Origin of the sequence: Bacillus sp. T17B1 (assembly GCF_026796395.1) — a bacterium.
In the GTDB taxonomy this organism is placed as follows: Bacteria; Bacillota; Bacilli; order Bacillales; family Bacillaceae; genus Bacillus; species Bacillus spizizenii_A.
On the sequence record NZ_JALAYA010000014.1, the window covers coordinates 57,672 to 108,762 of the forward strand.

The following is a 51,091-nucleotide window of genomic DNA, read 5'->3' on the forward strand; positions in this document are numbered from 1 at the left end:
GAAAGAGTTAACGGACGCACTGTTCCCCATTGTGAAGAAGTGGTGAGTCCAAACTAGGAAACTCAATACGGAGATGGCGATAATAGAACCAACCATCGCTGTGTAACCAAACAATTGTTTTCTTGCAAAGCTTGAGATAATCTCAGAGAAAATACCGAATGCCGGAAGAATAACGATATATACTTCAGGATGTCCCCAAATCCAGAACAAGTTTGCCCAAAGCATTGGCATACCGCCTGCTTCCAATGTGAAAAAGTGAGCACCGAACAAACGATCAAATGATAAAAGTGCTAAAGCTACTGTAAGTACAGGGAACGCAAACACGATAATAACCATTGTAATCAGTGTTGTCCATGTAAACATCGGCATACGCATCAGTGTCATGCCTTTTGTTCTCATTTTTAAGATTGTGACCATAAAGTTGATCCCTGTCATCAGCGTACCGATACCGGCAATCTGAAGTCCGAGGAGATAGTAGTTCTCACCCGGTCCAGGGCTCATTTCGTTACTTGCAAGCGGCATGTAACTTGTCCAGCCTGCGTTCGGAGAACCTCCGATTACGAAAGAAATATTGAAAAGCATGGCCCCTACGAAGAACGTCCAGAAGCTCAGGTTGTTCAAGTAAGGAAATGCAACGTCTCGAGCACCGATTTGAAGAGGTACAACAACGTTAATAAGACCGATTAAAAACGGCATCGCCATGAAGATAATCATGATCGTACCGTGAGTCGTAAAAATTTCATTATAGTGGTTTGAGTCTAAAAAACTGTTATTCGGAAGCGCTAGCTGGGCACGCATCATCAGACCGTCGACACCGCCGCGGAATAGCATAATTACAGCAGAAATAATATACATGATTCCGAGTTTTTTATGGTCAACAGTTGTTATCCATTCAGACCAGAGCCATTTCCACTTCTTGAAGTAGGTCAGTACAAATATGATGGCAATGGTAGATAGAGCGATGGAAACTTGTGCGCCCAGAATTAATGGGTCACCTGTTACGAAAAATTCATCCCATTTGAATTTCATGCGGGCTTCCTCCTTTCCTGATCAATATCATTCTTCTGTATCATCAGACTTCTTAAATTCATTTTCTTTTACGTTTTCAAACGGATCTGTTTTAGAGTGCGGTGAAACGGCTTGATAGCCAAGGCGTTTACGGGCCTCCATCGCGTATTCTGCGTCTTGTCCGTGATCAACGTATTTTAAGTGCGTAGAAGAGAATGTTAATTCATCCACATTTTCAGGAAGCATCAATTGATCATACTTCTCTTTTGTCAGCTTAGGAGCCTCACTTTGAGTCTTTTTCACCCAGCTGTTAAAGTCTTTTTCTGTTACTGCATTTACATCAAACACTTGGTCGGCAAAATGTTCACCTGTGAAGTTCGCGTTGCGACCTTTATAAGTACCTACTTCATCAGCCTGTAGGTATTGATCCATCAGCATTCCTGCCATCGCGTATTTTTGTCCTCCAAGCTGAGGAATCCAAAGCGAAGCCATTGAATCTGCAGATGAAATTTTGAACAAGATCGGGCGGTCGACAGGAATGTTTAAGTAGTTGACCGTTTCAATATCCTGTTCAGGGTAGCTGAATACCCATTTCCAGTCTACCGAAGTAGCATAAACAACAAGAGGCTCTTTGTCCTTTGTTGCTTCAGGAGCTTTTTCTAACGAATATATCGTCTGTACGGTTGGCACAGAAAGTGCAATGACGATTAAAATTGGGATCACTGTCCAGACTACTTCTAAAAACGTGTTACCGTGAATTTTTGGGTTATAAGATCCATTATCTTTGCCTTTACGGTCGCGGTATTTTACTAAAATAATGGTAAATAGAACAAAGACGACCCCAACGATAAACAGCATAAATCCGATAGATAACAGGATTAAATCAGTTTGCTGTTGAGCTACAGGTCCTTTCGGATCTAGTACTGCAGCATTGCTGCATCCCCCAAGGACGAAAACCACAGTTAACAGCGCTAATACAAGTAACGGTTTTAATGCTCTGAACAAGAAGATCACCATCCTTCCTATTGATGTAATAAATCTGAAGTGCATACTTCCTCAAAATCTTTTCTCTACTTTGTTATGCTATCAAAAAGTTCACTTATTAGCTTTATTTTTTTATAAACTTCATCCCATTTTCGCTTAAATGTCATAAAATCGACAAAAACCGCTCCAACTTTATTCACATCTATCGCTTAAGATGAAAAATTTCTAGTTATTTCCGCATATAAGTAAAGAAAGATGATGAAGAACTAATTCTGACAAATAAAGGTTTACCATAATAAAAAACTTAGGTCAATCAAAAGTTTCATTTTGTTAAACTTTCTAGAAAGGAATTATTTTTTCCTTGTCTAGCAGCTTTTCACACGGCTACCATTTTAACGCAACCAATTTTGAAAGAAAAGGCTTAATAGAGCGGCGATATGCTCTGAACTGTTCCCTTTTTTTATGAGAGCATCCAATTGTTTATCCTCTACAAAAAAGAGGAATGATAAAAGCAAATAAATATAAAATAGGATGTGTTGTATATGAGTTTTATTATTTCCCTTATCGTCGCTATTATTATCGGATGGCTTGGAAGCCTGTTTGTGAAAGGAGATATGCCTGGCGGAATTATCGGGTCTATGATCGCGGGTCTTATCGGTGCGTGGATCGGACACGGGCTGCTGGGTACATGGGGCCCGAACCTAGCCGGATTTGCCATTATTCCAGCGGTGATCGGCGCAGCCATTGTTGTATTTCTAGTTAGCCTGTTATCCAGAAAAAGAGGATAATAATAACAGTGCCCAAAGCATCAGCGCTTTGGGCATTTGTTTAGCGGAAAAATCAGAAAAGCCTCAACCCTAGCGGTTGAGGCTTTTGACTGGTTTGACGCCTAAAAGGTCGATAAATCTTCTGAAGGCCTGTTTTCCTTCCGTTGTCTGTTTAAATACACCGGCGTGTTCAAGAATGCGCGCAAATACATGTCCAAGCTCTTCCTTTATGACTAGATCCACATTCTCGTTTGTTATCGTTCTTTTTTCCATCATCCGAAGAGCCCACTCCTTATGCTTTGCTGTGAGCGGATTTTGTTCTAAAGCCGATTTCGGATCAGCAGAGCATAGCGCCGCTGCTGTTTCTTTCATTTCTTTCTGTAAACGTCCCGGCAATATCGCCAATCCCATGACCTCAATCAGGCCGATATTTTCTTTTTTAATATGGTGAACTTCCTGATGAGGATGAAATATTCCAAATGGATGCTCCTCATCCGTCCGATTGTTTCTCAGCACGATATCGAGTTCATACAAGTCTCCCCTGCGCCGCGCAATCGGAGTGACCGTATTATGGGGCGTATCGCCTGTATAGGCGGCTATGCCGGATTTTTTATCGGAATAGGTTTGCCACGTGCGGAATATATGATCAGCAGCTTCTGCGACATGATCCGGCTTGTCTCCTTGGAGCCTGAGCACGGACATCGGCCACTTCACTAAGCCCAGCGACACGCCGGGATAATCATTTAATTCATAAACGTCTTCTGCTTTTGCTTGCGCCATCGGAAAATCGTGTGCCCCGCCTTGGAAATGGTCATGGCTTAGGATGCTGCCGCCGACAATCGGCAGATCTGCGTTTGAACCAATAAAGTAGTGCGGATATTGCCCGAGAAATGACAGCAGCCTTTCAAATGTTTTTCTGCTGATCTCCATCGGTTCATGCTCACCCTTTAAGACAATACAATGTTCCGGATAATAGACATATGGCGAAAACTGCAAATACCATTTTTCGTCTTTAAGGATGACTGGAATGATTCTGTGATTTTGGCGGGCTGGATGCTTCACGCTTCCCTCAAACCCGACATTTTCTTTACACAGCAAACACATCGGGTAATTTGTCTGCGCCTGCTCTTTTGCAGCTGCAATCGCTTTCGGATCCTTTTCGGGCTTTGATAGATTAATAGTCATTTCCAACTCGCCATATTCGGTTGGCACCGTCCAATGAACATTTTTGGCGATCCTGTCAGACCGGATATAATAGACATCCTCCGAATATTGATAGAATTCCTTTGTAGCCTGTTTTGGGCCGTATAATGCTTTTGTTTCTTCAAACTTGCGTATGACCTCGGACGGAGCAGGTACAAAACATCCCATCAGCTTTGCGCTGAGCAAGTCACGGTATGTGTCTGTATCCGCTTCCATCCGGCCGGTTTCCGCAGCCCATTTGTAAATAGGAGCAAGCAAGTCCGGCAGGCTTTGTGCCTGCTTGATGCTAGTGTGAGAGACCGGCTCGGGATGTTTAATGCCCAACGCTTCATAAAGGCGGTTTCTCGTATACTCCCGATCCCAAATCGAAATGAGTTTTCGTTCCAGTCCATACTCCAGCAGCTGTTCCAGATGTTCACTAATACTCATGTGTCATTCCCCCTTTAGCTCTCTCGCTCCCTCTCCAATATCAGCGACATAAAATTCCGCTTTGAGCCCTGTTTTTTCTTGATATCTGTCTCCAACCTTTTGGATAAAATCATCAACAAACGCATCTTTTACAATGCTGATGGTGCAGCCGCCGAAGCCCGCTCCCGTCATTCTTGAGCCAATCACACCTTCGTGGTCCCACGCCGCAAACACAAGCTCATCAAGTTCAGGACATGTCACTTCATAATCATCCTTCAGTGAAAGGTGCGACTCCTTCATTAATCGCCCGATTTCATCTACATTATTTTCCTTGAACATATGAGCCGTCTTGATAGCACGGTGATTTTCGTATACAGCGTGCTTTGCCCGGCGTCTGTTCGTTTCAGTTTGAATTAAGCTGGAATGCTCGTCGAAATCAGAGGGCTTGATGTCGCCCAGGGAGGCAATATCAAGTGCTTTTTGCAGGTCAAGCAAGGCGTCATGGCACTCTTGGCGTCTCGTATTATAGCTTGAGTCTGCCAATGTCCTTTTTTTGTTCGTGTTCGCGATAACCAGCGCCAGGCCTGAGACATCGAGTTTGCTATATTCATAGTCCAGCGTGTCACAGTTCAGCAGCATCGCATGGTGTTTTTTCCCCATTCCGATTGCAAATTGGTCCATAATCCCGCAATTGACACCGATAAATGTGTTTTCCGCATGCTGAGCCATTTTTACAAGCTCAAGCGCATCCACTTCAGGATGAAAATAGCTTTGGAGTACGACTCCCATCAGCAATTCAATAGAAGCGGATGACGACAGTCCCGCTCCGTTTGGAATATTCCCTGAAAACACAATGTCAAAGCCATGGGGAACTGAATAGCCCCTTTGCTGAAATTCATACATGACGCCTTTCGGATAGTTCGCCCAATCATCTTCTTTTTGATAGCGGATATCGTCTAGGCTGCATTCCTTGATCCCTGCGTCTTTAAAGTTGTCTGAATACATCCGGACAACCCCGTCGTTTCTTTCTGCAACAGCAGCATATGTACCCATTGTCAGCGCGCACGGAAACACATGCCCGCCGTTATAATCTGTATGTTCTCCAATCAGATTCACTCTTCCAGGTGCGAAAAAAAACCGCAACTCCTCTTTTTCTCCGAATACACTTGCAAATATTCCCTTTAGCTCTTCCCGCATGTGCGCTCACCTTTCATTGTTTTATTTTTTTATTTCCCCTTATTTCTTCATTGAAAACTGTAGATCATACGCTGCTGTCCCCTGTTATACCCCTTCTTCTTTTGTTTTTTTAAAGACGAGCCATTTGCTTGCGACATAATTAACGACAACAATAACCGCGTTGTCTAGTATTTTGGCCAAGGTTTCATTTGTATTGAACTGGCCGACAAGAATGATCATCATGCCTAGATCTATGCCGAGAGACAGGACCCGTACGCTGAAAAAGGCAGTGATCTCTTTTATCAGACTCTGCAGGTCATGTGTTTTTTGCTGAAATACATATAATTTATTTGTTATGTAAGCAAACAGCACGGACAATATCCAAGCGGCGACAGTAGCGGCTTTGTAATCCATATTCATGATCTCTACCAATATATAAAAGCTGGCGATGTTTACAATTGTTGTGAAAACCCCCATTATGATATACATAATCATTTCTCTATACTTCACTGATGTTCCTCGCTTTCTGAAAAACTTTTCAAAATTCTTGGGCTCACGTGCTCACTGTCCAGAGTAAAAAAAACAGAGAATGCGTCTAAAAAGCTGCGGAATGTGGCGGGCTGACCCAATACATACGATTGTTTGATGATTCCGTCGAGCACTGCACATATTATTTTAGCCGTATATTCCGGATCAATACAGGCGTCAATCAGGTTTCTCTCCCTCAGCCACTTAATATATAACGCATTTTCTTCCACCCACAATTCGTATAGCCCGACATAGGCCTTACATTTCTGAAGGACTTTGTATGTTGGCATATTCATGGCAAATGAGGTAATCTCCCACGACGGCTTATTTATATAATAGGAATAAAGCAGCTCAGCTGCATGTTTTGCAGCCTCGTCCAATGTCAGCGGTTTCACTGAGACCTGTTCCATTTGATCAAGATACCCGATGATGATCTCTTTTTTCATCTGCCGTCTTTCGAAAAGTTGCTGCAGAAAATCATCCTTACTGACAAAATGAACATAAAACGCTCCTTTGCTGTACCCGGCTGCCCTGCTGATATCCTCTATAGAAACCGGATCATACGCTCGGTCAATCAACAAATTTAAGCCAGCGTCTATAAAACTTTCAAATGTTGCTTCTCTTTTTATTTGAAATTTGTTTTTTTTCATATTTTTCTCCAGGAAAATGATTACCCTTATCTTACAATGGATCAATCTTTAGCGGTATTTATTTCTTTGAAAGCTAGTACTATTCGGTTCCCCTGAGGTCATTTTTAATAGGCTGAATGATTTATTTTCATTTACATACTATCCAGTCAGTATTTAATTGTTTATTATTATAAATAAGATTCATTGGCTATATTAGTCTTTTTTTTTAGGAAATAGGTAGGTGGTTTTTCCTTCAGTTTGTGAACACCGAGCAACTATGTGTGAAATTTGTTGTACTCGCCTCATCATCGCGTCGGCTCGTCTTTATTGCCCGCATGTTGCAGGAAAACATTTTATACAATTGGAGGTTACTATGAAAACTCAAGTTAAAAAAGATTTGGACAAAGATTGGCATATGTTAATACAAGAAGCTAGATCCATTGGGTTAGGCATTCGTGATGTGAGGCAGTTTTTAGAATCTGAGTCAGCATTGAGAAAAAATAATCACAAAAAAACCGTCCGCCAAGACTAATCCGAACAGGCGGATCTATTACCTCTGGCTTTTCTATCATCTGATCTGAGTTTTCACCATATCCTCTATTCGAAAGCGATTGCTATGCCGAGCTTGAGGACAAACGGTGTGTCAGCTAACATAAGACAGACAGCCGGTGATGCGATCACCTCTTGGCACATGCATCGTCATAAAGAGGTGATGCGGACATCTATTAACCGGGCTCTGGTAAACTGCAGCTTTGCTGAGAACAAACTGCTTTTCGGTGAGGTTTTGAAAGCAAACGCGTTTATACACGGCCGAGCTGGAAAACCTTCGCCTGTCTTTATGCCGCTATGTTCACCTCTTTAAGTCGTCCTTCTCTTTTCATTCTCCAGAGGTCATTCAGCATAAATCAGACTTTCAGTACATACTTATTGGTGTACCTTTTTGCTTACGTTTAGCGAATAAAAGGAGGAAGGCCATGTACAAAGCTGATTACAAACAGATTGCTGCAACGCCGTCTTTTCAAGCTTTCTTAAAGCAGAAACGCGCTTTTATTGTTCCTTCTGCGATTTTCTTTCTTGTCTTTTATTTTTCACTTCCTGTTTTGACGTCTTATTTCACCTTTTTGAATGCACCGGCCATTGGAGCTATTTCATGGGCTTGGCTGTTTGCCATCGCCCAATTCGCCATGACCTGGATCCTGAGTACGGTGTATTCCCGGAGGGCGGCTCATTTCGATCGTTATGTAAGCGCTTTAAATGAAGATCTGAAGGGTGAACAGACATGAATATGACTGCTTTTCTATTATTTTTAGCAATTGTCAGCCTGACGCTTGTCATCACATATTTTGCCGCGAGGAAGACGAAAACGACGAGTGAGTTTTATACGGCGGGCGGCGGGCTCACCGGTGTTCAGAATGGACTGGCAATTGCCGGCGACTACATGTCTGCAGCCTCGTTTCTGGGTATTGCCGGAATGATTGCGTTATATGGATTTGACGGATTCTTTTACAGCATCGGTTTTCTGGTGGCTTATCTCGTTGTCTTGTACATCGTGGCGGAACCGCTTCGGAATCTTGGGAAGTACACGATGGCAGACATGATTGCGGCTCGATTTAAAGAAAAGAAAATCCGCGGCGTCGCGGCACTCAATACCATCGCCATCTCTACTTTTTATATGATCGCCCAGCTCGTGGGGGCAGGTGCGCTGATCAAACTGCTGCTTGGGCTGGATTATACCGTGGCGGTTCTCATCGTCGGGGTGCTGATGACCATTTATGTCGTGTTTGGCGGCATGATCGCGACAAGCTGGGTTCAAATCATTAAAGCTGTTCTACTGATGGCCGGCACACTCGTGATTTCTATCATCGTGTTTTCGAAATTCGGCTTTAACCTTAATACCATGTTTGAGCAGATGAAAACGGCCACTCCGCTTGGCGCTGATTTCTTAAACCCCGGAAATAAATACAAGGTGCCGCTTGAGACCTTGTCGTTAAACTTGGCACTCGTGCTGGGAACTGCCGGGCTTCCGCATATTCTGATCCGATTCTATACCGTTAAGGATGCCAAGACAGCCCGGACATCTGTTGTGTCAGCGACATGGATTATCGGTGTGTTTTATATTATGACGGTGTTTCTCGGCTTTGGCGCCGCTGCGTTTGTCGGTTCTGACGCGATTACGGCGGCTGATCAAGCGGGAAATATGGCGGCTCCGCTCCTAGCGAAAGCGCTCGGGGGAGATTTCCTGTTCGCGTTTGTATCAGCCATCGCCTTTGCCACGATTTTGGCAGTGGTGACAGGCTTGGTGCTATCTGCCGCTTCAGCATTTGCCCATGATATCTACAGCCAGATTATTAGAAAAGGAGAAGCAACTGAAAAAGAACAGATGAAAGCGGCCAGATGGGCTTCTGTCGCCGTGTCAGTCCTCTCAATTCTCCTAGCGATTTTTGCACAATCCTTAAATGTCGCATTTCTTGTCGCACTTGCATTTGCGGTGGCGGCCAGTGCAAACCTCCCGTTGATTGTGTTTACGGTCTTCTGGAAGAAATTCAATGCTACAGGCGCTTTGTGGGGCAGCCTGACAGGCCTGTTCAGCGCGCTTGTGCTTGTATCGATGAGCCCGAGTGTGTGGGACCCGTCCGGAGGTGCTATATTTATCGGCGATCCGCTCATTCCACTTTCTAATCCGGGCATTATTTCCATCCCGCTCGGCTTCCTCGGTGCATGGCTCGGAACGGTGCTGTCCTCAAATAAAACAGTTGATGAAGAGACGTTTGCGGAAATACAGGTGAAGGCACATACTGGCATTCATATGGAACAGGAGTAGAAGTAAAAAAGCTCTCTTGTATAGAGAGCTTCAGCGTGTCAATGAAGCCACTTTTTGTGACTTAGTCGACACGCTGAGGTCGGATCATAAAGATCCGACCTATTTTTGTCAACAGTCTGAGCTGTCCTTTATAGGACAGCCTTCAGATGGGATCACACTTATTTGCCCTTTTTATACGTTTGAATATCTTCATAAAACTTGCGTGCGGCATCCTCTGGATCCTCCGCCTGACTAATGGCGCTGATCATACTGACACCGTCGGCCCCCGCTTGGATAACCGGTGCGGCATTTTCGATTGCGATGCCACCGATGCCCACAATTGGAATGTCGATGCCTTGGCGGCGGATCGCTTCGATGAGAGATACACCTTGTACAGCCCTCGTATCCTTTTTCGTTTCTGTCGGGTAGATTGGCCCGAGTCCGACATAATCCGCGCCATCTTCTTCGGCTTGCTTCACCTCAGACATTGTATGGGTGGAAACGCCAAGGATCATATCACCTATAGCGTCTCTTACTTCTTTTGCGTTGGCGTCTTCCTGGCCGATATGGATACCGTCAGCCTTCAGTCTCAGAGCCAACTCTACATCATCATTGACAATGAAAGGAATACCGGCTTCACGGCAGGCTTCCTGCACGTTTTTAGCAAATTCAATCCGCGCCTCTCCTGTCAGCGAATCCCCGCCCTTTTCACGAAACTGGTACAGAGTGGCGCCGCCTTTTAACGCTTTTTGTACGACCGTGACAGGATCGGCTTTCGTATTGTTTGACCCCATTATGAAGTAAACAGATAATAACTCTTTCATCATTTCCCGAGAAATACGTGTCATGAGACAGTCACCCTTTCTATTGTCGCCAGTTCTTGGACGTCTTGTTCAGTAACAGTTGAAAGCTTGTTCAGCAATTCAATTTGAAAGCTTCCCGGACCTTTTTCAGCTGTCTGCTGTGCGGCAAGCTGAGCCGCGACTCCATACGAAGAAATGGCAGCGATAGCCGCAAACATAGGATTTTCTTCCACAGCGCAAAACGCACCGACAATAGAAGTCAGCAGGCATCCGGCGCCTGTCACTTTCGTCAGCAGCTTGTGGCCGTTATGAAGGGTATATACGTTTGACGTGTCGGCAATCACATCCACTTCGCCGGTAATGGCAATGACTGTGTTTAGCTCTTGTGCTGCCTGCTGGGCCAGCCGGATGATGTCTCCTCCGTCTTCTCCCGCATCAACACCTTTGATCAGCCAATCGGTCACACCGACGGTATGGGCAATTTCCGCAGCATTTCCTCTGATCGCGGAGAGGCGCACCTCACGAATGATGTCACGCGCAGATTGAGTACGGAACGGTGTTGCTCCGGCTCCTACAGGATCAAAAATGACAGGAACACCATGTTCATTGGCTGACTTCCCCGCTATGATCATCGCTTCAACTGTTTCCTTGCTCAGCGTTCCGATATTTAAAACAAGTGCACCTGCAATCTTCGCCATGTCGGCGACCTCTTCTTTCGCGTACGCCATAACAGGTGATGCGCCGAGGGCGAGCAGGCCGTTTGCTGTAAAATTCGTTACGACGTTATTGGTTATGCTGTGCACCAGAGGGCTATGCTGGCGGACAGCAGTAAGACGTTTTGCTGCTGATTGTGCATCCATGTTTGCATCATCCTTTACTCTCTTTTTTCGGGTTCCATAAATACGATTTCGTATGTTCGAGCCAGGCTCTGGCTGCAAAGGACAAGTAGCGATCCTTTCTCCAAATAATGGCGAGGTGCCAAGGGATGACCGGATCGACAAGCGGAATGACTTTCACTTTTTCCGGGTCAAGTCCGCGGCAGATTCGTTCCGGCAATAGCCCGATTCCAAGGTTGGCTGACACCATCTCACTGATAAAATCCCATTGTGAGGTTTCATAAATGATATGAGGCCGGAATCCAGCTTTGATACATTCCGTCATAATTCGATTGTGCAGGACAAAGTCCTCCCTGAAGAAAATAAAAGGCTCGTCCTTCAATTCACGCAGCATGCACTCTTTTTCGTCTGCCAGCCGGTGGGAAGGGTGAACGACAAGCATTAAGGTTTCTTTTACGATTGTAAACGAATGAAAGATGTCTTCGTTTGCAGGAAGAACGACGACGCCGATATCAAGTGAACCGTCCCCGACACCTTCTTGGACTTTTATAGAACCGTCTTCGACTAGCTGAAAGGTGATATTCGGATAGTTTTCACGGAAATCGCCGAGCACTCTAGGGAAAAATCCCGATCCGATCATCGGCGGCAGTCCAATCCGTACGTGCCCTTTCTTGACCTCCATAATATCATTTAATTCTGACGTCAGGTTTTGAAATGATTTAATAATTTCTTGCGCCTGCACATACATGCTCTGGCCGGCATCAGTCAGATCCACCTGCCTGCCGTTTCGGTAAAATAGTTCAATTCCGAGTTCTTCTTCTAAATTTCTGATCATTTTTGATATCGTCGGCTGAGAAACATAAAGGGATTGGGAAGCCTTCGTAAAGCTTTTTAAACGGGCGACTTCCAAGAAATATGTTAAATGGCGGATATCCATCTGCTTCACCTCTTTCTATAGACAAAAGGAATACTTATTATTCTTTATATATATTTTACCTATAGAGAAACCTTATGTACAATATGAATATAAGGGAGGCATCAATATGAAAAAACTGTTGCTAACCGTTATTCAAATCGCTCTGTTATTTATATTTGCTCGGCTGATTAATTGGGTGACAGCCCTTCTTCATATAAATATTCCCGGCAGTATAATTGGGATTGTGATACTCTTCACATTATTACACTTTAACATCATCAAGCTTGAATGGATAGAGCTTGGCGCTGCGTGGCTTCTCGGGGAGCTGCTTTTATTTTTTATCCCGTCTGCCGTCGGAGTGATTGAATACGGAGACATTATGTCGAAATTTGGTGTCAGCATTCTGCTTGTTGTCATCATCAGCACGTTTGTCGTGATGGTGTCTACAGGAACGCTTACACAAATCATTGCAAAAAGAAAGGAGAAAAAACATACGTGTTCATCGGAATTGTAAGTTTGTTTTTAACGGTTTTGGTGTATGTAGGAGCAAAAAAGGTATATCAACGCTTTCCGCGTGTCTATACGTCGCCGCTATTGGTGACGCCCGCTGTGTTAGTCGGTCTGCTGCTGCTGGTGAATGTCCCGTACGAGTCCTATAATCTCGGCGGCGGATTGCTGACCGATATGCTTCAGCCGGCCACCGTGGCATTCGCGATCCCGCTTTATAAATATTTCCCTGTTTTAAAGAAATACGCCTTGGAAATTATTTTGAACGTGGCCGTCGGTTCATGTATCGCGATTATTTCAACCGCTCTTATTGCGAAATGGTTTCACCTCGGCACCGGCTTAATCGACAGCCTCGTCCCGAGATCAGTGACAACACCGATCGCTATGAACGTATCAGAAATGATCGGCGGAATGCCTGCCGTCACAGCCGTGTTTGTGATTTTGACCGCTTTGTTAGGCACAATGATCGGGCCGATGGTGATCCGCTATTTCCGCATTGATAACGAAATTGCGCGGGGCGTGCTGCTCGGCACCAGCGCGCACGGAGCGGGAACGTCAAAAGCATTTGAGCTCAGCTCTGTGTCCGGCACGATTTCCAGCGTATCGATGATCTTAGCTGCGATTATGACGCTTTGCGCGGCGCCTTTTTTGCTTTCATTTATGTAAGAAAAACTGTCCTATCAAGGGCAGTTTTTTTTATGTGCTTCCCCTTATTGAAAAGCTGGCGGATTCCAATATAATGTAATTGTGGATACCGAAGGAGGCACCCCATGCACAACTTGCAGGTGAAACGGCATTACGCCGCGTTAAAAGGATTTTATTTATTTGCTTTTCTTGGCACGGGCAGCATTATTCCCTTACTTAGTATGTATTTAACGAAAGAACAGCATTTAAGCGGATCACAGGTCGGCTTGATCATGTCACTCGGCCCGATTGTGATGATTTTCTTTCAGCCGTTTTGGGGCATGCTGAGCGACTATACGCAAAAAACGAAAAGCCTGCTGGCGGTTTGCACATCAATCACAGGTATCATGGGATTAGGCTATATTGTATTTGATGGCTTTCCTCTGTTTATTCTGATTGCAGCATGTTTTGCAGCCTTTCAAAGCACGATTATTCCATTATCGGACAGCATTTCACTAAGGTACACACAAGAAACAAACGGCAACTACGGCGGAATCCGCCTATTTGGTTCTCTCGGCTTCGGCGTTGCGGTGTTTGTCATGGGACAGCTTACGAATCGGCTGTACCCCATTCACGTCATTTTTTTCTTTGGCTGTGCCTTTCTGTGCATGGCCGCCATATTGGCCTCACAAATGCCCGGTCAGCAGAAAACAAAAACAAAGGTCAATATCCGCAAAGGATTCCGGGAGCTGATCAGCAACAAAACGTTCCTCATCTTTATGATCATCACTTTTACGACATTTGCTCCAAACTTAGCGAACAATACGTATTTCAGTCTTTTTCTGGACAAAAGCGGCGCGTCACTTTCCGCTATCGGCATTTTATTTTTCATCGGCGTCATTTCAGAGATTCCATTTATGCGATTCGCCCAAACATTTATAGATAAAATGGGGCTTTTAAACGTCATTATGCTGTCAGGCGGGGTCTCATTATTCAGATGGGCGCTCTATTTCACAGCGCCTTCATTATGGATCATTTATGCGACGGTCTTTCTTCAGGGAGTGGCCATCGGTTTATTTATCCCAGCGGCGCTTCAATACGTAAAAAAGATTACTCCTAGCCACGTTGAAGCAACGGCGCTGACCATGTACGCGGCCATCGGCAATGGATTCGGCAACTGGTTCTGTACATTTGCGGGCGGGTACATTTTTGACTACGTGTCCATCTTCGCAGTCTACTTGCTATTTGGCATGCTGAGCATAGCAGGCTTTGGGCTGACATTCTATTTAATGAAGGCAGAAAAAAACAAAAATATACTTCAGCAGCCGGCTGTTACTTTTAAACCATAATGACTATAATGAAAAAAAGAAAGGATGAGCGCTATGAACGGGCAAGAGCGAAGCAGCATTTCGAAAGGATTACAGGTGGATATTGTATTGAAAGCAGATCAAAAAACAGGAAAACTGACGAGAGGGACAGTGAAAGATATTTTGACGAAATCAAGCTTTCATCCGCACGGCATTAAAGTCCGGCTTGAAGATGGCCGCATCGGCCGCGTCCAGAAAATCATTTCTACATAGAAAAAGCTGCTCCTGAACACAGGGCAGCTTTTCGCTTTATTTTTTCTGCAGAAAGACCACTTTTAGGTAGTTGCCTTCAGGAAACGGTGAAATCGTTTTGAAATCCTCCGGCAGCGTAAATTCCTCAATGATCGTGTAACGTTCATTTGTTTCTTTAAAGGCGGCATCGATAAAGCCTTTGAATTTCTTCATGCCGAAGGCGCTGCTGTTTGTGGAAGCAACGATGATGCCCTTGTCAGCTGTAATGGCGATCGTTTCCTTCAGCAGGTTTTTATAATCCTTGGCCGCGCTGAAAGTACGTTTTTTTGTGCGTGCAAAGGAAGGCGGATCAAGAATAATGAGATCAAAACGCAGATCCTTTTTCGCCGCGTAAGAAAAATAGTTAAACACATCCATTACCTTAATGTCGTGTGCCTCGTAATCAAGCTTGTTCACACTGAATTGCTCGATCGTTTTGGCCATGCTCCGGTTTGCCACGTCCACGCTTGTTGTTTTCTCCGCTCCGCCAAGCGCCGCTGCCACGGAAAATGCTCCTGTATAAGAAAACGTATTTAACACTGTTTTTCCTTTTGCATAGCGGTCTCTGATCGCCTTGCGCACATGTCTCTGATCCAAAAAGATGCCCGTCATGGCGCCTTCATTCAGATCCACCGCGTATTGAATGCCATTTTCCTGAATGATGATCGGGAACTCGCCTCTTTTCCCTTTCACGAAGTCATCATCTTCAACGTATTGTCCAGCCGTATCGAAGCGTTTTTTCTCGTAAATCGCTTTATAATCAAGCTCCAGCTCATCCAAAGCGGAAATCAGCATGTCTTTAAAGGTGTAAATGCCTTTGCTGTACCATTGAATCAGCAGGTAGCCGCCATAATAGTCAATCGTGACGCCGCCGACGCCGTCTCCCTCACCATTGAACAGGCGGAATGCCGTTGTATCTTGGGAAGCGAATAGCTCGGTGCGCCCTTGGGCCGCTTTTGATAATTTGCTGAGAAAAAATGCTTGGTCAATCTGTTCTTGTTTATTGCGGGTAAGCGTCCAGCCGACCCCTTTGTTTTGTAGACCGTAATAACCTCGCGCAAGAAACTCGCCGCTCTCTGACACGATATCAATGAGGTCTCCTTCTTTCACGTGCCCCGCACTCCCTGCGAGAGCTTCCTTATCAATGAGCGGATAGCCTTTTTTGATTTTTGCAGCATGTGCTTTATTTATGGTAAGTAGCTTCATATTTGTTCGTCCTCTTTCCGTATGCTTTCTCTTATCGTACCACAAAACGCCAAGTTGTCTGCATTGACAGAAAGGAAAGGTTTTTCTACGATAGACAAATAAGAGTTACGAGGAGGAGCAGCATGGCAAAACGAATTGATCATACAGGCATTATGGTAAGGGATATCAACGCGTCCATCACATTTTATGAAGAGGTTCTCGGCATGAAATTGAAGGATCGCATCACACATACGAACGGTGTCATCGAGCTTGCTTTTCTTGGCTTTGTAGACGGACCGGAAACAGAGATCGAACTGATTCAAGGCTACAGCAGCGAGCTTCCCACCGAAGGAAAAGTGCACCACATTGCCCTGCTGACGGATGACAATCGCGGCTGAATATACAAAAGCGGAAAGAATGAACGCGAAATTTATCGACGAAGAGATCACAACACTTCCTAACGGGTACCGCTACTTTTATATCGAAGGCCCTGACGGCGAGTGGATTGAGTTCTTTCAGCGGTAAAAATAAAGAACGTACATTTTGTGATGTACGTTCTTTTTTATCTATATGTATTCTAGCATCCCGCATCCCCCTTTACATATTTAACATTCACTTTTGATTAAAAGAAGCTAATCATCCCTATAACAGACTGATTAGCTTTAACAAAACACTGATCTCAAGATTCAACCGCACTCTCTTCCCGCCATTTTTGATGGTCCCATATCCTGAAAAACGGATAGTAGATAGCACAGGTGATTACAAGATTCACCAGCTGCATAACGGCGCCCGATACCTTTCCGCCTGTCGCCAGGTAGCCTGATATGAGAGGCGGCATCGTCCATGGCACGGCGATTCCCGCTGGCCTTGCCACCAGTCCGGTGCTCATTCCGATATAAGTTGCGGTAATTGTGAGGAGTGGTGCGATGATGAATGGAACGATGAGGAGCGGGTTCATGACAATCGGCATGCCGAAAATGATCGGCTCGTTGATATTAAATAGTGCAGGCCCAATCCCCAGCCGGCCAAGCTGCTTCAATTGTTTGCTCCGGGAACGCACAAGCATCGTCAGGACAAGTGCCAACGTCGCTCCGCTTCCGCCGACATTAATCCAAATTTGAAAAAACTGGGTTGTAAAAATACTCGGCAGCGCCTCTCCTGCTTGGAACGCGAGACGGTTGGCATCCATCGCGCCATACCAAATCGGCGCCATAATTCCGCCAATAATTGAAGCTCCGTGAATCCCGCACGACCAAAGCAGCATCTGCACAAATTCAGCAATCAGGCTCCCGCCAAGACTGCCGCCAAGAATGGAAAGCGGTGTGCCAAGGAGGTCTCCTACGACATTGTGCAGGCTCTGAAAAGGCGTCATTTCAATCAGAAGACGTGCCAGCCACACGAGAAACACAATGATAAAGCCGGGAATTAGCGCGACAAATGATTTGCTTACCGCCGGCGGCACGCCGTCTGGCATTTTGAAGACGATATTTTTTTGAATAATATACCGATATATTTCAGTTGAAAACAAAGCGATCAGCATCGCGACAAATAAACCTTTGCTGCCAAGCAGTGTAATCGGGATACCGCCACCAACCAAAATGGATTCCGTGGAGCCATCCGGCGTAAACGGCACCTCAAACGGCGTGGCCAATAGAAATGCGGCAATTGATATCGCTCCGGCAGAAAGGGCATCGACACCATAGCTTTCCGCAAGACGATAGGCGATTCCAAAAGCGGCGATCATCGCCATAATATCAAATGAAGCATTAACTGGATAACCGAGCTTATCCGCCCACTCTTTTCCAAACACACTCGTCATGAAATCAGCATAACCGGGAATCGGCAGGCTCGTTAAAATCAAAAAGACAGACCCGATAATAATCAGCGGCATGGTTAGGATAATTCCGTCACGCAAAGCGCTGAGATGCCGCTGCCCGGCAATTTTCCCAGGCATGATTTTTTCTTCCATCACCCGAGTGAATGCGCTCATCTGAAAAAGCCCCCTTTTTCATTGCTTTGTAAACAACCTTCGCAATGTTTTCTTTATCTTATTTTGAAAACGCTTACAAATTCATTTGGAAAATTTCCTCTTCCTGCGGAAAAAATCTGCATGCTGCTGAACAATCCAGTCCATGAAAAATTGTTTCCTCCTTACTGTCAAACTCTCTTTTTTCTCCGATATATATATCAAACATCATAGAAAAAAGGAGATGAATCATGAAAAACATGTCATGTAAGCTTGTTGTATCAGTCACTCTGTTTTTCAGTTTTCTCGTCATAGGCCCTCTCGCACATGCGAAAAACAGCAGCGAAAAAGAGGTTATTGTGGTTTATAAAAACAAGGCTGGAAAGGAAACCGTTCTGGACAGCGATGCTGAGGTTGAACAGCAGTATACGCATCTTCCGGCGGTAGCGGTCACGGCAAATCAGGAGACAGTGAAAGATTTAAAACAGGATCCTGATATTTTGTATGTGGAGAACAATGTCACATTCACCGCAGCAGGCAGGACGGATTTCAACGTGCTGTCAGACGGCACTGACACCTCTGACAACCTTGAGCAATGGAACCTTGAGCCCATTCAGGTAAAACAGGCTTGGAAGGCAGGACTGACAGGCAAAAATGTCAAAATCGCAGTCATTGACAGCGGGATCTCCCCCCACGATGACCTGTCGATTGCCGGCGGGTATTCAGCTGTCAGTTATACCTCTTCTTACAAAGATGATAACGGCCACGGAACACATGTCGCAGGGATTATCGGAGCCAAGCATAACGGCTACGGAATTGACGGCATCGCACCGGAAGCACAAGTATACGCGGTTAAAGCGCTTGATCAGAACGGCTCGGGGGATCTTCAAAGCCTTCTCCAAGGAATTGACTGGTCAATCACCCACGGGATGGACATCGTCAATATGAGCCTTGGCACGACGTCAGACAGCAAAACCCTTCATGACGCCGTGGACAAAGCAGATGAACAAGGCATTCTGCTCGTTGCCGCAAGCGGTAACGACGGGAACGGCAAGCCTGTGAACTATCCGGCGGCATACAGCAGTGTCGTTGCTGTTTCGGCGACAAACGAAAAGAATCAGCTTGCCTCCTTCTCAACAACTGGAGATGAAGTTGAATTTTCAGCGCCGGGAACGAACATCACGAGTACATATTTAAACCAATATTATGCAACTGGAAGCGGAACCTCCCAAGCGACACCACACGCCGCTGCCATGTTTGCTTTGTTAAAACAGCGGGATCCTGCCGAGACAAACGTGCAGCTTCGCGCCGAAATGCTGAACCATATCGTTGATCTCGGAAACAAAGGCCGCGACCAGCAATTCGGCTACGGCTTCATCCAGTATAAAGCGCAGGCAACAGATTCAGCGTACGTGACAGCAGAGAAAGCCGTGAAAAAAGCAGAACAAACAAAAACACAAACAGATATCGATAAAGCGAGAGAACTCGTCAGCCAGCTGCCAGATTCTGACGCCAAAACAGCCCTGAAAACAAGACTGGATAAAGTACAGTCTTACAAAAATGTAAAAGATGCGAAAGACAAAGCCGCAAAGGCAGAAAAGTATAAAACAAAGCAAACTGTTGATACAGTACAAGCTGCCGTTAACAAGCTGCCGAACGGAACAGACAAAAAGAACCTGCAAAAACGCTTAGACCAAGTAAAACGCTACATCGCATCAAAGCAAGCGAAAGAGAAAGTAGCGAAAGCGGAAAAAAGCAAAAAGAAAACAGATGTCGACAGCGCACAATCAGCAGTCAGCAAGCTGCCGGCAGGTTCAGAAAAAACATCGTTGCAGAAACGCCTTAGCAAAGTGAAAAACACCAATTTGAAAACAGCTCAGCAATCCGTATCTGCAGCTGAAAAGAAATCGACTGATGCAAATGCCGCAAAAGCACAATCAGCAATCAATCAGCTTCAATCAGGCAAGGACAAAACGGCATTGCAAAAACGGATAGATAAAGTGAAGAAAAAAGTGGCGGCAGCCGAAGCAAAAAAAGTCGAATCTGCCAAAGCAAAAGTGAAAAAAGCGGAAAAAGACAAAACAAAAAAGTCAAAGTCATCCGCTCAGTCTGCAGTGAATCAATTACAAGCATCCAATGAAAAAACAAAGCTGCAAAAACGGCTGAATGCCGTCAAACCGAAAAAGTAACCAAATAACCTGTAAGACTTGTATTCTGGGCCTTACAGGCTTTTTCCATTCCAATAACAGCATGCACAACCTTTTTCCCATTCAGTTCACAGGCTTTTCCTACTATTGCTATCAGGCCATGAACAGCATAAAATGAACGTTATTACAGTTATCACCACATATGGAGGGATTGTGACTGGCAGGCAGGCAAGACCCATGATGCAAAGGGAGTATTAGTGCCTTAAAAAGCAGGGCATTTTAACTCTTCTTTTCGTGTTGGGCTCATAACGGCGCCATGGACAATCCCTATTCTCATGCTCCGTCACCGACGCGGGCATTTTTTGTTGTCCCTGCACGTTTTTGCCATTTTCAAACGGTATTTCTCACTTTTTTCATTTTGATTGACAACTTTTCATTTGATACGATGAACAAGCCGACTTTTCTTCAGCAAAGGAGGTTTTGATTGCTTGCAAAAAGAGATTGCAAAAGAATTATTGCTCCTCGCAGGAGGTAAAAGCAATATTATCAGCATCAGCCATTGTACGACCCGTCTTCGTTTTGAGGTAAAAGACGAGACGAAAATCGATATACATGCCATTGAAAATCTGCAAGGTGTACAAGGTACCTTTTTCCGATATGGATTATTCCAGATTATCTTCGGAGCAGGCGTCGTCAATAAAGTATATAAAGAAGTCGTTCACGTGTGGGAGGCCGCGCCTTCTGAAAAGCCTGTTCAACAGAAAAAGGCCAGCCGGAAGCTGAGCCCTGTCGCAGTATTTGCGAAAACAATATCCGATATTTTTGTGCCGATTATCCCGGCAATCACAGCAAGCGGCCTGCTTATGGGATTGATCGGAATGATTAAGGTGTTCCACTGGTTCGCAGCCGACAGTCCATGGATCAAAGTGCTCGATCTCGTATCCAGCACAGCTTTTATTTTGCTGCCGATTTTGGTCGGTTTCAGTGCCGCACGGCAATTTGGCAGCAACCCATATTTAGGGGCAGTCATAGCTGGGCTCCTGACGCATCCTGATCTGTTGGATCCGTCTATGCTCGGCAGCAAAACCCCCGCTTCCTTAGACATCTGGGGGCTGCATATTCCAATGATGGGCTATCAGGGCTCCATTATACCAATTCTTCTCTCCGTTTATGTCATGAGCCAAATTGAGAAGCTATTAAAATCAATTGTGCCGAAGTCGCTTGATGTCGTCATCATTCCTTTTATTACGGTCATGGTGACAGGGTGCCTCGCGCTGATTATGATGAACCCCGCCGCGTCCATCATCGGCCAAATTATGACACAGTCGATTGTCTATGTTTATGACCACGCCGGCATTGCTGCCGGAGCTCTGTTCGGCGGCATCTACTCCACCATCGTTCTATCCGGGTTGCATCATAGCTTTTATGCGATTGAAGCAACGCTGCTTTCCGATCCGCATGTCGGCGTGAACTTTTTAGTGCCGATATGGTCGATGGCGAATGTGGCCCAAGGCGGAGCGGGGCTTGCTGTTTTCTTCAAAACGAAACAATCAAGTCTGAAGAAAATTGCGCTCCCCGCTTCCCTGACCGCGTTTTTAGGCATTGTAGAGCCGATTGTATTCGGGGTTAATGTCAAACTAATCCGTCCCTTTATCGGAGCTGCCATCGGCGGCGCTATTGGCGGAGCATACGTGGTTGCGGTACATGTCGTGTCGAATTCCTACGGACTGACAGGCATTCCGATGATTTCAATCGTGCTGCCGTTCGGGACCGCTAATTTTGTTCATTATATGATCGGTTTTTTGATCGCGGCCGGGTCTGCTTTTATAGCTACATTGTTTCTCGGGTTTAAAGAAGAGACAGAATAACTGGATTTATTCGATTTCATTCATAAAACGGGGGATGAAAGGACAAAAAAGCTATGAAAATTAAAAGAATCTTAAATCATAATGCTATCGTCGTAAAGGATCAAAATGAAGAGAAGATTCTCTTAGGCGCAGGAATTGCGTTCGACAAAAAGAAGAATGATATTGTCGATCCATCAAAAATAGAGAAAACCTTTGTCAGAAAAGATACAGCTGACTATAAGCAGTTCGAAGAGATTTTAGAAACATTGCCAGAAGACCATATTCAGATCTCTGAGCAAATTATCTCCCATGCCGAAAAAGAGCTGAACATCAAAATCAACGAGCGTATTCATGTCGCTTTTTCAGACCATCTTTCCTTTGCGATCGAACGCCTTAGCAATGGAATGGTCATCAAAAATCCGCTGCTGAATGAGATCAAAGTGCTTTATCCGAAGGAATTCCAGATCGGCTTGTGGGCCAGAGCGCTGATTCAAGAGAAACTGGGGATTCACATTCCTGACGATGAAATCGGCAATATCGCCATGCATATCCATACGGCTAGAAACAATGCCGGTGACATGACGCAGACACTTGATATTACAACGATGATCCGTGATATTATCGAGATTATTGAAACTCAGCTGTCAATCAATATTGTAGAAGATACCATCTCTTATGAACGGCTTGTGACCCATCTCCGCTTTGCGATTCAACATATCAAAGCGGGCGAATCCATTTATGAGCTAGATGCAGAAATGATCGACATTATTAAAGAGAAGTTTAAGGATGCCTTCCTGTGTGCCCTAAGCATCGGCACATTTGTGAAGAAGGAATACGATTTTGAGTTTCCTGAAAAAGAATTATGCTATATTGCCATGCATATTCAGCGTTTTTACCAACGGTCAGTGGCGCGCTGAGGCAAAAAAACGCTTTTGAAATGATCAAAAGCGTTTTTTATATTGAATTTATTGGTTGATGGCCGGGTTCCCGATCGTATTCCACTTCGTATAGGACATGTAATGGAAATACTCATCGCGATACGGATGTTTTGTATTGGAGTTCCAAGGCTTTTCTCCGCCGCAGAAGTGCACGATTGCCGGGTTTTCTCTCGTTTCATTATATTGCTTCTGCCCTAACAGTGTCGGAGGGGTTTTCAATTTTAACATGATGTATGTTTGAGCGTTCCAGCGCGGGTGAAGCTCATACCACTTATCATATAAGATCGCATTCAGTGCATCTTGGTCGTGCAGCACGAGAAAGTCTTCAGATGGGTTTTCATTGATAAAGTCGATGACTTTTTCTGTGATGTTTTGCTTTCTCCAAGGTTCAAAATCAATAACCATGATACCTGAATTAAAATACTTCCCTGTATCAGTGACATTCATTTCTTTCAGGCGTTCATGCTGCCCCGCATCTTCAACAGCAGCCACCGTATATGGCGCAATATCCAAGTCCCACAGTTTCGAAATATCCTCAAGAATAATCGCATCACAATCGACATATATCATTCGTTTGATGCTCTCATCCTTAATTAAGTCAGGAATCGAAATGCGGTAATACGCTGCTTTTGTAATATGGCTGCTCTCTACCGCATGTTCATACATATTAGTATCCACTTCTAAAAACTCAATCGGCACGCCGAATTTCAATGTGGTTTCTTCCAGTCTTTTCTTGTTATCAGGTTTAATTCCGCCATCAATGACGTATAGTTTTACCTTTCTTTCCTGATCCATATTCGTCAATAAAGAAACGAACATCCCACCTAAATGACGAGCATAATTATCATCTGCGCATGACACAATATGCATAACTTCATCTTTCTTCAATGATATTCATCTCCCTTTTTGTTGTACAAATTACATTCCCGATTTCAGAAAATTAAACACCATTCTTCAATATTTTTATGGACAGAATGTGTTATACAGCAAAAAAGGCGTCATTTTTTGAACATGTGATAAAGCCAATAAAGGATGTAAAAGCTGGCGACCGTTATGGCTTCAGCCGAAGCGATGTACCACGGCCAAGGTCCGAGAACATCTAAAAGAGAAGAGCCGCCCGGTTTTTTCGTCAAATACATATAATTCGCGCCAAGCCACCGGTCAAGCAGATAAATGCAGACGCCGTACACATTGACAATGAGAACAGTCCCCCATAAAGAACGCTGTCTGAGTCTGTACGTCCCAATTACCGCCATCAGCAGACAGGACAGAAACACGGACCCGTGCGAAATAAAAAAGAGGATATATCGAATATGCGGAAATGAAAACATACCGAGATCAGGAGTGGCAAGCGCCTGGATCGAACTGCCGATGCCGACAAAATATAAAAATACATACAGCTTCCTGCTTTTGGTCACCAGCATGATGGCCGACAAATACACAGACAGGTCACTAAGCTGGAGAGGCAATGAAGTGCGCATTGACCACCTGTCCGTGGCGATCATCCATATTTGATAACCGATTTGCGAACCAAGCAACAGAAACACAAACAAATAACGCAAAAACTGGCTGGCCTTAGGCCTCTTGACCGCTTCGCGGAACAGAAACAACAGTATAGCCAAAAGAGCGATAATTGCTAACGTCACCACATGCTCTGCAGAAAAAAGGTGAAACGGATCATGTTTATAGACGGATTGAACATAATTTTGCAAGATGGCACACCCCCGTTTGCGGCTTTTTGTTTATTGTGGTGTTGTATGGGCCTTTTTTATTCAAAAAAGCGGATCGCTAGTAGTACGCGAACCGCATCGTAAACTCAATTCTCTTTTTTTATGTCGTATAACTCAATTTTTCTGTATAGCCTGTTTCTTGTGATTCCGAGCAGCTTAGCAGATCTCTGTATGTTCCAATTACAATAATTTAATACATCTGAAATTGCTCTCTTTTCAGATTCCTCAAGTGAAAGGGGCAAACGCTCTTCCGGTTTGTTCATGACGTCAATTTGAATGTCTTTACTGCCGATAACATGGCCGTCAGATAAAACAACAGCTTGAGCCAAGACACTATGCAATTCTCTAATATTCCCAGGCCAATGATACTGTTCAATTTTCCTCTTCGCCTCTGCAGAAAGAACTTTTCTAGAAATGCTGGCTGTTTGTAAGTATTCCTCTGCAAGTTCTAATACATCACTTCTTTCTGAAAGGGATGGCAATCTTAGTGTTATACCTTTTAACCGATAGTATAAATCCGCACGAAACTTACCCTTCTCTATCTCTTCTATGAGATTTTTGTGTGTTGCTGCGATAATTCTGATGTCAATGTGAATAGGCTTTATGCCGCCGATCGGTGTAACCATTTTTTCTTGCAAAACCCGCAGAAGCACACTTTGGGCGCTTAAAGTCATATCACCAATCTCGTCTAAGAAGATGGTACCTCCGTTTGCAGCCAAAAACTTCCCTTCACTCCCTTTTTGGTCTGCTCCTGTAAAAGCACCCTTTTTATATCCAAACATCTCACTCACCACAAGATTTTCAGGAATAGCGGCGCAGTTTATCGCTATAAAAGGTTTATCTGATCGACTGCTTATGGAGTGAATGGATTGTGAAACCAATTCTTTTCCGGTTCCGCTTTCTCCCAAAATTAACACGGGCAAATCAAATTCGGCCGCTTTCTTTGCTAGAGAGACCTGTTCTTTCAGTTTTGGACAGCTGCCTTTGATATCGGAGAATGTATATTGATGATTGCTTCGCTCTGTCTGATAAAAGATTTTTGTTTTCCAATTCGGATTAGAACGACTGCTGATTGTCTCAGTTTTTAAGGACTGATCAGGAAAAAAATCTTCCCCCACACAGTCGCGACCGAGGATATGCTTAGCCGCCCGGTTTGCTTTCAAAATGCGGTGAGAAGGACTTGTAGATACTATGGGAGCTTGATATTTATCGAATATTTTATCCAGTTCTTGCTCTAGATACGAATATTGTTGCTGCTGATATTGTTCATCTAATCTGTTTTGAATCAGTTTGGCAGCCATTTTTGCAATTGAAAATGATACAGGATCAAAAACTCCAGAATGCCTATAAACATTAACGACTCCTCTAAAGCCCTCCTTTTTTGTAAATATTGGGCTGGCTGCGCAATTAAATGTTGAATGTTCTGGGTAATAATGCTCGGGCCCTTTTACTATGACTGGTGCTTTTTCTATTAAGACGATGCCGACAGCGTTCGTCCCCCTGTAGGACTCACTCCAATTCACACCGATTTCTGATACAGTATTTTTTTGAGTACAGCCTGGTTCCTGATACACATATAAAACCCACCCATTTGCATCCATAAGAGAGACAGAATGCCCTGTGTTCTGAAGATAAAAACTCAGGTGCTCTTCAAATACTTCAATGGAGTATTCTAGAAACAATTGATTTTCTTGATACAGCTTATTTTTATCATAAGTCGTTAGCTTTTGATCAATCGGCCTAGTCCTTTTTAAATTTGCTTTTTCACAACGAATATAAGACTCACGGATTAAACTGTTTCTATCCGGCATGACTGAATTTGTCAAAAAATCGCCTCCTTCATTCGTATTCATATGACTATTATACTGAATTATCGAAATTAATATAATATTTAAATTTATATTGTTCTATTTTGATGCACTTTGCTATAAAACGGAACACCCCTTCCGTTTCAAAAACCATTTATGACGCTGGTTTCCGCTTGGCATAGTTCTTGCATTTACTAGTTCATGAAGATATCAATCTCTTCAAAATGCGATTTGATGAAAGGGGCGGAATGATGAAAAAGACGTACCAGTTATACATTGGCGGGCGATGGGTAAATGCTGTCGGAGGACAGACCTTTGAATCCCTGAACCCCAGTACAGGCGAAGTAAATGCGATTGTCCAAAAAGCAGAAAAAGAGGATGTCAATCGCGCAGTACAGGCTGCTAAACAGACTTTTGAGGGCGGAAGCTGGCGTCAGATGAGTCCAAGCGACAGAGGGCGGTTATTATATAAGCTCGCTCAAAAAATGGCAGAACACGCAGACTCCCTCGCGGAAATAGAATCCAATGACAACGGATTGCTGATTACTGAAACAAAACATATTGCAATACCCGCCACAATTGATGTTCTTGAGTTTTATGCGGGACTTGCAAACAAAGTGCAAGGAGATACATTATCTTCACCGCATAACAGGCTTAATTTCACCTTAAGAGAGCCTGTAGGCGTTGTCGGGGCCATTGTTCCCTGGAATTTTCCATTAATGCTTACCATGTGGAAGCTTGCTCCTGCTCTCGCAGCTGGTAATACCATTGTTATTAAACCAGCAGAGCAGACACCTGTCAGCATTCTTGAACTCATGTCGCTATGTGAAGAAGTCGGTATTCCAGAAGGTGTTGTGAATGTTGTGACCGGTTTTGGCGATGCCGGCGAAGCCCTCGTTTCAAATCCTGATGTAGCTAAAATCGCTTTTACAGGGTCCACTTCTACAGGCCAGCTGATTCTCCAGAGTGCCAGCAAAACGTTAAAACCAGTCACTGTAGAACTTGGCGGAAAATCACCGAACATCGTGTTCGATGATGCAGAAATTGAAGCAGCTGTTAATGGGTCAATGTTTGGAATTTATTTTGCTCAAGGTCAGGTTTGCGCTTCAGGTTCCCGATTGTTTGTTCAAGATTCTGTGTACGACGAATTTATGGATCTTTTTGTGAGAAAAGTGCAATCCATCAAAGTCGGTCAGGCATTGGATCCAGCTTCACAAATGGGTCCGCAAATTTCGCAGGAACATCTGCAAACGATCGAACATTATGTAGCGGCCGGATTAGAAGAAGGCGCCCGTATCGTCACTGGCGGGGAACGATTCACCGCCGCAGGAAATGGAAACTTTTATACGCCGACTGTTTTCGAAAATGTAACGAACCAAATGAAAATTGCAAGAGAGGAAATTTTCGGCCCTGTCGTTTCAGTTATTCGTTTTAAAGATGAGGAAGACGCTCTGCAAAAGGCAAATGACACTGTTTACGGTCTTGCGTCAGGTGTGTGGACAAATGATATTAAACGTGCAATGAGAATGGCAAAGGGCATCAAAGCAGGCACTGTGTATGTTAATACATACAACATGCTGGACAGCACAGCGCCGTTCGGAGGCGTAAAACAAAGTGGATTCGGCAGAGAACTTGGTATTCAGGCAATTGACATGTATACCCATCTGAAACACGTTTGGGTTGATCTCAATAAAAAAGGCGAAGGTCTTAACTGGTTTCAGCTTTAACTTTTTCAATATATAGGAGGAATGAAATATGAACCCAATCATTAACCAACAAACAGCTGGTATTAAAGAATTAGCAGAAATGGATAGAAGACATTATCTGCATCCGACGACACCGCCAAAACATCATTTTCAAAACGGTCCCTCTGTCATTTTCTCTGAGGCAAAGGGCATCTATTTAAAAGATATAGAAGGAAAGGAACGAATCGATGGGGTATCCATGCTATGGAATGTCAACCTCGGTTATGGAAATGAAGAACTGGCAGAGGCCGCAAAGCAGCAAATGCTTACTCTTTCATATGCCTCTTCATTCTCAGGCCAATCCAATAAACCTGCTATTTATCTAGCTGAAAAAGTAGCTTCTCTAACACCTGGCGATTTAAACGTTACTTTCTTTACCTCTGGCGGATCAGAATCAAATGATACAGCCTTTAAGCTTGCACGATTCTATTGGAAGCTCCAAGGCAAACCGGAACGCACTAAAATTATCGGGCTGGAACAAGGATATCATGGCGTAACAATGGGAGCAACGAGTGCTACAGGCATTGAGGGCTTCCAAAAATTCACGACGTCCAATTCGCAAAACTTCCTCACAGCTGCTGCCCATCAGCTTAAATGTGAACTTGGGGATCGAAAAGATCCTCACTTCAGCCGTTCAATCCGTGGCCTTATCGAATCAGAAGGTGCAGATACAATCGCTGCAGTTATTTTGGAGCCAATCCAAGGGGCCGGCGGCGTGATCTTCCCGCCGGATGGTTATTTGCAGGCTGTGCGCAAGCTATGTGACGAGTATGGCATCTTGCTGATCGCGGATGAAGTCATTTGCGGATTTGGGCGGACAGGAAAGATGTTTGCTGTTGACCATTCTAATATTGTTCCAGATTTCCTTTGTATAGCCAAAGGAATCTCAAGCGGCTATGCTCATCTCGGGGGAGTTGTCATGCGAGAGCATGTCCGCGAAGCGTTTGTCAATTCAGATGAAATGATGTTCCATGGCTTTACTTACAGTGGACACCCTTCAGCTTGCGCAGTCGGATTGAAAACATTAGAAATTATGGAACGAGACCAGCTTGTTGAAAACAGCAGACTTCGCGGAGAAGAAATGCTAAAGGGTCTTCAGCACCTGGAACGCACACACAAACACGTAACAAAAGTAAGAGGACGAGGATTACTCGGCGGTTTTGAATTGTTCCAGGACCCGGATAAAGGCACACCATTTGATGTGTCTGCACATGCGGCGGCAAAATATGTTGATATCTGCTTTGAAAAAGGGCTTCAGCTTCGCTACTTTGACTGGAGAGGCACCAACACCGTGGCAATTGCCCCGCCTCTGATCATTACGAAAGAACAAGTGGAAGACATCATCAACATCATGTCTGATGCTTTGACTGCTTTTGAAAAAACATGTTAAAGATTGACTGAATATGGAGCCATGAGCCTCAAAAGCCATGGCTCCTTTTCAAAGGAGGCATTCTATGGGAATGAAAACCAAAAATATACCGGACAACAGCGGATTAAAAAAAGTAATGAAAACGAGAGATCTAGTTATCTTCGGAATGGTGTTTATGGCTCCTGTTTCTGCTCAAACCTTATTCAGCGAACTGTCAAGGGTATCAACCAATCATGCGGTGCTCTCGTATTTGGTCGCACTAGTTGCGATGGTTTTTACAGCATTGAGCTATGGTAAAATGGCGGGAACATTCCCTTCATCAGGATCTACTTACAGTTATACGTCAAAAGCTATTCATCCGGTTGCGGGCTTCATTGCCGGATGGGGCATATTGCTTGATTATCTGCTGATGCCAATCTTGCTCTGTAAGTTGAGCGCTGTTTACGCATTAGAGCTGTTTCCTGGAGTTCCATTTTGGTTCATGCTGCTAGTTTTTTTCCTCCCAGTTACCATCAGCAATTTTCTGGGTGCCGCTGTGTCGTCTATTGTAAACATCTTCATGACAGCTATTATGTTAATCAGTCTGTTCCTGTTCGTGGGCTTCGCTATCAAACATATATCTGCAACAGACGGGATGCAGGGCCTTTTTACCTTCAAAGGTTTATATCAAGCTGATACTTTTTCCTTTCAAACAATGATGGCGGGTGCTTCTATTGCAGTCCTATCTTACTTAGGGTTTGATGCAGTGACAACAATGGCAGAAGATTCCACTGTAAAGGGTAAGATGGTCGGGAGGGCAGCAGTTATTGCTTTATTTATGAGCGCGTTTTTGTATTGTATCCAAGCTTACTTTGCAACACTGATTACGCAAACAATCGGAACTTTAAAATCTCCTGACACTGCTTTTTTCGAAATCGCACAAACAGTCGGAGGGAACAGTCTGGCACTCTTGATTACACTCGTTATTTCTATCTCTGGAATTTCCACAGCATTGGCCGGGCAAGCTTCATCTTCACGGATTATCTTCAGTATGGCTCGTGACAAACGTCTTCCTGCTAGCTTCGCCAAATTGCATCCAAGATTTAAAACACCATATATCAGCATTTTAACATTAGCCGTTCTCGGTTACTTGGGTGCTTTGTGTATTCCGTTAAGCATAGTCTATACGATTATGGTATTTGGAGGATTAATTGGATTCATATGCGTAAATTTATCCGTTATTTCTGAATTCTCAATTAAGAGGAGGAAAATGAAGGGTCTTGGCTTTTTTAGTTACTTTTTATTTCCTGCCATCGGGTTTCTGATTAGCACGTTTATTCTTTTCAGTATGGACGTAATCGGAAAAACAGTTGGGGTTTTATGGCTCATTTTCGGTTTGGTGATACTTGGACTGACGGAAAAAGGTATTAGAGTGAAAGAAATCAACATTGATGAATTTCAATAGTGTAGTTTGTCTTGGCTCCGCTATCTGCTGGCCATTCAAATTTCCTGCTTATATCTCACGCAAACGAAACAAAAGCCTAAGAAACGATTTCTTAGGCTTTTGTGTTACTTCCATTATGCAATTTTTTCAACTGGGAGACAGTATGAAGCAAATCCCTCTTCAGCTGCTTTGCCGATGGATAGAAGCATAACCGGTACATAGCGTTCTTTTTCAAGTCCGAATGCCTCAGCGATATTTTCTTTATCGTATCCCCCGATTGGGTTTGTATCGTGCACGTGCTGTCAGCATCATTTGCATGGAAACAAGACCTGCATCAACCAAGATGGTTTCCCGATTCTCCTGGTTGGAAGTTTTTCGAAATGCGCTGTCAATCCTTTCAATTGCTGTCCTTTACCTCTTGCGGCATGTAACCCATCTCTACGGCTTTTGAATAAATTTCTTCTAATTAGTCAGCATTATTCATATCTGCAAAAATTGATAGACAGCAGAAGACGTGTACCTTGTGTTTAATTGAATTTGGCAAGAACTAAAGCCTTTCTTTGTCTTTTTGGCTTTCAATAACAAGAAATCACCAAGTCTGTGCGTTAACTGCCGATGGTGCAGTAGTCGCTTCTTCTAATATAAGCGTCATCTCTTCTTTGCTGATTTTGATGGTTGGATCATAGCTGCGGATGGAAAGACGGCCTTTCATAATCTCCATAAAATCGTTTGTTTTTAAAGCAGCCCCCATGTCAAAACGTTCCTCTACTGTTAATATTGTATTGCAATCGCATGAGCAAGATTTGCTGGCAAAGTTAGACACAGCCAAGTTGATCAATTCTTATTTTTATATCTCTGATGAATATTATTTTTTTTGTATGTCCCTGCTTCACTGAATTCTATTATCTCCAGTGATAAAGCCAAATAACGTGTGTTAAATAGTTCTGAAAAATACTCTGTCATCGCGGAAAAGATAGCATCCCCCACCGCTCTCTTCTCCTCTATCGTACGGCCGGCTCCTATCTTGAGCGCCGCGTGAACAAAAGCATCATCCTCTGTCCCATCAGCGACAACATAATCTGTCAGCTCAATAGCCCTTGCTCTGATTCCTCCGGTTGGAAACACTCCGCCTTGGGCTATGATCGCCTGGTTGATATCACGCAAAAGCTCTTTGATATTTGCTTCTTGTTTTATATTATCTGTGTATTCAACAATAATATGAGGCAACTGTTCCTCACTCCTTACAGATTGGAAGATGATTTTATTCCTATGCTCTTTGTTGTTTCAAATGCCTCATCCCCGACAATGTAATTAACAAGCTTTCCGATGCCCTCTATTTCAGTCACAACTTCGTCCCCAACCTTTGTGTCTACTGTTCCCTTTGGCGTTCCTGTCAGAATGATATCGCCTTCTCCAAGGGTCATAAAAGATGAGATATATTCTATTAAGAATGGAATATCAAAGACCATGTCTTTTGTTGTGCCTTCTTGGGTTTTCTCGCCATTGACATAGGTTCTCATTGCCAAATTCATAGGGTCAGCAATGTCTTCCTTATCGACCAGCCAAGGACCTATCGGTGTGCATGTATCTCTGTTTTTCACTCTGAGATTCGGACGGTAATAGTTTTCAAGGTAGTCGCGAAGCGCGTAATCATTCGCGATGGTATATCCTTGTACATAGTCATAAGCTTCTTCTTTTTTAATGTGCTTTCCTGATTTACCGATCACAACCGCCAATTCGCACTCATAATGCATGTACGTCACATCTGCGGGTCTCCTTGTTTCAGCTTGATGTCCCACAAATGTGTTTGGTCCTTTTAAAAAAATGAGCGGTTCTTCCGGCGCTTTAAACGCCAGTTCGTTTGCATGGTCCGCGAAATTCAACCCTAAGGCGAAAACCGTTCCGGGAACGACCGGCGGCAGCCAAACAGTCTCATCTTCTTTTACTGTACGGCCATCTGTCAAAGTCAGTATTCCCTCATCTGACACACTCGCATCATGAATTGCTCCTTTATAAGCAATGCGCGCTTTTTTCACGACTGTTCCTCTCCTTCCCCTATGATAGCATGGTGCAACGAACCAATACCGGAGATTTGTATTGTAATATTGTCCCCTCTTTTGGCAGCCGGAGACCGTAATGGCACACCCGCAAGCAGCACGTCTCCGGGCGAAAGCGTCATAAATTCAGTCACATCGGCAATTAGCTTAGGAACCGATCTTATTACCCTGGATGTATTGTACTCCTGCTCAAGTGTTCCATTGATAAACAGCGAAATCGTCAGTTGATTAGGATCTTGAATAGCGGATTTGCTCGTAATCCAGGGGCCAATCGGACAAAACGAATCTCGGCATTTTTGACTGACTGCCGGCCTGAATACACTATCATTCGGAATGCTGATATCATTGACAATTGTATAGCCGGATACATAATCGAGCGCGTCTTCTTGCTGAACCCTGCACGCCGTTTTTCCAATTACAACACCGAGTCCGGGCCCCATGCTAAGGGACTCTGTGCCTGGCGGCATTGGAACGAAAGCATTTGGCCCGATCACCGTATTTTTTGGCTTAATATATAAAACCGGAGCTTTTGGCGGAATTTGATAAGGCTTTTCATATAAAGCGTCACCAAGCTCACTGAGATCCTTCTCCATATTTAACGCCACTCCATAAACAGTACCCACCTCAGGGGCATCAATGACAGCGTTTTTTAAGTCATATTTCTTGCTATCCCTTATGATTGTCTGGCCATTTTCCTGTAAAGCCGCTGTTGTCATGAAGCTGTTATCTCGAAACTTCACAAAAATCTCCGTCATAAGTATGCTCCTTTCAAACTGACAGTTTCCTCACGTATTTGCTCAATCCATTGAAGTGATGCTGATTGTCCCAAAGAACAGGCATGATTGCCGCATCCGTTAACACGAAGAACGCTGCTGTCTTTTTCCACCCTGCACCATCCCTCTATTGACGTGTTCTCTTGAGAAATCCTGACTCGGTACATTCCCTCCTGAGGCAGAAAATAACTGGCATATCTAAGCATTAATATAAGCTGATTGCCCTTCCCGTATTTCTGGAAAGCTAGAACCGTGCAGTTGACTTGATAAAAGTCTCCTAAATACTCTGGGATATGCCTGACACTGCCTGACATCAGAAGTTCTCGGATTTTCGATGAACTGATTTTATTCATTTGAAAGGCCAGCTTGGGGACAATCGTGAGGTCATATCCCCCTTTGGAAGCCTCTCTTAATGTATCTGTATTTCCAGTTCCTCCTTTTCCAAAGGAGAAATCAAATCCAGCAACCACCTGTTTGCAGTTTAGTCCATAAATAAATTGTTCAATAAATTGGTCTGGGGCGATGTCTGCGAAGGCTTGATCAAAACGAATGACATACGCTGCATCTGCCCCTTCAGCCTCAAAGGCCTCTAGTTTTTCTGGAAGCGGCGTTAAATACCGTCTGATGGCTTTATGCGGTGTAATGATTTGGCTCGGATGCCTGTCAAATGTCATCACCTTGAAAGCCAGCCCTTTTTGGCGGGCCAATGTTCTCGCTTGGCGCAGCAACTGTTTATGCCCTAGGTGGACACCATCGAAAAAACCGAGAGCCATGACACAGGGCTGATGAATGTTTTGTCTGGGTGAAGAGGGGACGCTCAATTCAATGACTTCCATTACGTCAGTCTCCTTTCAGCATCATTGATATCGCCATGATCGACCTCCAGCCCATCTGCTTATTGCCGATTGATCACAACTAACTTTGATTCTGTCATTTCTTCGATCGCATATTTGATTCCCTCGCGTCCGGTTCCGCTTTCTTTCACACCGCCGTAAGGCATTTGGTCTACTCGGAATGTCGGAAAATCATTAATGATCACACCGCCGACTTCCAATTGGTCTGCCGCATCCAAAGCGTCATTTATGCGATTCGTATAAATTCCCGCCTGCAAGCCATAGCGTGAATCGTTCACTCGTTCAATTGCCTCTTTTAAATCAGTAAAAGAAGATGCCGTCACAATCGGCGCAAACGCTTCTTGGCAGTTTACTTTCATTTCTTCATGCGCTTGCTCAATGACAGTCGGAGCAAGTATTTGCCCTTGTACATCTCCGCCATGCACAGAAGCCCCCATTTGTCTGGCTTCATCAACCCATTCCTTAGCACGCTCCACATCCTCGGCTGAAATCATAGCTGATAGATCGGTGTCCGGATCAAGCGGATCGCCCATCTTCAGCTTCTTTGCTTTCTCTACAAACAGCTTCATAAATGGCTGATATAAGCTTTCATGAATAAACATTCTTTGAAGGGAAATACAGACCTGTCCTTGGTAGGAAAATGCCCCGCTCACACAACGTTCAGCAATTTTTTCGATATCAGTCTCTTTGTCTATGATAACGGCCGAATTTGACCCCAGCTCTAGTGTGACTTTTTTAAGCCCCGCTTTACTCCGGATTTGCACTCCCACTTCCGGGCTTCCTGTGAAGGTAATCATTTTAACTCTTTCATCGATGACAAGCTGATCTCCCACAATTTTGCCGCTTCCTGTCACAACATTCAGGGCGCCTTTTGGCAAATCAGTTTCAGCGAGCAGTTCAGCTAAAAATAACGCTGACAACGGCGTTTGACTCGCAGGCTTTAACACAATGGGATTTCCTGCCGCAATCGCAGGCCCGACTTTATGCGCCACCAGATTCATAGGAAAGTTAAATGGGGTAATCGCGCCGACAACGCCTAAAGGCTCTCGATTCGTAAATGCCATACGGCCTTCCCCGCCAGGCGCAGCATCAATCGGGATGATTTCACCTTGCAGACGTTTCGCTTCCTCCGCGGCAAATTGATACGTTTGAATGGTCCGTTCCACTTCCGCTTCCGCCACTTTCAGCGGTTTAGCCGCTTCTAGCGCGATCAAACGCGCCGCTTCATCCCTACGCTCTTGCAATAAACGAACGAGATCCGCTAAAATGTTTGAGCGTCTGTACCGTGAGAGCTTTTTCATTTCCGGGATTGCCCGATGCGCGGCATCTATCGCCTCTTTTGTTTCTTCTGTTGTTGCTTGAGGTATTTCAGCGAGAATGCTTTGATCAAACGGGGCCTTTAAGATTTTATAATGACTGGCCGTTCTCCATTCCCCGTTTATAAATAGCTTTTTTTGTAATTCATCCTTGACGAGCGCCATGTTTTTTCCTCCCTTACATCAGAATAGCCGGCTGAGAGACCGGCATGTTCTGACAATGATCAAATAACAAACGTAGGTTTTCTCTTTTTCAATGTAGGCTCTCCTGTTTTTAGAGGCTTGCGAGTCTCTATATCTAGCACGCTGGAAGCTTCGTTAAACCAACTGTCCGGCGCTTCATGCCCCCAGAATGTTTGCCGCTGTGGGTCGTCTAAATTCCAGCTTACCGGGTTAAAATCCGGATCACTGGTAAGGTAATCTCCGTTATACAATTCAATACGGTGTCCGTCTGGGTCTCTTAAATAAAGGAAAAACGCATTTGATAATCCATGTCTGCCCGGCCCTCTTTCAATGCTCTTGCCGAAGCCTGAAGCAGCTAAAACATCACACGCATGGATGAGTGCCAACGGATCAGGCAGCCAGAATCCGATATGGTGAACCCTAGGTCCCTCCCCATTCATAAACGCTTGATCATGCACCGTATGCTTACGGTGCAGCCAGGCTGCCCAAATTTTCTTCTGTTCGTCTTCGGTATATTCCGAACATGCAAATCCCAACTCTTTTATATAGAAGTCATACGCTGTTTCCACATCTTTCACCATGCAGTTAAAGTGGTCGATCCGCTGGACTCTTGAACCCGTGTACAAATCATAGCGCTGAAGCATGCGGTCCACCTGATCCATAGAAGCAAAATACTCGATCGGGAGTCCGGAAATATCCTGAACGCGCAGCGCCCTGCCGACTCCTTTTTGAGTCCCTTTTTCCATCCAAATTGTATTCATTCCTTTTAAAGTGAAAAACTGTTCTAAGCGATCAAGGTCTTCTTCTGAAGCGACTTTATAGCTGATGGCTTCCACATGAGCTTCATCTGACTTTTTCAATAAAAGGCTGTGATGTCCGCACTCCTCCAGCCCGCGCAAATAAATGTGCTGATCATCTGCGTCTGTTTCGATAAAACCCAATGCTTTCACGTAAAATTCTCTTGATTTATCTAGATCGGTCACATGCAGAACCGCTCTAGCACAGCGAATAATATTAAAATCCATACCGTTTCCCCCTATACATTTGTATAATGAACTGCGTCTGCTTTGGCTTTCTTTAGAAACTCATCAACGTAACCTGTATACGTTTCCTTATCGTATTGATCGAAATAAGACATCCCCATTCTGACCGGATCTCCGAAGAAATAATATTCGTAATGCATCTGCCTGCTGCCGAAAGCGCTCATTGTCATATCCCATGCGAGTCTGAATAACTGGACACGTTCACGCCCTTCCACATTTTTCCCTTGAAGGCCTCGATGAATGAGTTCTCCAATTTCTTCGTTCTGGAAATCAGCCTCAGTTGGAATCCCCATCAAACCAGAAGCTCCCAGCACCCGTAAGATCTCCACAAGGCGAGGGTAAATACGCGGGTACCATGTTCTGGCCGCATCAAGAGCATCGTAATCAGGTGTCATTGTTCCCCATTTATCCAGTTTCGCGTTTTGTTCCGCCCGGAAAAGATGCGAACGCATTGTTTCCAGCACAAGCATAATCTCAGTTCCTTTGTCTTTTACATGCTGGAATCCATCAATACCGATGGCATCCATCATTCGGAGCGCGACACCAAGTAAAAATTCTGTTTTTACAATGTTTTTAGAAACCACCTGATGCGACATATGGACGACGGCATTTGTTTCTCTGAACGTTCGGTTACAGACGGAAGAGTTTCCACAAACGAAGACACGCTCCCACGGAACAAATACGTTTTCAAACGAAACAATGGCATCACCTTCTTCAAACCTTGAGGAAAGCGGATGATCCCAACTGTTTTTGCCGTAATCGAATGACTCACGGCTAATGAACTTTAAGCCCTCTGTATTGTTTGGAATCGCGAATGCAAGAGAATATGGATCATCCTCCTCACCCGCTTTTTTAACCGTCGAAGGAAACACTAGTATTTCATCCGTAATTCCCCCTTGTGTCGCTAACAGACGGATCCCATCCACAATGATTCCATCTTCTCGTTTCTCGACAAGGTGAAGCGCAACGTTTGCGTCTTTTTGTTCATGCTGCGCTTTGGAGCGGTTCACTTGAGGATGAATCAGAGTATGCGTGAGGCTAATGTCATGTTCACGCGCGAATTCATAATAGTTGTATGCGTTTTCAGCAAACCGTTTGTCTCCCTCGTCAAATAAGTCATTCGCTATCCCCATTGCCATAACTTCGGCATTTAAGTAATCCGGCGATCGTCCCATCATTCCGCCTGTCATCCGGGCCCATTCCTGAATCGCTCCTCGCCTCTTTTGTAAATCCTCTATCGTTTTTGGCTGAAGGAAGGTCATTCCGACTTTTTGTCCGCTGCTTGGTGATGTATAAAGCATTTTCTCTGGCTTTTCGTATTGGAGATCGTATAAAGACGCCATTGACTTGACGACTCCTTTTAAGCCGGGATGCTCAGTAACATCCTCGACTTTTTCTCCGTGCAGATAAATGTTGTTTTTCGCTTTTTTTAAGCGTTCAATATACTCTTTTCCTGTTTTTGCGGGCAAGTTGGTTTCCTCCTTATGATTATTTCTTTCCAAATTGCGGAATGTGATGATCACTTATGGAGACATGGATGACTTTAGGTTCTGTATAAAACTCAAAGATGGCATAATGTCCGCCCTCTCTGCCGATTCCGCTTGCTTTTGTGCCCCCGAAAGGAATTCTAAGATCACGGACGTTTTGGGCATTAACCCATAGCATGCCCGCATCAACAGCTTGAGCGACCCGGTGGCCTTTTTTGATATCATTGGTCCATACATAGCCTGCGAGCCCGTATTTGATATCATTGGCCATATCAATTACTTCTTCTTCCGTTTCAAATTCAATCACAGTCATGACAGGCCCGAAAATTTCTTCCTGTGCAATTTGCATGTTATTTTTCGCATTCAGGAGCAGAGTCGGCGGGATAAAATAGCCTGATTGGCAATCAACAGGAATCTCTCCTTGCACAACTTCACACCCTTCTTCCTGTGCCAGTTTGATATATGATGCGACTTTCTCATAATGTTCTTTGCCAATCAGCGGGCCAAGCTGTGTTGACTCATCCATCGGATCCCCGATGACAATGTTGTTCACGCGTTCTTTCAATGCTTGGATGAAGTCATCTTTTATGGCCTTATGAAGAAAAACACGGGAATTCGCGGTGCAGCGCTCTCCATTGAATGAAAAGATTCCCCATACAGCGGCATCCAGCGCCCGTTCCACATCAGCATCGTCAAACACAATCAGCGGTGACTTCCCGCCCAGCTCCATTGATGTTTTCTTTAACGTATCAGCGGCATTTTTGATAATGATTGATCCTGTTGTCGTTTCACCCGTGAAGGAAACTGCTTCGACATCAGGATGCGCCACAAGAGATGCGCCCGCCGTTTCACCGAACCCATGAACAATATTGAATACCCCTTTTGGCAAGCCTGCTTTATGAATGACCTGAGCTAATTTATTAGCGGTCAGCGGTGATAGTTCAGCCGGTTTTAAGACGACTGTATTACCGGTCGCTAGGGCTGGGGCAACTTTCCATGTTTCCAGCATAAAAGGCGCGTTCCACGGCGTAATCAGACCCACTACTCCGAGCGGTTGATATACTGTGTAGTTAAGAAACTCTCCATCAACCGGGTAAGCCTCTCCGTGCAGCTTTGTCTGCACCATCCGTGCATAAAAGCGGAAGTTCTCAGCCGCCCGCGCCGTCATTTTTTTGGTCTGGCTGATTGGCAGGCCGGTATCAAGTGCTTCCAGCACAGCTATTTCTTCAATTTCTTCGTCGATGACATCCGCAATGCGGTTGATATACGCCATACGTTCCGCAAGTTTCATTGATCCCCATGGACCGGAAACAAATGCTTCCCTCGCAGCCACAACCGCATTTTGAATATCCGCTTCTTTTCCGGAAGCGACTCTGTTTATCACTTCATTTGTAAAGGGATTGATATTTTCAAATGTCTCTCCATCATTTGCTTCTGCAAATTCACCATTGATGTATAGTTTGATATCATCTGCTGTTTGATGTCCTTTTCTATCTTGCGCTGTGTATTGATATTGTTTCATCTTATCCCACCTTTCAACATTTTCACTTTACGGCTGTGACATCAGATAGATTGACATACTTTTGCAATACAGACTTAATTTCCGCTTGCAGTTCTTCTGAAGGGAGATCCATTGGGAGACGCAGGACAGGCTCTATTTTGTTCATCATGCCGAGCGCCGCTTTTAAAGGAGCCGGGTTTGTATCTTTAAAGAGCACATCGTTTAGCTCCATCAGATCATAGTGAAGATCTTGCGCCCGTTTGACATCACCTTCAGCCCAAGCATTGTAGACATCAGCGACCTGTTTTGGCGCGACATTTGCGGTGGCCGATATGTGGCCGGCTCCGCCAATCGCAAGCATTGGGTAACAAAGCAACTCAATTCCGGAATATAGGAGAAAATCTCGCCCGCATTCTTTAAGCACGCGGTTAATATGTTCAAAATCTTTATTGGATTCCTTGGCGCCGATAATATTCGGGCAATCACGATGTAACTTTGCCAGCGTCTCTACTTCAAGGTTAACGGCTGTTCTGCCAGGGATGTTATAAACGATAATTGGAATTTGCACAGAATCTGCTATAGCCTTGAAGTGTTTATACAAAGCGTGCTGAGACGGTTTATTGTAATAAGGGACAATAACAAGGGCAGCATCAGCACCCATCTCTTCTGCCTTTTTCGTTAAATAAAGGGCTTCTTTATGGTTCGTTGAACCCGTTCCAGGAACAAAAGGAACCCTTCCGTTTACTGCTTGGCATGCATGTTCCATTACCTTCACTCGTTCTTCAATTGTCAGCGAGCTTGGCTCACCTGTCGTTCCGGTGACTGAAATTCCATGGCTGCCGCTTTCAATATGCCAATGTATTAATTCTTCCAGTTTGTTGAAGTCAATAGAACCATCCGTTTGAAAAGGTGTTACAATCGGTGCAATAGAACCTCTTAATTTTTGTTTGCTTTCTTCATAGTTCTTCATTGTGATAATCTCCTTTACTTTACAAATGTAAGTGTTTACAATTCAGAATATATAAATATTTCTGAAGAGAAGACCTTGTCATCAATGTAACATGCGGATTCCCATATGAAAAATATTGAAAAAGTTGCTTTTCTATATGAAAAACATATATGTGTGGAAGGGTGATGTTAATGGACGTAAGACAGCTCCGATATTTTTCTGTCATTGCAGAGGAAAAACAGATCACGAAAGCGGCTAAAAAACTGCACATGGCTCAGCCGCCGCTCAGCCAGCAGCTGAAATTACTGGAGGAAGAACTCGGCGTTAAGCTGATCGACAGAAACGGCCGATCTTTGGAACTGACCCAAGCAGGCGAGGTGCTGTATCAAAAAGCGAAGGATTTATTAATCTATCTCGAAGAAACTAAAAAAGAAGTTAAAGAGATTGGCAACGGCCTAAAAGGCAACCTTGCAATTGGCTCAGTCAAGACCAGCTTTTCTCTTATTCCTGAACGAATCAGCTATTTTCGAAAGTATTATCCCCTTGTGAGTTTTACGATTAAAGAAGGCGATACTTTCACTTTGGCAGAGGAATTGAAAAATAGAACAATTGAATTAGCTATTGTAAGACTGCCATTCAATCTTGACCTTTTCTCTCATCTTCCTCTTCAGTCAGACTGTTTTGTAGCTGTAATTCCTGATCACTGGCATTATGAACATGGCATTTCTATGGAAGAAGCTGCCCGTCTGCCGCTCATTATGCTGAGTACGATGAAGGGAGCAGGTCTTTACGGTTTAGTCATGAATGAGTTTAAACAGAAGGGTCTTATGCCTGAAATCGTGTGCCGGACACCTGACGCCGCTATGGTCCTGTCTCTCGTACGGGCAGGTGTAGGTGCAGCTCTGCTTCCTCAGTCCGCTCTAACAGCATTGCCGCTTACCGGTGTTAAATCTGTACCCATTTCCGATGCCGACATTTATACAGAAACAGTTATCATCTGGCTGAAAGATCGCTATCTTTCCAAAAATGCTCGTCATTTTTTGCACACGTTTACTGAAGAAGAGCCATGCTTCATAGGCCACTCTAATATGCCTGCTCCAAAATAGACATTACATCATGAACATTCGCTTTTCTTGGATTGAATTGAAAGCTGTGTTCATTTAACGCATCTATCGCAATCGTTTCAAAGTCCTCCTTTGCTACGCCAGTCTCACGCAAAGGCGGGATATTTACTTTCTTGCAAAGCTCAGCTACAGCTTTAATCACTCTGCTTGCTGCTTCTTCATCCGAATCTTGTGCTGTTTCTATACTCATTGCAGCGGCGATTTGCCGGTATTTCTTTCGAACCGATGCATTGCCTGCATTATAGCTCAGGACATAGGGAAGCACTGCCGCATTTGCCAGACCATGAGGCAGGCCGCAATGCGCGCTCAAAGGGTGTGCGATCGCATGGACTAAACCGAGAACTGCCGAATTAAAAGCAAACCCGGCAAACAAGCTTCCCAACAGCATATTGCTCCTCACCTCCACTTCGTTTCCGTTCGTCACTGCCTGCTCAAGATTCTGATAAATGAGATTGATCCCTTTTAAAGCATTGTGGTCAGAAATCGGAGAGGAGGCCTTAGACAAAAAAGCCTCTATTCCATGAGTAAGAGCGTCCATTCCTGTAAACGCTGTTACATCAGGCGGCAGCTTTATAGTTACCATTGGGTCTAATAACGCAATATCGGCACAGCAGTTTTTTCCGCTTATCACCATCTTTTTCTTACGCACCTGATCGGTCACAACAGTGAAATCCGTGGCTTCACTTGCTGTGCCGGCTGTTGTCGGAATAGCAATCAAGGGTTTTGTGTTATGACAAACTAGATCAGAGCCTTCATATTGACGAATCGGCGAAGGGTTTGTCAGCAGTATATTAACAGCCTTTGCCGTATCTATACTGCTTCCGCCACCTACAGCGACAATTCCGTCCACCTGTGTGTTTCTTGCCGCTTCAGCAGCTTCTTCGATTGATGCTTCATCTGGATTGGGAATGACACCGCCGTACTCCGAGCATGTCAGGCCGGAAGCTTCAAGGCTTAGCATAATATGATCCGCAATTCCTGCCGCTTTGATCCCAGGGTCATATACACATAATACCTTTTCCATTCCTAGATCAGCCGCAATCCGTCCCGTATTTTTTGATACACCGCTGCCAAAATAAATCTTGCTCGAGATGTTAAATGTAAACATCGTCCTTCACTCCTTCGGTTTTCGTCTGAAGATGGCTTTCTCCAATAATGGATTTCACAACAATATCATCAAAATTCCCCTTAACTCCTCTAGTGCGGCTCAGGACGGTCCCCACATAGCAACCTAAAAATCCAAGCGGTATGGAGATAATCCCCGGGGATGTCAGCGGGAACAGCGCCTCTCCCGTAAAAATAGCCGCGCCAGGCACAGGATCCCACACACTTGGGCTCAGCATGACCAGAACAATCGTCGAGAGCAGTCCAGTCAGCATTCCAGTAATAGCGCCAATATGGTTAAATGTTTTCCAAAAAAGGGTGAACAAAATGACAGGGAAGTTAGAGCTGGCGGCAACGGTTAACGCCAACGAGGAAAGAAATGCGACGTTCATGGACTGAACAAATAACGCAATCAAAATGGCCATAACCGTAATTCCGACAGACGCGGCCCGCGCCATTCTTACCTGCTGTTGCTCTGTTGCTTTTCCGTCTTTTACAATTTCATTATAAAAGTCATGTGAAAACGCGGTTGCGCCTGACATTACAATACCTGCCACCACCGCCAAGATAGTCGCAAAGGCCACAGCGGCGATAAAAGAAAATAAAAGATCTCCGCCTAAAAAGTCAGCCAGCAGCGGAGCCGCCATGTTGCCGGCGCCGTTAGCAGCTTTAATGGCTTTTTCCCCTACAAATTTAGCTGCTCCAAAGCCGAGTATAATGGTCATGAGATAAAATAATCCAATAATCCAGGCCGAATATACCACCGATTTTCGTGCCGTTTGTGCATCAGGAACAGTTAAAAAGCGAATAAGCAAATGCGGTAATCCAGCCGTTCCCAGTACAAGCCCCAAAGTAAGTGAAATAGCATCAAGTCCATTCCCATATTTTACACCTGGATGTAAATACGCCTCTTTTAATGATGTGGCGCTCTTCATCTCCTCAAAAATCGCCATCACATTAAAATCAAATTTTCCCAATACAAGCAAAAAGATAATAAATGTTCCTGTAAAAAGCAGTACGGCTTTTATCATTTGAACCATACTCGTTGCAGTCATCCCTCCAAAGATGACAAACATCAGCATAATAACCCCGACCGCCCCTACCGACAGTTCGTATGGAACATTCAGCAGCAATCTAAATAAAGTGCCTGCCGCCACCAGTTGAGCGATCATATAAAATATAGAAATTGAAAGCGTATTAAAGGCTGTCACCCCTCGCACTTGTTTCCTCTTAAAACGAACATCTATCATGTCAGCAAGTGTATAGGTGCCTAAGTTGCGGAGAGGTTCCGCCACAAGGAGCATCACAATCACATAAGAGACAAGTGCCCCATACACCAAAAATATTCCGTCAAACCCAATAAGGGAAACCGCTCCAATTAACCCTAAAAATGAAGAAGCTGACATAAAATCTCCAGCAATGGCTAAGCCATTTTGCCATCCGCTGAGCCCGCCCCCAGCCGTATAAAAGCTTTTTGCGCCACTCGTTCGTTTTGAAGCAAAATAAGTCACCCATAATGATAACAACAGTATTGCTGTAAACATTAAAATAACCGAAACATTCATAAATGTTCACCCCTACTTCTTATCGCTTCCGCCATACTGTCAAACTGCCTTGCCTTTCTGATGTACATGAAACAGATCAGCCAAGTCAGGACAAACTGGCCATAAAAGAAGGCCCATCCAAGTGAAATGGCTCCAAATACCTGAATAGTTAAAACATCAGTATAAAAAGCAAGCAATGGAAGCAACAGCGCAAAGGCCAGAGCAAACAATGTAACTGAAATGTTAAAACGCATTCTGGCACGCATCAATGTTTTGTAATCCTCAGTCAACAGTCTCCTTTGGTTCACAACATAGCCCTCCTCTATTTTAGAAAGCGTTTACAAAAATGAATTTATCATATACGATTCTCTTTGAATAATATAAATAACATAGGTTTTAGATCTTAAAAAAATATACAATGGGCTCGACACTTGGCGGATGAATATTAATCGCGCAAATGGCAAAGAATTTATATATTTATTTTTGTATAAAAAGACAAGAAAATGCATATGTATTCTTTTTTACGATATATGATATATTTTGATAGTGATAAAATTACAGACTTAAAAAGGAGGAAAAATATGTCTATCTCATACCAAAAGACCCTGAACTCAAAACAAGTCGAAGTATATATTTCAAATATGGAAGAAACGAAATGGGAGCCTTTTGTGGTGGAAGGAATGGAACTTGGACAAGTTCACGTACTAAGAACTGATATTGAAACAGGGACAGGGTCCGGCTTATGGAAGCATTCACCTGAAGAACATCCAGACGGCATGCCATTTTTGATACATGGCAATGAAACATTCTATGTCTTACAAGGTAGCGCTGAATTGTATACGCCTGATGGTGAAGTCATTCAATTGAAAAAAGGCGAGATGTTTTCTGGTTCAGATGGATTTTCCGCTACTTGGAAGACAACCGCACCATTTATAAAGTTTTATACTATCAGCTCCGCAAATTGAACAATTTATCATGAAGAGGAGGCAAAAACACATTGAGTAAAAGACAAGAACAGTATGACGTTATCATTATCGGAGCAGGGTTTACAGGGGTAACAGCTGCTAGAGAACTTAGCCATAAGGGTTTTCGCACGCTTATCCTGGAAGCAAGAGATCGTTTAGGTGGACGCACATGGCATGATAGACGTTTAGGAATTGATTTAGAAATGGGCGGAACCTGGGTCCATTGGTTTCAACCATACGTTTGGGCTGAAATTGGAAGATACGGTTTAGACGTTGTTCCATCACCTGTTCCTAATACTCTGTATTGGATTGCGGACGGCAAACGACATGAAGGGAAACCAGACGAATTTTTTTTAAAAATAGATGGGCCCAACCAAAGACTTTTAGAGCCCGCGCGCCGTTGCTTTCCGCTTCCATACATCCCTTTATCCTCAGAAGAGATTCACGACATTGATCAGAGTACATTGAAAGAAAAACTTGCTGAGTTACAACTATCAGACGAAGAGCATGATATGATGGAAAGCATGTGGTCCTTGAATTTCAACAGCCCTCTGGATGAAGCGGGATTTTCACAAGCGCTCCACTGGGCAGCGTTGTCAGATTATAATTGGAAACTGATGATGGACATCTGTTCCAGCTATAAACTGACAAAAGGGACAAAAACATTGATTGAATGTATTTTCAACGATGCCAAAACAGATATCCTATTTTCCTCCCCAGTGAAACGAGTCAATAAAATTGATAGCGGTTACAAAGCTATAACATATGCAGGGGATGAATATACTGCAAAAGCCGTAATTAATACGCTCCCGGTTAACATTTTAAACAGTATTACGTTCTCACCTCCGCTTTCCGCAGAAAAAACGATGGCTTGTACTGAAAAACAAAGCAGCAAAGGAGTTAAGTTTTGGGCGAAAATAAAAGGAGTTACCGAACCTTTTGCAGCTTTTGCCCCTTCACGGTATCCTATTCATTATGCCCAATTTGAATATGTTCAAGGAGCTGACGGGATTATTGTCGGTTTTGGGGCTGATGCTGAAAAGCTTGATCCGAATAATCGAACTGAGGTTGAATCTGCACTTCGACACCTTTTGCCTGACATTAAAGTGCTTGAGTCCTGCGGACATAATTGGGTTAACGACCCATTTTCTGGAGAGACGTGGACCATGAAGAAGAAAGGACAGCTAACATCTTATTTGTCTGCTCTTCAGGAGCCCGAGGAAGGTATATTTATTGGAGGTTCAAGTTATGCCAACGGCTGGGCAGGATTTATTGACGGCGCTATAGAAAGTGCTTACGCAGTTAGCCGGCTTGTATGTTCTTACCTAAATAATGAATTTGCCACGGGATCCGCAGTTAAAGAATAAAGGCAAAGAAAGGGCTTGCCCCCTTTCAAATATTTAAAAGATCACTCCAGCATTTTATAGATGCTAAAAGATATACTTACAATAAATCCTTTTTTTCACTTTTTTGTTTGCTAAATATCTAATTAAAATGACTTGAACTTCATATCAGACTCTGTTACAATTCATTTCGTAGCTAATGATTCTGATAATTTAAGGCAGGCATAAATAGTGAAACGTTCCTATCAACATCAACAGCATCGGAAAGAAGAACACGACACACTTTCTAAGCTTAAACAAATGCCCATCGAGTCACTCAACCTGGAAGCCATATCGATTGCGACGAATCTGTATCGATCTGCGCAAAAGCTCCGTATCAAAATGGAGACTAAGGTTCTTTCTTCCTATGACCTTTCTTGGACAGCTTTCTCCATCCTTTATGATCTATGGGTATGGGGAGCACTCGAAACGAGAAAAGCTGCTGAGCTGTCAGGCATTTCAACAGCTACAGCAAGCAACGTGATCAAAACGCTCGAAAAAAAGAATTTTTGCCGTAAAAGCATCGACACAAGAGATCGGCGACTCGTTTTTGTCTCCATCACTGATTCCGGCAAACAAGCTATTGAAGAACTCTACCCTGAGTTTCACAAAGGGGAAACTGAGCTTATTGCGGGCATGACGATAGATGAACAAAAAACATTGACAGAGCTGCTTAGAAAGGTAGCTGACAATCTTCATACAACATAAGCTTTGACGGGAATCCAGTAGCGGTTTGTCTCCCTGTTTCAGAGAGCCGGCGGAAGGTGCGAGCCGGCACACAGGCAAACGCGAATTACCTCCCCGAGCTTTCTTTGTGAACCTTAGTAGCAAAGAACGGGAAACCGTTATTCGAATGAGCGGAAGACAATGTCTTCAACCAGGGTGGTACCGCGTGCATAGAGCCACGTCCCTTTTCGGGATGGGCTCTTTTTGTGTTTTTAAAAAGGAGGAAGAATAATGAAAACTTTTGAGCAACTCACAGCAGCACAGCAAAAAGAAGTCGAAAGACAGCTTCAGTTATACATGACAGGCGCCCACGAGGTCATACCGCCGGAGGAATTAAAGGCCAAGCTCGTGAAATCAATTTCTACAGGAATACCATTAAAAATTAAGCTCGGATTAGATCCGTCTGCTCCGGATGTACATTTGGGCCATACGGTTGTGTTAAACAAGCTTCGCCAATTTCAAGAAAACGGCCACATTGTCCAGCTGTTAATTGGGGATTTCACAGGAAAAATCGGTGATCCGACCGGAAAATCAGCAGCCAGAAAGCAGCTGACTGATGAAGAAGTACAGCACAACGCCAAAACATACTTTCAGCAATTCGGAAAAGTGCTGGACCCTAAAAAAGTCGAGCTTCACTACAATTCGAAATGGCTGAAAACATTGAAACTGGAGGATGTCATTGAATTGGCAGGAAAAATAACCGTAGCTCGCCTGATGGAACGCGACGATTTTGAAGAACGCATTGCCATGCTAAAGCCAATCTCGCTTCATGAATTCTTTTACCCGTTGATGCAGGGATATGATTCCGTCGTTCTCGAAAGCGATATTGAATTAGGCGGGACAGATCAGCATTTCAATGTCCTCATGGGCCGGCATTTCCAAGAACGATACAACAAGGAAAAACAGGTCGTCATCCTTATGCCGCTCTTGGAAGGCTTGGACGGCGTTGAGAAAATGTCGAAATCTAAAAATAACTATATCGGCATTGATGAGCATCCAAACGACATGTATGGGAAAACGATGTCACTGCCTGACAGCCTGATGAAAAAATACATTCATTTGGCAACTGACTTAGAGCTTGAAGAGAAAAAACAGCTCGTGAAAGACTTAGAAACCGGCGCCGTTCATCCGAGGGATGCCAAAATGCATGTCGCCAAAACGATCGTCCGTATGTATCACGGAGCGGAAGCCGCTGAAACTGCCGAACACTCATTTAAAACAGTCTTTCAGGAAAACAGCCTGCCAGAGGATATTCCAGCTGTAAACTGGAAAGGCGAGAAAAAGATAGCGATTATTGATTTGCTCGTCAAGCTAGAGCTTCTCTCTTCGAAAAGCGAGGCACGCCGCATGATTCAAAACGGCGGTGTCCGAATCAACGGAGAAAAAATAACAGATATTCACGCCATTGCAGAGATAAAAGAAAATATGATTATCCAAGTCGGCAAACGCAAGTTTCTAAAACCTAGTTAGTCTGATATTCCAAAACGCTTATGACTCTTTATTCATAAGCGTTTTTTTGCAGGTATAAAGCACTGTCTTTTCAAAAATGTTCTCCATTTTTGCAGGGAATTCTTTTAGCATCCCGAAATATTCCCCATCCAGACATTAGGGAGGTTTTTTTCTGATGAAAAAGCTTTTGACTGTAGTGACGATGGCCATTTTAACTGCCGGAACGGTTCTCTTGCCGGCACAGGGTGTCACCCCCGCCGCGCGCGCTGTTCAAATATCAGACAGTGAGCGAGAGCTTCCATTCAAAGCAAAGCGTGCGTATTCAACCATTTCTCAGCTTAGTGAAGCAATCGGTCCCAGAATAGCCGGAACGGCCGCTGAAAAAAAGAGTGCCCTGTTCATCGCTTCATCCTTGAAAAAATTAAATCTAGATGTGAAGGTACAACGATTCGATATTCCTGACCGTCTCGAGGGAACGCTGTCTTCAGGGGGAAACGATATTCTTATCCGGACGGCATCCGGCTCAGCTCCAACTGAAGAACAAGGCCTGACGGCTCCGCTTTACAATGCCGGATTGGGCTATCCAAAGGATTTCACCGCTGACGCCAAGGGCAAAATCGCCTTGATTTCCAGAGGAGATCTTACGTATTATGAGAAAGCCAAAAATGCCGAGGCCGCCGGAGCCAAGGCTGTCATCATTTATAACAACAAGGAAAGCCTCGTGCCTATGACGCCAAATCTGTCAGGCAATGAAGTCGGCATCCCTGTCGTCGGCATTAAGAAAGAAGACGGTGAAGCCCTTCTCCAGCAAAAAGAAGCAACCTTACATCTAAAAGCGTTCACAAACCAAACCTCCCAGAACATCATTGGAATCAAAAAACCAAAGAACATCAAACATCCAGACATTGTGTACGTGACGGCTCATTACGACAGTGTTCCTTTTTCGCCCGGAGCAAATGACAACGGCTCAGGAACCTCTGTTATGCTTGAGATGGCACGTGTCTTAAAAAACATTCCTTCTGACAAAGAAATCCGCTTTATCGCTTTCGGCGCTGAAGAGCTCGGCCTGCTCGGCTCCCATCACTATGTAGATCACCTATCGGATAAAGAGCTTGAACGAAGCGAAGTGAACTTTAACTTAGACATGGTAGGCACAAGCTGGGAGAATGCGTCTGAGTTGTATGTCAACACATTGGACGGCCAATCGAACGATGTTTGGGAATTCAGCCATACGGCCGCTGAAAACATTGGGTTTGACAGCCTGTCTCTCACACAGGGAGGATCATCTGATCACGTGCCGTTCCACGAAGCCGGCATTAATTCCGCCAACTTTATTTGGGGAGACCCGGAAACCGAAGAAGTTGAGCCGTGGTACCACACTCCCGAAGACACGATCGAGCATATCAGCAAAGAACGCCTCCAGCAAGCCGGCAATCTTGTGACAGCCGCTGTCTATCAGGCTGTGAAAACAGAAAAGAAACCGAAAACCAATAAGAAACAAATGAAGGCCAAACCCTCTGACATTTATGAAGGTATCAAATAAAAAAAGACGGCACATTGTGATATTATCCCCTCTAAGTAGACAGTGTAAAAAGCCCACTTTTCAAAAGTGGCTGTTACACTATACTTGGAGGGGATTTTTTATGGCGAGAAAAGGGCAACACTTTCAGCACTATACCAAAGAATTCA

At 44.2% G+C, this 51,091-nt stretch carries 47 protein-coding genes, 2 pseudogenes and 1 other annotated feature (1 of these 50 running past the window's edge); of the genes and pseudogenes, 22 read left to right on the top strand and 27 right to left on the bottom strand.

Annotated features, from left to right (window positions below; all coding sequences use genetic code 11):
- Together qoxB and qoxA are read right to left on the bottom strand one after the other, a co-directional pair.
- Positions 1-1,029, bottom strand: partial view of a cytochrome aa3 quinol oxidase subunit I gene (gene qoxB / locus MOF34_RS08135; RefSeq protein WP_019716133.1) — the 5' portion only. The gene continues 921 nt to the left of window position 1, outside the view; only the first 1,029 of its 1,950 coding nucleotides appear in the window; its start codon is at positions 1,027-1,029; its stop codon lies beyond the left edge, outside the window.
- A 27-nt stretch (positions 1,030-1,056) separates the two neighbouring features.
- Complete coding sequence (gene qoxA / locus MOF34_RS08140; RefSeq protein WP_080010387.1) at positions 1,057-2,022, bottom strand: cytochrome aa3 quinol oxidase subunit II; 966 nt, start codon at positions 2,020-2,022, stop codon at positions 1,057-1,059.
- A 512-nt stretch (positions 2,023-2,534) separates the two neighbouring features.
- Here qoxA and MOF34_RS08145 point away from each other — a divergent pair.
- The gene (locus MOF34_RS08145) at positions 2,535-2,780 is read left to right on the top strand and encodes a GlsB/YeaQ/YmgE family stress response membrane protein (protein WP_019716135.1); all 246 of its coding nucleotides are present in this window, start codon (positions 2,535-2,537) and stop codon (positions 2,778-2,780) included.
- Positions 2,781-2,849: 69 nt separating this feature from the next.
- Here MOF34_RS08145 and galT read toward each other — a convergent pair whose 3' ends face one another.
- The 4 genes from galT to MOF34_RS08165 all read right to left on the bottom strand — a co-directional run bounded on the left by galT (position 2,850) and on the right by MOF34_RS08165 (position 6,724).
- Positions 2,850-4,391, bottom strand: a complete 1,542-nt coding sequence (galT, locus tag MOF34_RS08150) for a UDP-glucose--hexose-1-phosphate uridylyltransferase (RefSeq protein ID WP_268399683.1) — start codon at positions 4,389-4,391, stop codon at positions 2,850-2,852.
- A gap of 3 nt (positions 4,392-4,394) precedes the next feature.
- Entirely contained in the window at positions 4,395-5,567 is a 1,173-nt protein-coding gene (locus tag MOF34_RS08155) for a galactokinase (RefSeq protein WP_019716137.1), read from the bottom strand.
- Positions 5,568-5,651: 84 nt separating this feature from the next.
- Positions 5,652-6,035, bottom strand: coding sequence for a GtrA family protein (locus tag MOF34_RS08160; protein WP_019716138.1), 384 nt, complete (start codon positions 6,033-6,035; stop codon positions 5,652-5,654).
- Between the two features lie 17 nt (positions 6,036-6,052).
- Positions 6,053-6,724, bottom strand: coding sequence for a helix-turn-helix domain-containing protein (locus MOF34_RS08165; RefSeq protein ID WP_268399686.1), 672 nt, complete (start codon positions 6,722-6,724; stop codon positions 6,053-6,055).
- A gap of 352 nt (positions 6,725-7,076) precedes the next feature.
- On the opposite strand from MOF34_RS08165, the gene slrA reads away from it, so the two are divergent.
- The 4 genes from slrA to MOF34_RS08185 all read left to right on the top strand — a co-directional run bounded on the left by slrA (position 7,077) and on the right by MOF34_RS08185 (position 9,524).
- Positions 7,077-7,235: a transcriptional regulator SlrA gene (gene slrA, locus MOF34_RS08170; RefSeq protein WP_019716140.1), complete on the top strand. Its 159-nt coding sequence runs from the start codon at positions 7,077-7,079 to the stop codon at positions 7,233-7,235.
- Positions 7,236-7,343: 108 nt separating this feature from the next.
- Positions 7,344-7,565, top strand: coding sequence for a hypothetical protein (locus MOF34_RS08175; RefSeq protein ID WP_268399688.1), 222 nt, complete (start codon positions 7,344-7,346; stop codon positions 7,563-7,565).
- Between the two features lie 112 nt (positions 7,566-7,677).
- Positions 7,678-7,986, top strand: a complete 309-nt coding sequence (locus tag MOF34_RS08180) for a DUF485 domain-containing protein (RefSeq protein WP_268399690.1) — start codon at positions 7,678-7,680, stop codon at positions 7,984-7,986.
- The gene (locus tag MOF34_RS08185) at positions 7,983-9,524 is read left to right on the top strand and encodes a cation acetate symporter (protein WP_019716142.1); all 1,542 of its coding nucleotides are present in this window, start codon (positions 7,983-7,985) and stop codon (positions 9,522-9,524) included. The genes MOF34_RS08180 and MOF34_RS08185 overlap by 4 nt, the downstream gene beginning before the upstream one ends.
- Before the next feature lie 158 nt (positions 9,525-9,682).
- Here MOF34_RS08185 and thiE read toward each other — a convergent pair whose 3' ends face one another.
- From thiE to cidR, 3 genes are read right to left on the bottom strand one after another with little or no spacing between them, the layout of a single operon-like run.
- Positions 9,683-10,351 carry a thiamine phosphate synthase gene (thiE, locus tag MOF34_RS08190; RefSeq protein ID WP_268399692.1) on the bottom strand — a complete coding sequence of 223 codons (669 nt, stop codon included), beginning with the start codon at positions 10,349-10,351 and terminating at the stop codon, positions 9,683-9,685.
- Entirely contained in the window at positions 10,348-11,166 is an 819-nt protein-coding gene (gene thiM, locus MOF34_RS08195) for a hydroxyethylthiazole kinase (RefSeq protein WP_019716146.1), read from the bottom strand. The genes thiE and thiM overlap by 4 nt, the downstream gene beginning before the upstream one ends.
- Positions 11,167-11,173: 7 nt before the next feature.
- A complete protein-coding gene (cidR, locus tag MOF34_RS08200) occupies positions 11,174-12,079 on the bottom strand; it encodes a cidABC operon transcriptional activator CidR (protein WP_268399694.1) in 906 nt (301 codons plus the stop codon).
- 106 nt (positions 12,080-12,185) lie between these two features.
- Between cidR and MOF34_RS08205 the strand changes: the two genes are divergently transcribed.
- The 4 genes from MOF34_RS08205 (at position 12,186) to MOF34_RS08220 (ending at position 14,769) form a co-directional block, all read left to right on the top strand.
- Positions 12,186-12,572, top strand: coding sequence for a CidA/LrgA family holin-like protein (locus tag MOF34_RS08205; protein WP_015714922.1), 387 nt, complete (start codon positions 12,186-12,188; stop codon positions 12,570-12,572).
- Positions 12,554-13,231 carry a CidB/LrgB family autolysis modulator gene (locus MOF34_RS08210; protein ID WP_268399696.1) on the top strand — a complete coding sequence of 226 codons (678 nt, stop codon included), beginning with the start codon at positions 12,554-12,556 and terminating at the stop codon, positions 13,229-13,231. The genes MOF34_RS08205 and MOF34_RS08210 overlap by 19 nt, the downstream gene beginning before the upstream one ends.
- Positions 13,232-13,335: 104 nt before the next feature.
- Complete coding sequence (locus MOF34_RS08215) at positions 13,336-14,538, top strand: MFS transporter (RefSeq protein ID WP_268399698.1); 1,203 nt, start codon at positions 13,336-13,338, stop codon at positions 14,536-14,538.
- A 33-nt stretch (positions 14,539-14,571) separates the two neighbouring features.
- Positions 14,572-14,769 (top strand): YwbE family protein, encoded by a 198-nt coding sequence (locus MOF34_RS08220; protein WP_003222222.1) that lies wholly within the window; start codon positions 14,572-14,574, stop codon positions 14,767-14,769.
- Positions 14,770-14,805: 36 nt separating this feature from the next.
- Here the strand turns inward: MOF34_RS08220 and MOF34_RS08225 are convergent, their stop codons facing one another.
- Complete coding sequence (locus MOF34_RS08225) at positions 14,806-15,993, bottom strand: class I SAM-dependent rRNA methyltransferase (RefSeq protein WP_268399700.1); 1,188 nt, start codon at positions 15,991-15,993, stop codon at positions 14,806-14,808.
- Positions 15,994-16,115: 122 nt separating this feature from the next.
- Between MOF34_RS08225 and glxA the strand changes: the two are divergent.
- A pseudogene (gene glxA, locus MOF34_RS08230) lies at positions 16,116-16,497 on the top strand (glyoxalase GlxA).
- A 154-nt stretch (positions 16,498-16,651) separates the two neighbouring features.
- Here glxA and celB read toward each other — a convergent pair.
- Complete coding sequence (celB, locus tag MOF34_RS08235) at positions 16,652-17,962, bottom strand: PTS cellobiose transporter subunit IIC (protein ID WP_268399702.1); 1,311 nt, start codon at positions 17,960-17,962, stop codon at positions 16,652-16,654.
- Between the two features lie 227 nt (positions 17,963-18,189).
- Between celB and MOF34_RS08240 the strand changes: the two genes are divergently transcribed.
- The 3 genes from MOF34_RS08240 (at position 18,190) to sacY (ending at position 22,849) form a co-directional block, all read left to right on the top strand.
- Positions 18,190-20,127 carry a S8 family peptidase gene (locus MOF34_RS08240; protein WP_268399703.1) on the top strand — a complete coding sequence of 646 codons (1,938 nt, stop codon included), beginning with the start codon at positions 18,190-18,192 and terminating at the stop codon, positions 20,125-20,127.
- 446 nt (positions 20,128-20,573) lie between these two features.
- A complete protein-coding gene (sacX, locus tag MOF34_RS08245) occupies positions 20,574-21,953 on the top strand; it encodes a SacY negative regulator SacX (RefSeq protein WP_019716154.1) in 1,380 nt (459 codons plus the stop codon).
- 53 nt (positions 21,954-22,006) lie between these two features.
- Positions 22,007-22,849 (top strand): transcription antiterminator SacY, encoded by an 843-nt coding sequence (gene sacY, locus MOF34_RS08250; protein WP_268399705.1) that lies wholly within the window; start codon positions 22,007-22,009, stop codon positions 22,847-22,849.
- Between the two features lie 48 nt (positions 22,850-22,897).
- On the opposite strand, the gene MOF34_RS08255 is transcribed toward sacY, so the two are convergent.
- From MOF34_RS08255 to MOF34_RS08265, 3 genes are all read right to left on the bottom strand, one after another.
- Positions 22,898-23,758 (bottom strand): glycosyltransferase family 8 protein, encoded by an 861-nt coding sequence (locus tag MOF34_RS08255; RefSeq protein ID WP_268399707.1) that lies wholly within the window; start codon positions 23,756-23,758, stop codon positions 22,898-22,900.
- Positions 23,759-23,868: 110 nt separating this feature from the next.
- Positions 23,869-24,582 (bottom strand): TIGR02206 family membrane protein, encoded by a 714-nt coding sequence (locus tag MOF34_RS08260; RefSeq protein WP_268399709.1) that lies wholly within the window; start codon positions 24,580-24,582, stop codon positions 23,869-23,871.
- Positions 24,583-24,686: 104 nt separating this feature from the next.
- Positions 24,687-26,426 carry a sigma-54-dependent Fis family transcriptional regulator gene (locus tag MOF34_RS08265; protein ID WP_268399710.1) on the bottom strand — a complete coding sequence of 580 codons (1,740 nt, stop codon included), beginning with the start codon at positions 26,424-26,426 and terminating at the stop codon, positions 24,687-24,689.
- Between the two features lie 233 nt (positions 26,427-26,659).
- On the opposite strand from MOF34_RS08265, the gene MOF34_RS08270 reads away from it, so the two are divergent.
- The 3 genes from MOF34_RS08270 (at position 26,660) to MOF34_RS08280 (ending at position 30,966) form a co-directional block, all read left to right on the top strand.
- A complete protein-coding gene (locus tag MOF34_RS08270) occupies positions 26,660-28,135 on the top strand; it encodes an aldehyde dehydrogenase family protein (protein ID WP_268399712.1) in 1,476 nt (491 codons plus the stop codon).
- Positions 28,136-28,163: 28 nt separating this feature from the next.
- A complete protein-coding gene (locus MOF34_RS08275; protein ID WP_268399714.1) occupies positions 28,164-29,543 on the top strand; it encodes an aspartate aminotransferase family protein in 1,380 nt (459 codons plus the stop codon).
- Between the two features lie 64 nt (positions 29,544-29,607).
- Entirely contained in the window at positions 29,608-30,966 is a 1,359-nt protein-coding gene (locus MOF34_RS08280) for an APC family permease (RefSeq protein ID WP_268399716.1), read from the top strand.
- Between the two features lie 113 nt (positions 30,967-31,079).
- Here MOF34_RS08280 and MOF34_RS08285 read toward each other — a convergent pair.
- The 10 genes and pseudogenes from MOF34_RS08285 to hpaI form a co-directional block, all read right to left on the bottom strand.
- Positions 31,080-31,696 (bottom strand): annotated as a pseudogene (locus MOF34_RS08285) (nitroreductase family protein).
- Between the two features lie 83 nt (positions 31,697-31,779).
- Positions 31,780-32,172, bottom strand: a complete 393-nt coding sequence (locus tag MOF34_RS08290) for a 5-carboxymethyl-2-hydroxymuconate Delta-isomerase (RefSeq protein WP_019716161.1) — start codon at positions 32,170-32,172, stop codon at positions 31,780-31,782.
- Between the two features lie 14 nt (positions 32,173-32,186).
- Positions 32,187-32,981 (bottom strand): fumarylacetoacetate hydrolase family protein, encoded by a 795-nt coding sequence (locus MOF34_RS08295; protein ID WP_268399718.1) that lies wholly within the window; start codon positions 32,979-32,981, stop codon positions 32,187-32,189.
- Complete coding sequence (locus MOF34_RS08300; protein WP_268399720.1) at positions 32,978-33,757, bottom strand: fumarylacetoacetate hydrolase family protein; 780 nt, start codon at positions 33,755-33,757, stop codon at positions 32,978-32,980. The genes MOF34_RS08295 and MOF34_RS08300 overlap by 4 nt, the downstream gene beginning before the upstream one ends.
- A complete protein-coding gene (locus MOF34_RS08305) occupies positions 33,754-34,611 on the bottom strand; it encodes an FAD synthetase family protein (protein WP_268399721.1) in 858 nt (285 codons plus the stop codon). The genes MOF34_RS08300 and MOF34_RS08305 overlap by 4 nt, the downstream gene beginning before the upstream one ends.
- 59 nt (positions 34,612-34,670) lie before the next feature.
- Positions 34,671-36,110 carry an aldehyde dehydrogenase family protein gene (locus MOF34_RS08310; protein ID WP_268399722.1) on the bottom strand — a complete coding sequence of 480 codons (1,440 nt, stop codon included), beginning with the start codon at positions 36,108-36,110 and terminating at the stop codon, positions 34,671-34,673.
- 59 nt (positions 36,111-36,169) lie between these two features.
- Positions 36,170-37,153 (bottom strand): 3,4-dihydroxyphenylacetate 2,3-dioxygenase, encoded by a 984-nt coding sequence (hpaD, locus tag MOF34_RS08315; RefSeq protein WP_268399724.1) that lies wholly within the window; start codon positions 37,151-37,153, stop codon positions 36,170-36,172.
- Positions 37,154-37,164: 11 nt separating this feature from the next.
- Complete coding sequence (gene hpaB, locus MOF34_RS08320; protein WP_268399725.1) at positions 37,165-38,640, bottom strand: 4-hydroxyphenylacetate 3-monooxygenase, oxygenase component; 1,476 nt, start codon at positions 38,638-38,640, stop codon at positions 37,165-37,167.
- Between the two features lie 19 nt (positions 38,641-38,659).
- Positions 38,660-40,180 (bottom strand): 5-carboxymethyl-2-hydroxymuconate semialdehyde dehydrogenase, encoded by a 1,521-nt coding sequence (hpaE, locus tag MOF34_RS08325; protein ID WP_019716168.1) that lies wholly within the window; start codon positions 40,178-40,180, stop codon positions 38,660-38,662.
- Between the two features lie 22 nt (positions 40,181-40,202).
- Entirely contained in the window at positions 40,203-41,129 is a 927-nt protein-coding gene (gene hpaI / locus MOF34_RS08330) for a 2,4-dihydroxyhept-2-ene-1,7-dioic acid aldolase (protein ID WP_019716169.1), read from the bottom strand.
- 170 nt (positions 41,130-41,299) lie between these two features.
- On the opposite strand from hpaI, the gene MOF34_RS08335 reads away from it, so the two are divergent.
- The gene (locus MOF34_RS08335; RefSeq protein WP_268399728.1) at positions 41,300-42,214 is read left to right on the top strand and encodes a LysR family transcriptional regulator; all 915 of its coding nucleotides are present in this window, start codon (positions 41,300-41,302) and stop codon (positions 42,212-42,214) included.
- Here the strand turns inward: MOF34_RS08335 and MOF34_RS08340 are convergent.
- The 3 genes from MOF34_RS08340 to MOF34_RS08350 are packed head-to-tail and all read right to left on the bottom strand — an operon-like array spanning position 42,192 to position 45,188.
- Positions 42,192-43,340, bottom strand: coding sequence for an iron-containing alcohol dehydrogenase (locus MOF34_RS08340; RefSeq protein WP_268399730.1), 1,149 nt, complete (start codon positions 43,338-43,340; stop codon positions 42,192-42,194). The genes MOF34_RS08335 and MOF34_RS08340 overlap by 23 nt on opposite strands.
- Positions 43,327-44,901, bottom strand: a complete 1,575-nt coding sequence (locus MOF34_RS08345) for a cation acetate symporter (RefSeq protein ID WP_268399732.1) — start codon at positions 44,899-44,901, stop codon at positions 43,327-43,329. Before MOF34_RS08345 ends, MOF34_RS08340 begins: the two co-directional genes overlap by 14 nt.
- On the bottom strand, positions 44,898-45,188 hold the full coding sequence (locus tag MOF34_RS08350; protein WP_268399734.1) for a DUF485 domain-containing protein: 291 nt from the start codon (positions 45,186-45,188) through the stop codon (positions 44,898-44,900). Before MOF34_RS08350 ends, MOF34_RS08345 begins: the two co-directional genes overlap by 4 nt.
- A 273-nt stretch (positions 45,189-45,461) precedes the next feature.
- Between MOF34_RS08350 and MOF34_RS08355 the strand changes: the two genes are divergently transcribed.
- From MOF34_RS08355 to MOF34_RS08375, 5 genes are all read left to right on the top strand, one after another.
- Positions 45,462-45,845: a cupin domain-containing protein gene (locus MOF34_RS08355; protein ID WP_268399736.1), complete on the top strand. Its 384-nt coding sequence runs from the start codon at positions 45,462-45,464 to the stop codon at positions 45,843-45,845.
- Between the two features lie 32 nt (positions 45,846-45,877).
- Positions 45,878-47,212, top strand: coding sequence for an NAD(P)/FAD-dependent oxidoreductase (locus MOF34_RS08360; protein ID WP_268399738.1), 1,335 nt, complete (start codon positions 45,878-45,880; stop codon positions 47,210-47,212).
- A 207-nt stretch (positions 47,213-47,419) separates the two neighbouring features.
- Entirely contained in the window at positions 47,420-47,935 is a 516-nt protein-coding gene (locus MOF34_RS08365; RefSeq protein ID WP_268399740.1) for a MarR family transcriptional regulator, read from the top strand.
- Positions 47,930-48,142: a binding site (T-box leader), on the top strand. It overlaps the preceding gene by 6 nt.
- 39 nt (positions 48,143-48,181) lie before the next feature.
- A complete protein-coding gene (tyrS, locus tag MOF34_RS08370) occupies positions 48,182-49,423 on the top strand; it encodes a tyrosine--tRNA ligase (protein ID WP_268399747.1) in 1,242 nt (413 codons plus the stop codon).
- A gap of 154 nt (positions 49,424-49,577) precedes the next feature.
- A complete protein-coding gene (locus MOF34_RS08375; RefSeq protein WP_268399742.1) occupies positions 49,578-50,945 on the top strand; it encodes a M28 family metallopeptidase in 1,368 nt (455 codons plus the stop codon).
- Positions 50,946-51,091 lie beyond the last annotated feature (146 nt).

Coding starts and splice junctions, on each gene's coding strand:
- sacY (WP_268399705.1), top strand. CDS start 22,007: ATGAAAATTAAAAGAATCTTAAATCATAATGCTATCGTCGTAAAGGAT.
- MOF34_RS08205 (WP_015714922.1), top strand. CDS start 12,186: ATGAAAAAACTGTTGCTAACCGTTATTCAAATCGCTCTGTTATTTATA.
- MOF34_RS08305 (WP_268399721.1), bottom strand. CDS start 34,611: ATGGAAGTCATTGAATTGAGCGTCCCCTCTTCACCCAGACAAAACATT.
- MOF34_RS08180 (WP_268399690.1), top strand. CDS start 7,678: ATGTACAAAGCTGATTACAAACAGATTGCTGCAACGCCGTCTTTTCAA.
- MOF34_RS08275 (WP_268399714.1), top strand. CDS start 28,164: ATGAACCCAATCATTAACCAACAAACAGCTGGTATTAAAGAATTAGCA.
- MOF34_RS08335 (WP_268399728.1), top strand. CDS start 41,300: ATGGACGTAAGACAGCTCCGATATTTTTCTGTCATTGCAGAGGAAAAA.
- MOF34_RS08270 (WP_268399712.1), top strand. CDS start 26,660: ATGAAAAAGACGTACCAGTTATACATTGGCGGGCGATGGGTAAATGCT.
- MOF34_RS08165 (WP_268399686.1), bottom strand. CDS start 6,724: ATGAAAAAAAACAAATTTCAAATAAAAAGAGAAGCAACATTTGAAAGT.
- galT (WP_268399683.1), bottom strand. CDS start 4,391: ATGAGTATTAGTGAACATCTGGAACAGCTGCTGGAGTATGGACTGGAA.
- MOF34_RS08240 (WP_268399703.1), top strand. CDS start 18,190: ATGAAAAACATGTCATGTAAGCTTGTTGTATCAGTCACTCTGTTTTTC.
- MOF34_RS08155 (WP_019716137.1), bottom strand. CDS start 5,567: ATGCGGGAAGAGCTAAAGGGAATATTTGCAAGTGTATTCGGAGAAAAA.
- MOF34_RS08145 (WP_019716135.1), top strand. CDS start 2,535: ATGAGTTTTATTATTTCCCTTATCGTCGCTATTATTATCGGATGGCTT.
- MOF34_RS08220 (WP_003222222.1), top strand. CDS start 14,572: ATGAACGGGCAAGAGCGAAGCAGCATTTCGAAAGGATTACAGGTGGAT.
- thiE (WP_268399692.1), bottom strand. CDS start 10,351: ATGACACGTATTTCTCGGGAAATGATGAAAGAGTTATTATCTGTTTAC.
- cidR (WP_268399694.1), bottom strand. CDS start 12,079: ATGGATATCCGCCATTTAACATATTTCTTGGAAGTCGCCCGTTTAAAA.
- MOF34_RS08345 (WP_268399732.1), bottom strand. CDS start 44,901: ATGAATGTTTCGGTTATTTTAATGTTTACAGCAATACTGTTGTTATCA.
- MOF34_RS08160 (WP_019716138.1), bottom strand. CDS start 6,035: ATGTATATCATAATGGGGGTTTTCACAACAATTGTAAACATCGCCAGC.
- celB (WP_268399702.1), bottom strand. CDS start 17,962: ATGAGCGCATTCACTCGGGTGATGGAAGAAAAAATCATGCCTGGGAAA.
- MOF34_RS08355 (WP_268399736.1), top strand. CDS start 45,462: ATGTCTATCTCATACCAAAAGACCCTGAACTCAAAACAAGTCGAAGTA.
- MOF34_RS08375 (WP_268399742.1), top strand. CDS start 49,578: ATGAAAAAGCTTTTGACTGTAGTGACGATGGCCATTTTAACTGCCGGA.
- hpaE (WP_019716168.1), bottom strand. CDS start 40,180: ATGAAACAATATCAATACACAGCGCAAGATAGAAAAGGACATCAAACA.
- MOF34_RS08300 (WP_268399720.1), bottom strand. CDS start 33,757: ATGACGGAGATTTTTGTGAAGTTTCGAGATAACAGCTTCATGACAACA.
- MOF34_RS08215 (WP_268399698.1), top strand. CDS start 13,336: ATGCACAACTTGCAGGTGAAACGGCATTACGCCGCGTTAAAAGGATTT.
- slrA (WP_019716140.1), top strand. CDS start 7,077: ATGAAAACTCAAGTTAAAAAAGATTTGGACAAAGATTGGCATATGTTA.
- MOF34_RS08185 (WP_019716142.1), top strand. CDS start 7,983: ATGAATATGACTGCTTTTCTATTATTTTTAGCAATTGTCAGCCTGACG.
- hpaD (WP_268399724.1), bottom strand. CDS start 37,153: ATGGATTTTAATATTATTCGCTGTGCTAGAGCGGTTCTGCATGTGACC.
- MOF34_RS08310 (WP_268399722.1), bottom strand. CDS start 36,110: ATGGCGCTCGTCAAGGATGAATTACAAAAAAAGCTATTTATAAACGGG.
- thiM (WP_019716146.1), bottom strand. CDS start 11,166: ATGGATGCACAATCAGCAGCAAAACGTCTTACTGCTGTCCGCCAGCAT.
- hpaI (WP_019716169.1), bottom strand. CDS start 41,129: ATGAAGAACTATGAAGAAAGCAAACAAAAATTAAGAGGTTCTATTGCA.
- MOF34_RS08280 (WP_268399716.1), top strand. CDS start 29,608: ATGGGAATGAAAACCAAAAATATACCGGACAACAGCGGATTAAAAAAA.
- MOF34_RS08340 (WP_268399730.1), bottom strand. CDS start 43,340: ATGTTTACATTTAACATCTCGAGCAAGATTTATTTTGGCAGCGGTGTA.
- MOF34_RS08225 (WP_268399700.1), bottom strand. CDS start 15,993: ATGAAGCTACTTACCATAAATAAAGCACATGCTGCAAAAATCAAAAAA.